Below are 57,671 nucleotides of genomic sequence, written 5' to 3'. Positions count from 1 at the left end.
TTGCCGCGCTTCCTCCTATAATCAGCAAAAGCATCCAGATAGCAGTTTGCAGCTGTATAATCTCCTTGCCCCATCTCGCCAACAAGTGCAACGCCTGACGAAAATAAAACGAAGAAATCAAGCTCATCCTGCTCCGTAACTTTATCTAAAATCCAGGTGCCCATAACCTTCGGATTTAGCACCTCTTCAAACACAGCTGTGTCCTTGCGGATGAGAAAACCTCTGCCCGCAACGCCCGCCGCATGAATGATGCCGTTTATTTTTCCGTACTTTTGCCTCAGCCTCTCCATGGTAGCGCTCATTTCGTCCAAGGAGGTGACGTCAAGTGAAATGCACTCCACCTGTGCTCCAGTGGCGGCAATTTCATGCAGCTTCTTAATCGTGTCATGCAGCCGTGATCCGTCTGCCTGCTCCAGAAGCGGGCCCCATTCTTCAGGCTTCGGCAGTGAGGAACGGTTTAACAGCGCTAGATTTATTTTTCCTTTGGACGCCAAATGCTTTGCCGTAAGTAGCCCGAGGTTGCCTGCGCCACCTGTGATGACGTAAACCCCCTCCTCTTTAATGGAGACGGGATTGTCAGGCATTTGCTCGACATCGGTCTCTTCCATTATTTCTGCAAAACGCTTGCCGTTCCGATAGGCGATTTGATAGGTCGTTTTGTTGCGGCCCAGCTCCGAAATGACCTCTCGTACAGTCGTCGAGCCATCCACATCTATTGCTTTGCACGTAATATGCGGGTATTCAATTCCGATGACTTTACCCAGGCCGAACAATGGGGAGTTTTCCGGCTTCAAGCACGCTTCCTCTCCAGTAACCTGGTTTACATAGTCGGCGGCGATAATGATTTCATGCTTATGGCCGACGCCGGCGCTCAGAAGCGCTTTCGTCAAGTGGAACAAGCTGTATACGCCTAAGCTTTGTCTCTCATTCAGCTGCTCCGCCGACATCATCTCATCCGGTCCGTTATAGCCAAGCAGATGCAGTATTTTCGTAAATTTCACATGTTTAAGTGCTTCAGTCAGTTTGTCGTAATCTTCCTCTTTCTCGCTGATGATGTAGGACTCCGGGTTAAGCACCTGATAGTGTGTCCCCCGCTTAACATGTATGCAATGAACGCCTTCCTCCTCTAGCTGCTGTGTAAGCTCTGGCCATTCACCCAAAATAATAGCCGTTTCTCCCCGCATAGTGCGGGTGCGATGATCTGCCGCCTCCTCGATCCACTTCATTGTGTAATAGAGAGCGTTCGAACGCTCAGCAGGCGCAGGCCCTGGAATTTGCAGCCAGCTGCGCTTCCTCTCAAATGGATAAACGGGTATATGCGCCCTTTTGGCCCGGCTCCCCCTGTACATAGCGGACCATCCAATGGCTGCCCCAGCCGTATACAGCTCTGCGATTTGCTGCAGCAGCCCCGAGCGCTCAAGTGCGGCAGCGGCTTTCAACTGTTTAACGAGCTGCTCGGCGAGCTGTACGAAATTATCCTTGTCTCCTGCTAGCTTCGCAGTACCGTAAGAGAACCAAGGAGCATCAAAGCTGGTTAAATGCTGCCGCTGCGAGATTAGCTGCTGCAGCTTCCATTTCAGGTCCGCGATATCTGAGGCAACAACAGCTAAACGAAGCGGATGATGATCGCGCCCCGCTGCCAGCGTATAGCTAATATCCTTAAGGCTGGCCCGATTTTCTCCGTCAAAATATTCGCCCATATGCAGCAGCAGCGTATCGAGCGCTTCCTCGCTTTTCGCCGATAGCGGAATCATATAGGATTGATCCGGCAGGGCTGCCCCCTGTTCGGCGGTCGCGGTCTGAGCAATATATTCCTCCAGCACGACATGGCAATTAGTGCCAGACAAGCCGAATGAGCTGACGCCGCAGCGCCTTGGGGCATCTCCTTGAGCCCATGGCTTCTGGGACGTGTTTATGTATACCGGTGAATCGATAAACGGAATTTGTTTATTCGGCGTCTTGAAGTGAATGCTTGGCGGAAGCAGCTGATGCTTTAGCGCCAGTGCCGCTTTAATTAGACCCGCTATTCCTGCACAATCATAGAGATGGCCGATATTCGTCTTTACTGATCCGATTGCACAGAACTGTTTCTTATCGGTATATTTTGCAAAGGCCTTGCTGATTCCTTCGATTTCAATCGGGTCTCCCAGCTTCGTCCCCGTGCCGTGTGTTTCGATATAGGCAAGCGTTGCTGGATCAATGCCCGCTTCCTTCCAAGCCTTATTTAAAACGGCCGTTTGGGCGGACGGATTCGGAGCCGTAATCCCCATGGAAGCGCCATCCTGATTCACCGCGCTGCCCTTAATGACGCAATAGATAGAATCGCCATCCCGCTTAGCTTTGCTAAGGGGCTTGAGCAAAACAATCGCTGCGCCTTCCCCCATTCCCGATCCGTCGGCTTCATCGTCAAAAGCGCGGGTCTCATCGTCTGTAGACTCAATGCCCAGCTTTGCATGATTTTTGTTTTGCGGAAGCAGGTTAATGCGGACCGCGCCAGCAAGCGCCATTTCACAGTCTCCCCGGCGAAGCGCGTGGCAGGCCAGATCGACAGCTATAAGCGAGGAGGAGCAAGCGGTATCCACGATCATGCTTGGCCCTTTAAAGTTAAGCAAATAGGAAATTCGGCTCGGAATAATGGAAGACAAATTTCCCGGCATCGCTGCCGATATCAAAGAGGGGTCAACGGCTTCAATCATTTCCCGGTATACATAGCTTTCAACGTCACCGATATGGCCGGCATAAACTCCAATGTTGCTGCCTGCCAACTGCTGCGGCCCGTATCCTGCGTCTTCAAACACATTCCATGCCGCTTCCAGAAACACACGCTGGCGAGGATTCATCAATATCGCTTCTTTGGGTGGAATGTTGAAAAAAGAATAGTCAAATGCGTCGATATCCTCGAGATAAGCGCCGTTTGAGTAGGGGATCTCCGATTTTCCGGAAAATCTGACATACCGATCAGCGTCCTTCCGGCGCTTCTCCGGAAATTTCGTGACGCAGCTTACCCCATTTTTAATATTTTCCCAGAATGCCTCTGTATTTCGGGCATTTGGAAAACGCGTATAAATGCCGATGATGGCAATGTCGTGATGGTTAGCTTCCTTTATGGCTGCCGTTGGCAGTTCGTCTTGGCTTCTTAGACGCAATTGAGTCAAATCCGGCGATTTCGTCTTCAACTTCATCCCCCTGTTCTTCAGCGGTTTGCTAGACCGAAACCTTGTCGCTATTTTCCACGATGTCAGCGAGCAGCAGCATATATTGGGTAAAAAGCTCCTTTATTTTGTGCTCCTTCAGTTTTCGGGAGTTAAAGTCGCACAGCACCTCGACTTGCTCATCGTATTCCGCGAGCTCGATAACAAGATCAAACACTTCGAGCCATTGACCTTGTGAGGATGCGGCATCTGCATGAATAACGAAGAGCGGCAAAATCCGAAGCTCTTCACTTTGCTGGATGCGATCCAGATCCTTGGCTGTATAGTCGGATTCATCGCCGTCGCCGTGGCGAGCTTCCAGCTTCATTGCAACGAGCTCAATCAATGTCTCCAAGGAATCCACCGCGGCAAAATCAATGGTCAGCGAGCGGAACTGATTTTCCTCCACTGCCACTTGCACATGAACGGTATCCTCACCGGAGGCTAGCTTCAGCAAATAGAGAAAACCGGACAACAGGACAGGCTTGAGATCCGTCTTCGCATCATCGGCCATAGCTTGAAGCACGCTGCATGTCTCGCTATCCAGCTCAGCCTCAAAGGCTGAAACCACCTGACTGCCCTCCTTGTTAAAGTAAGCTTCATCCATGCTGACGGATGGCAGGCTTAAACTGCCGCCACGGTCGATAAATGCGGTCAGCTTAGCGATCGTCGGATATTTGTACAGGTCAGGAACGGATACGTTGCAGCCATGCCATTTCTCCAGCTCATCGGAGAGCTGGGTGAGAATAAGCGAATTTCCTCCGCTCTCATTAAAATGGTCGTGAATACCGAGCTCCCGCCCGAGCAGGTCTTGGCAGAGCCTGAGCAGCAGCTGCTCTGTATTTTCGAAGGCAGCCTGTTTGCTCTTGATGCTCTCCATGTCACGAATGAGCGAATCGAACTGCCCACTTGTATATTGCTCACCCAGCTTATAGCGCTGTATTTTTCCGCTCGTTGTTTTAGGTATTGATTTCACAGGGATGACATGGTCGATAAAGATGCCCATCTTCCGGTGAATATGCTGCTTGACCCGACTGGCAAGCTCGCAGAACGGCTCCAGATTTTTACCTCTGTACAATAGAAACAGGCATACTTCCTCCGTATCCGCAAGCTTCCCTTTCGTTCCACAGGCTGCGACATTCCAAAGCTCAACCCCGTCTACCTCCTCTGCCACTCTCTCAATGTCATGGGAGAAAACATTTTGCCCGTTAACGAACAATATGTCCTTTGCTCTTCCAACAACGACTAGCCGCCCATCCAGCATAAATCCGATATCCGCTGTATTCAGCCATTCGTCTGCCAGCCTTTCAGCAGCTTCAGGTTCGTTGTAATACCCTCTGGTGACGCTCGGCCCTTTAATTAAAATGTAACCGACTGTGGACTTAGGAAGCGGGCTGCCCTGCTCATCAGCAATCATGACTTCGCAGCTTTCAATCGGACCACCTACATCGACATAAAGCAGGCTGCTTGGCTCTCCTCGCTGAAGCAAGCGTATGGTCTCTCCAACCCGGAGAAATCTCCGGTCGACAGCCACATACTTGAACGGCTCATTCTGACGGGTGAAGCACACGCCAACCGTCCCCTCTGCAAGCCCATATGCCGGCCTCATGGCCGTCTGCGGAAGGTTGTATTTTGCAAGCTGCTCCATAAAACGCTCACTAATTTCCGTAGAAATGGGCTCAGCGCCATTGCAAAGGCAGGAAAGGCCGGATAAATCCCAGCCGTAGTCATGCTCTTGATCGTAAAACGCCAAAAAATATTTATAGCCGAAATTAGGACTGTACAGCATATTAACGCGGTGCTTATTTGCTTTCTCTATCCACAAAAGCGGGTTAAGAATAAACAGCTTCGTACGCATAATAAACTGCGAGGATTGAGTATAGGCGTGCAATAGATGCATCGCGATCAATCCCATATCATGCGTAAGCGGCATCCAGCTTAACACCCGCCCGCCAGCATCTAAATCCCATATTTTCTGCATGGCTGAGACGTTGGCCATAACGTTGCTATGGGTCAGCACAACGCCCTTCGGGTCGCCCGTTGATCCGGAAGAGAACTGAATAAATGCGATATCATCCGGTTCAGCCTCTATAAGGACAGCACTGCTTTCTCCTTTTAAGGACGCCGTGTCTATAAATCTACCTTTCATGACGTCCACACTAGGACCACATTCCGGGTGCTCCTCTGCAAATGAAGCCAAGCCGTCCATCGTCGCTTCGCTGCCAATAAAATGCGGGGTGTTTAGTTTGTCCCACACCTTACAAGCCTTCAGCTTCGTTTCATCATTGGTTGCTACGGTTACCGGGACGGCGATAATCCGCCCCAGTATGCAAGCCCAGAACACTTCAAGAAACAACCGATTATCCTGTATTTGCAATAACAGCTCGTGTCCCGCCTGTACCCCGTAATTACGTAAATCTTGTAGCAGGCATAGCGAACGCTCATATAGCTGACTGTAGGAGACAAACTCCTCCTGGTCGGCCTCGTTGATAAACGTGATTCCCCGGTCAACCATTTCACGGTTTGCTGCGAAAATATGATGCATGAGCTGCTGCTTGTCCATAACCGCTGGCCCACCCCCATTCGTTTTATATGTTAGCGCAAGGGTTTATCCGCTCACTTAACGCACGCTGCTAAGCAAGGTACGATTGATATGCTGAATGACCGTATCAAAGCTGTCGTTAATATAAAAGTGTCCGCCCATAAATTTATGGACTGAAAACTCACCAGTCGTGTGCTTGCCCCATTCCGCAAAATCCCGCTTATTGACATCCCAGTCCTGCACGCCTGTCATCGCATTAATGGCCGTGGACAACGGCTCTCTGCTGCCGTCATAAACATAGGATTCCATCGCATAAAAATCTGCCCGCAAAATCGGAATAAAAGCATCCGCAAGCAGCGGGTTTTCAAACAGCTCCGGAGATGTTCCTCCAAGCTCCAGCAGCCGCTCTTTAAGCTGCTCGTCTGGCGTGCTTGGGTTGACCAAATCCGGTCTTTGAATATGAGGAGCCCATCTGCCGGACACAAATATCATCGTAGGGTCATGGCGTTGTTGCTCCCTCAGCTTATGCGACAATTCAAAGGCCAGCATGCTTCCCATGCTGTGGCCAAAAAAAGCATAAGGGCCATCGTCAATAATCTTGTCGATTTGCTTATATACGTCCTCAATTGCCTCATCAAAGGTGTTGTACAAAGGATCTCTTGGCCGGGCGCCTCTGCCTGCAAGCTTGACAGGCACGAAGTCGATATGGTCGGACATATGTTTTTTCCACTTGTAATAGTACATAGACGAGGCACCAGCAAAAGGAAAGGCAAGCAGCTTCAGCTTCTTCATCCCGTTGCCTTAAAGCTTAGCCGATAGGGCTGCTACGCGCTCGGATGGTCTGAGATGAACGAGCCGAAGCGACCAAAGCTCGATAAAATGTTCTGCTATTTCCGGTTTCGTCAGCGCAGAGCCGCCCAGCTCATCGGCAAGCTCGTCCAGCGATTTTTGACCGTCTGAATGCTCCAGCATGAGGAATACTTCCTCCGGTATCGCTTTTTTGTACTTATCTCCAAAATGAAGCCGGACTTCATGGAGTGTGCGTTTCGTCCCGTCAGCGGAATAGCCGATCGATTTTTTCAATTCCGAATTGACCAGCCTCGTCGGCACCATATGCAAATAATCGGCCTTGTCTACTTCCTTTTTGTCTACCATATAATCTCCGATAGCCAAGTAGTGGATATTCGTCGTCAGGAAGCTTGCGATCGCATCTTCCTCCGAGTCTACGATAGGCTCCACATTGTTGTTGAACGACGTGTTCAGCAATATCGGCACCCCGGTCAGTTTCCGAAATTCCTCAATTAGCTCCCAATACCGTTCATTTGTTTCTTTTGAGACCGTCTGAATACGAGCGGTGCCATCCACATGTGTAACTGCTCCAAGCAGCGGCTGCTTATCCTCTTTGGTCATCAGTACGAAATTCATATACGAGTATGGCGCTTTCGTCTGCGGCATTTCGTAGTAGTCGCCCACATGCTCTTCCAAAATAGATGGCGCAAACGGCCGATAGCCCTCACGCTTCTTCACCATCTCGTTAATAATGCTCTTGTTCTCCGCCGGCCTTGGATCAGCAAGAATGCTGCGGTTGCCTAGCGCACGAGGGCCAAATTCGGCGCGGCCCTGGACCCATCCGAAGACGGCCCCCTCCGCAATTCGCTTTGCTGTCTCCTCGGCGATATTGTCCACCTTGCGGAAACTGACAAAACGTTCCCACCGTTTTAAAATTTGCGCCAAGCCATCGTTGCCTTCAATTTCACTCCCCCAGTACAGGTGCTGCAGCTTTTCCAGTGACTTGTTCGGCTCAAATTTATTGGATACGTACAAGGCACCGCCCAACGCATTGCCTGCATCATGTGCAGCCGGCTGTACAAAAACTTCATCGAAAAGCCCGGCATATAATACTTTTCCATTCATGGAGCAGTTATGCGCTACACCTCCGGCCATGGAAAGCTTCGTATGACCGGTTGCTTGTTGATAATGCGTGAGTATATGCATGACGATCGTTTCGAGCGCCTCCTGCAGGGACGCGGCCAGATCCTTATGCTCCTGAGTGATTGGCCCGCCCTTCTTTCTTGGCGTCATAAAATCAAAGAGCACGGTAGACCAGGCCAAATTGATTTTGAACTTGCCTTCGGGGAGCAGGACATATGCTTTTTTCAGCATCCGTCTGAATTTGCTTGGATCGCCATACGGTGCGAGTCCCATTACTTTATATTCATCGTGCTGGTGATAGCCCAGCATGCGGATAACCGAAATATAGAAGGAGCCCAAGCTGTTTTCATTGGCAATGCGGTCAAGAATTTTGAAGCTCGTACCTTCGGCGCTTATAATATAGCCGGCGTACCCCTCCTGCGATTCTCCATCAATCGTAACCGTCAGGCTGCGGTCAAAGCCGGACATGAAATGCGCGCTGGCTGCATGGCAGATATGGTGGTCAACAAAGACGATATTATTCGGGTCGTATTTCGTTCCGTCAATCTGGTAAAAGAAATCTACCAGCAGCTCTCTCGTATTTCTATGCATAGAATCGCGATAGAAAAACTCATCCCGCACAAGCAGGTCGGTTTCCTGCTCTCTCGTCGTAATGACCACTTTGTCAATATCCGCGAACGTAATGCCTAGCCGCTTCAAGCATAAATGAATCGTCTGCAGCGGAGCCTTGCCGGTATGCTTCACTCGATTAAGCCTTTCTTCCTCTGAGGCCGCAATCACGACCCCGTCTTTGATAAGAACAGCAGCAGAGTCGTGCGCAATTCCGCCGTAGCCAAACACCTTCAAATCCTCATGCGGCAATTCTATGCCGCCATTAAGACCTAATACGAGCATGTTCATCCTCCTACCTATTCTCTTTAATCGGTTATCCTTCTCCGCCTTTTACTGCATCCTTTAAACGGTAGCTAAAGCAACTGTTTCAAATGGCCGTAAATGAATCAGCCGCAAAGACCATAATTCGATCAATTCGTCTACGATATCCTCTTCCGTCTTCCTGCCGCAGCCTCTAAGCTCAATCAGCTCTGCCAGCGTCTTCTCCCCGTCAGATTGCTCTAGCAGTCGATACATCTCTTCCGATAATGTTGTTTTATATTTATCCCCAAAGTGGAGGCGTATTTCGTATGCGGTTTGCTTGTTTCCTTCTACTGTATAGCCGACCGACTGCTTCAGCTCTGAACTGATGGGCCGCTTTGGCACAAACTTCAAAAACTCTTCCTTGCCGACCGTTTTTTTGTCAATGACGTAGTCTCCGATAATCAAGGTGTTAATATTGGTTGTCAGGAAGCTGACAATGGCGTCCTCTTCTGAATCGACAATCGGCTCCGCATTGTTGTTAAACGATGTATTCAGCAGCACTGGCACTCCCGTCAGCTTGCGGAATTCATCAATTAAGTGCCAGTACTTCTCGTTCGTTTCACGAGATACCGTCTGGATGCGCGCCGTGCCGTCAACGTGAGTAACCGCGCCGAGCAGCTCCTGCTTGTCCTCCCTCGTCTTCAGTACGAAATTCATGTAGGAGTAAGGGGCTTTCGTCTGCGGCAGCACATAATAATCGTCTGCATACTCTTCCAATATGGAAGGCGCAAACGGCCGGTAGCCCTCCCTTTTTTTCACCATGGCATTAATAATGCTTTTGTTTTCCGCTGGACGCGGATCAGCCAAAATGCTCCGGTTGCCTAACGCCCGGGGGCCAAACTCCGAGCGTCCCTGCGCCCAGCCGATAACCGCTCCCTCCGCCATTAGCTTAGCCGCAACTTCGACAACATGATCCGCTTTGCGGTATGTAACGAACCGCTCCCACTGCTTCAAAATTTCGAGAACGCTATCATTGTTCTGAATGGCGCTTCCCCAGTACAGATGCCGCAGCGTTTCTGTCTGTGTGCTTGGAGCCAGCTTGCGGGACTGCAGCAGTGCTCCTCCCAGCGCATTGCCCGCGTCATGGGCGGCAGGCTGTACAAACACCTCGTCGAATAAGCCGGAGTACAAAATCTTCCCGTTTAGCGTACAGTTGTGCGCTACGCCGCCAGCCATGCACAGCTTTTTACGCCCAGTCGCCTGCTGATAATGGACGAGCATATGCATAACAACGTTTTCGAGCGCCTCCTGGAGAGCAGCCGCTATGTCCTTATGCTCCTGGGTAAACAGTTCTCCCTTCAACCGCGGGTTCGGCATGGAATCCATCAGCACATAATAAAAGCTTCTATTAAGCCGGAATTTCCCTTCCGGCAGCAAGGTGAATGCTTTCTTGAACAGCCTTCTGAATTTGGCAGGATCTCCATATGGAGCGAGCCCCATTACTTTATATTCATCATGAGTCGTATAGCCGAGAAATTCGATAATCTGCGTATAAAATGCACCTAAGCTGTCATCGTTTGAAATATGGCTCAGCGGCTTGAGCGAATTCCCTTCAGCATTGAGCACAATTCCAGCATTGCCTTCCAATGAAGCGCCATCTATTGTAACGACGAGTGCTTCATCAAATCCGGACATATAATAGGCGCTCGCAGCATGACAGTAGTGGTGGTTTTCAAACACTACATTCTCTTTTTTAAAATCCGTATCAAAAAATTGCTTCAGCCGTTCAACGATCCACGCCTTCGGATCGCTGTATGGGAATTGCCGATACTGATGCCGATGGGTAGTCGTTTCATATTTAAACTGGGTTTCCTCGCAGTAAAAGACGATTTTATCCACATCGTCCAAACGTATTCCACCAAGCTCCAGACAGCGGCGAATCGATAAAATCGGCAGCTTTCCGGAGTGCTTAATCCGATTCAGACGTTCTTCCTCATAGGCAGCAACCACTTGCCCATTCTCAATTAGTACAGCTGAAGCATCATGAACCTCTGAATTCAATATAGTCGTTACAAATCCATCCTCATGAGGGAAATCGATTCCTCCGCTAATGCCAAGTATCCTCATTATTTTACCCTCCCTTATTTCCTCTATATTTAGTGTGCGGCAACGTTGCCGCCAGCCCCTAACACTCAAGCCTCTTGCTGCATTGCTTGTGGAAGCCACTCTTGGGTTCGCTTCTGTGTATGATACAGGCGGCTGTATGCGCCACCAGCTGCCAGAAGCTCGTCATGCTTGCCCTGCTCCATAATCGTCCCACGGTCAACGACTACAATCGTGTCCGCTTGCTCAATGGTGGACAGCCGATGGGCGATTGCAATTGTCGTTTTCCCTTCCATCAGCCGCTCGATTCCCTGCTGAACCGCCAGCTCTGAATCGCTATCCAGTGCTGATGTTGCCTCGTCGAGCAGCAAAATAGGCGCATTTTTCAATATGGCTCGGGCGATCGCTATTCGCTGCTTTTGACCGCCGGAAAGCCTCACGCCTCTTTCGCCAACTGCGGTGTTGTAGCCGTCTGTCTGCTCGGTAATAAAATCATGGGCAAACGCTGCACGCGCTGCCTCTACAACCTCTTCAGCCGTCGCGTCCATTTTTCCGTAGCGGATATTTTGCTCGATCGTTCCTTCGAACAGATACGGGTCCTGGGAAACGTAGGCCATACTATCCCTAAGCTCCTCAAGTGAATATTCTGCAAAGCTTTTGCCAGCAATTCGAATATCGCCTTCGGAGAATGGATAAAAACCAAGCAGCAGCTTCATTATCGTGCTTTTGCCGCCCCCGCTGGGCCCTACAAGCGCGACAAGCTGTCCTTTATCCACATGCAGGTTCAACCCGTTTAGCACATTTTCGTCTTTGTGGTAGGCAAACGATACATTTTTGAAATCAAGCATTCCGTCTTCGTTGGAGCTGGAGACGGCAACTTCCTTTAGCACAGACGCATATCGCTCGGGTTCTTCTGCCACATCCAACAGGTCAAACACCCGGTCAGCCCCCGCCAGCGAGGATTGCAGATTGGACCAGAAAACGCCTAAATTACGGAAGAGATTCGTCACATTCTCCAGCAGTAAAATAACCCCTAGCAAGCTGCCGATCGTCATCTGGCCGTTAATCAGCATAAAGGCTCCAATAATAAATGCACCGCCATTATTAATCCACAGCAGAAAATAATTGGTGCTTGTTAAATAGGCGCTTTTTTTCGCTCGCAGTAAAAACAAGTCTGCAAGCCGGGTTGTCGTCTCCTTGTACTTGCGGTTCATCCCGTCGACCATCTGAAACGTTCTGCTCACCTGCGTGCCAGCAACGAGATTCGTTAACCGCTCAAGCTGAACGCCGGATTGCTCCTGAATTTCGGTGCCAATCGTTCTAAACGGCTTTGCGTATCTCGAGTTCACATACGTAGACAGCATTCCTAAAAAGATCATGGCAACGGCGAATCTCCAGTCCAGATAAAACATAATAATCGCTGATATCGTCCCGGTAGCCATTAAGGAGAGGAGCGTAAGCGCTTCTCCGGAAAAGGCATTTTCCATCGTCTGCAAATCATTTGTGATTCTGGACAGGCTGTCACCGCTATGGCTGTTTTCGTAATAAGTAACAGGAAGCTTCTCCATATGATGAAAAACTCGAAGCCGCATGCTGTTCATGATCGTCTTGACCGTTTTACCGTACCAATATTGGAAAAGTGGCGTTAGTATACACATAGCAACGACGATGAGCATGAACTGGATGCAGAGCGTAATAACTGCATCCATATTTTTCTCCGTTATCGCATCGAGAAAGGTAGAGACCAGCATGGCTGTAATAATCGATACGCTTGAGCTCATGATACCGAAACCAAGAAAACTGAGGAAAAAAGATAATTTACGCCGATCAAGCAATCGGGCAAGTCTCGCAATTTGTTGTTTATTGCTTTTTTTCAAGCAACTATGCCCCCTCTTGACCAAGCCGGTACGGCTGGTCTCCTCGATTGCTTGCCTGATTGTTGTATAGACGATGATAAGTGCCGTTTTTGGCAAGCAGCTCTTCATGAGTGCCGCTTTCTTCAATACGCCCTTCGTTCAGCACAAAAATGTGGTCTGCATTCATGACCGTAGACAGACGATGTGCGACAACCAAAACCGTTTTATTTCGCATAATCCGGTTAATGGATTGTTGAACAAGCTGTTCGGATTCGGAATCAAGCGCCGAAGTCGCCTCATCCAGCAGCAAAATGGGGGCATCCTTTAATATAGCCCGGGCAATCGCTATCCGCTGCTTTTGTCCGCCTGAAAGCTTTACTCCTCGTTCACCGACAAGCGTTTCGTACCCTTGTGGAAGTACCCGAATAAATTCATGAATATTAGCAAGCTTAGCTGCGCTTTCTACGTCTTCCATGCTGTAGCCGTCATCCGTACACGCAATATTTTCGGCGATGGAGCCCGGAAAAAGGAACGTATCCTGCGAAACATGCGAAATGAGCGCTCTGGCAGACGATAGCTTCCAATCGGTGAGTGGCTCGTTGTACAGCCTGATTTGCCCACCCTTATAATCATAAAAACCGGTGATGAGTTTAAAGATGGTCGATTTGCCTGAACCGCTTGGTCCGACCAAGGCGACCGTTTTACCTTGAGGAAGCGTAAAGCTAACCTCGTCAAGCACCTTCGAATGATCGTCATAGGAAAAGGTAACCTGTTCAAATTCAAGCGCAGGAGCTGACGATGAGAGGTTTTCTGGCTGCTTGCCATCCATCCGTTCTGTTTCTGCATCGAGCAATTCAAAAAGATGATCGACAACGCCGGCTGTTATTTTGAACCGGCTGATCTGATTTGGAATTTCTCCCATCCCGGACACGAGATAATTGATGAACTGCACAAACGCTAATAAAGCGCCTATTAAAAGCTGTCCATCGCTAACTAAATATCCGCCGAACAGAAAGAACACCACCAGCGGAGCAGTCCGGACAAATACGCTGAGTGCCCCCATAGCAGCAACGCGTTTCTCGATTCTCAGAAAATGTTCAAGCAGCTTGTCAAGCAGCAGCTGGCACTTTTGATAGACAACCTGCACCAGATTGTAAGACTTGATCATATAAATGCCGCCAATTGTATCTTGAACAACTGTGCTCATCTGAGCCATGCTTTGCTGTACCTCTGCCGCATATTGGTTTAACGGGCGGCTAATTTTTTCGCTCAAAAAGGTCATGAACAGCAGCATAACGAAGCAAAACAGCGTAAGCTGCCAATTCATATAAAACATAACCGTAATACAAGCAACGACCCGGACGATATGAAAAATAAGAGCTGCAAAATCATTGTAAATAAACCCTTCAATTTGATTGATGCTGTTCGTCATTCTGGAGCTAAAGTCGCCGGAGTGGCGAGCTTCCATATACGAAATAGGCAGTTTATTAATATGCTCGCTAACTTTATTTTTCAAATCACGGGTCACAAAGGCGCTATAGCGTCCCGACGAATAAACGCTGAAGAAATTCACAACGATGCCTGTCACTATGAAAAGAATGATCAAATATACAGCCTGCATCAAGCCATCCCTATCACCAGTCTGGGTGGACGAAAATAAAAGATTAATAATATAGATGAGCAAAATATCATTTGCCGCTATTATGATCGTGCTTATCAGCTTGACCGCTATCCAAAACCGATAGGGCTTAAGAAAGACGAACAATCGGCGCATCGAAAAGAAAGCAGAGTTACGGCTTGCTATTTGCATAAGTGCCCTCCACTATAGGGTAAAATCGCCGCACAGAGCGGCACGAGCGGAGAAAATTAATGATCTTGCCCCTCCACTAGCTTTTGCACGCTGTCCTTAAACTGCTCCAATGTAGCAAAATGATCGATAATTAAAATTTCATTCTCAAACTCGACATCGAATTCATTTTCCAAAGCTACGATTAATTTAACAAAGGAGATAGAGTTAAGGCCTACCGTTTCTAAATCCGATTTCAGCACGCTTTCATCAATAGACAATAGCTCAATATTTTTTTGCAAAATTTCATAAAACCTCGTATTAAAATCCGCTACTTTTACTTCCCCACTCATCATTTAACCTCCCTAAAATCGTTCGATTTCATTTACACGGCTGCCTTAAATCATTCCTCCATCGACAATAATCGTCTGTCCATATATGTAGCTTGCATCGTCGGAAGCAAGAAAAAGGGCTACCTTTGCTACTTCATCAGCCTCGCCCAACCGGCCGCAGGCAATTTTATCGACAAAATGACGGCGCACGCGATCGGGAACTTTCCCGAGCATATCTGTAACAATATATCCCGGTGCTATTGCATTCACACGGATGTTTTTTCCGGAAACTTCCCTTGATAGTGATCGAGTCAAGCCAATGAGGCCAGCTTTGGACGCACTATAATTCGTTTGGCTTGAGGCGCCAGCCAAAGCGGAAACGGAGGAAATGTTCACGATGACTCCGTGCCTCTTGCTGATCATCGAAGGCAGCACAGCTTTGCAGCAATTGTAGGCGCCTTTCAAATTTGTATTGATGACCTTATCCCAAGAGGACTCCTCCATCAGCATCAGAAAACCATCCTCCGTTACGCCCGCATTGTTAATCAGCACATCTATCATGCCAAACTCCTGAACAGCTTCCTCGATTACAGCAAGCGTATTCGTGTGATCGGACACGTCCAGCTCAAACGCTTTCGCCAATCCTCCATTTTCCTGCAGGGAAGCTTCCAGTTGCGCAGCTTCCTCCTCACTGCTTTTATAGGTAAAGAGGACTGTAGCTCCTTCACTTGCAAAAGCCTGTACGATGGCATGCCCGATTCCTCTTGCCCCTCCGGTAATGAAGACGACTTTATCGGCAAATTTCAATGGCTCACCTCCGGACCGCTCCGAGTATGACGCTGTGCAAGCATCCGTTGACATCATATCCGTTCACTAATAAATATTGGTAATCGCCTAAACGCGGCTCATGATGGACGATATCCAGCTCTAAAGCGGCATCCGGCTCGGTGCAGCCTGCGGTTAAAGGCATGCACCCTTTGGCAATGGCAAGGGCGCCCGCAGCGACATTCATCATAAACGATGCGCCAAGCGCTTCCCCTGTTGCTCCCTTAATGGAAGAAACAGGAATGGAGGCGGCACGCTGTCCAAATGTTTCATGAATCGCTTGGGCTTCCACCTTGTCGGTATAACGTCCGCCTCCGGCAGCCAGCAAAATACCGTCAATATCGCTAGGAGAAATGGAGGCATGCTTGAGAGCCATATCCATCACCCGAGCGAACGGTTTAAAATCCGCATCGGCACGGTCTTTGCCCAGGTACCCTTTCCCTATTAAACTTGCATACCCGACAACCTCGCACACAATCCGTTCCGGACAGCGGGCTAACACGCTCTCCGTCTCGAGCAGCAATACAGCGGCGCCCTCGGTCATTCTCGTTCCGCTTCTATTTTTGTCCAGAGGCCTGCACAAATAGTTTTCATCCTTTGTTACATAATCCTGCTGCTGAAAGGATTCGAGCAGCTCTTGGCAATATTCCTCTACCCCACCGCACAATATCGCATCTGCCTTGCCACTTTTGAGCAGATCAGATGCATAAGCAATCGCATTGCTGCCCGTTAGTACGGTGCTCGCGCCCTTCAGCTTTAAACTCAAGCAAACATGCCCGATTCCCGAGTTGTATACCGTACTTGCGAATACGGTCGGACTAACCATATCAACGCCACCTGACACGATTTGATTGCTCAGGGCAAGGTTAGATACCAATGGACCGTATCCCGTCGTAAAAACAGTGCCAATCCGGTTATGATCCATTTGCTCCTGCACGATCAAAGCTTCATCAAGCACTTGTTTCGAAGCGCTCATGGTCAACCGTGAAAACCGATCCATTCGTCTGGCAACCCGATTTTCAATATTTTGTGGAATATCCACGGGCAGCTTGAGCTCCTCCGGCGTGACTCCCGCCTGTGCGTTTATGCCTTCCCAATATTCATCTGCACCGGATCCTGCACAGCTTATCGCTCCTACAGCCGTAACAAATATTTTATGCATATGGATTCTCCCAAATTTATAAAATTATGCCCTTCGCAACTTAACGCCATTCTGTTTTAAACGGAATAGCTTAAGGTCAGCATCCCCGACGCGACAACTCTATCTCCGACTGAAGCCGTGCATTTGATCTGGTGAAAGGTGTGGAAGGATTCGACTAACTCTGCTTCTACCGCAAATGTATCGCCCGGCACAACCGGATGTATAAACTTGATTTGGTTAACCGCACTTAAATAAAATTTATGAGCTGCCGGGCTCTCCCCGTTGTAAAAAATAAATCCGCTGACCTGCGCCATCGTCTCAATCATGAGAACGCCTGGATAAATCGGTTCATCAGGGAAATGTCCAACTGCCCACTGCTCGTTAAAGCTTATGTTTTTGTAGCCTTTGGAACGCTTCATATAAATGGCCTCAGTGATTCTGTCTACCATGACAAACGGGTAGCGGTGAGGCAAGCCTTTTGCAATATCAATGGTTTCCATCCATGACAGCTCCCCAGCATGTGGTGTGTATGCGACAGCGCCAATAAACCGTCAAATTCAAGCCGAAAGGTGCTTAGACCTTTCCGACAACTATACTTGCAGAATGGCCGAAGAAAGCGTATGAGTTCGACATCGCGTATTGGATCAACCGTTCCTCATAATTCCCTTTAACGATTTGGAGCTGCTGAAAAGGTTCTGGCGGCTCCTTCAGAAATGCAGTTGGAGGCACAATGCCGCGATCTATCGCAAGCAAGGTTGCCGCCAGCTCCACGCTTCCCGCCGCTCCCAAACAGTGGCCGGTAACCGCCTTCGTTGAAGAAATCATAACCTGGGACTGCTTCTCCTCGGTTCCAAAAACCTTGGACAGCGCTCTCATTTCCATTAAGTCATTAAGCTCGGTTGCCGTTCCATGGGCATTCACATAATCAATGTCACCCGGCTGCAAACCCGCATCCTCCAAAGCCATCCGCATTGTCCTCACAGCCCCTTCCCCTTCGGGATCGGGACTTGTAATATGATAAGCATCATTGCTTAAGCCATACCCGAGCAGCTCGCCGTAAATGTGGGCTCCTCTTGCCTTCGCTCGATCAAGCGTTTCCACAATAAAGACGGCGGCCCCTTCGCCAAGTGACATGCCGTCCCTGTCCTTATCAAACGGCACACAGCCACCTAGGCTCATGGATTGAAGGCTGTGAAATCCGGCAATGTAGTTGTCTGATAAGGGCTCTGCGCCAACAACAACCATTAAATCAGCCATTCCGTTGCGGATGGCGTCTAGAGCAATTCCTGCCCCCGCGGTTCCAGCGGCACAGGCCGACATGGTTGTATAGGCTTGACCCTTTATGTCTATATACGAAACAATATGCGAAAGCAAAGATGGAATTTCGATTAGTCCATCGGGATTATTCCACTTCTGCTCCCGGTTATTTTGAATATATCTCATCGTTTTAATATGCCCTGGCACCGATTCCGAAAGGGACAAGCCCGCTCTTGTTTCCAGCTTGCCGATATCCTCCTTCGTCAGCCTGCTGTCTGCCAAAGCTTCATCAAGCGCGGCATAAGTCATTTGGATTGCCCGCTCATCCTCTTCCATTTCTCGATAATGCTTGTCAACGCTGCCCGCCACCTCGCCACTCACGCCAAGCTTCTTCAGCTTTTCATGAGCTCGAAGCCCGCTGGCTCCATTCACAATAGACTGGAAGAAAGCTTCTCTGTTTGAGCCGCCTGGCGCGATGATTCCAATTCCGGTTACTACGGCTTGCGGTCTGCTCATCGATTAATCCCCGATCGTGCTGCGGATGATGTCCGCAATGGAGCGAACGCTCTTGAAAACGGACATATCACTGCTTTGCGGCTTAACGCCAAAAAGCTCCTTCAGTCCAACAGCCAGCTCCAAAGCATCAACGGAATCGAGGTCGAGCCCTTCTCCCTGTTCATTTACATCAAATAACGGGTCATCATCGTTGATTTCTTCCGGAGAGATGTCCAGTCCAAACTTGGTAACAATCATGTTCTTAATTTGATTTTCAATCGATAGCTGTACGTTTTCCATTGTTTCAGCTCCTTTATTGTATAAAAGATTGCACGTAAATCCTGATGCAGCATAAATCGCCATCAAAATAGAAAGCGCTTTCAGTGTCTTGGGTTAGACATTGTCTGACACTCACTCCTTAAATGGAATTAACATAGGCAGTGCGGCATAAAACAGCAGGCTTAAATTGTACAAACTCATCTGGATGAAAGTACGTTAGAAAGGAAAACAAAAGTTGTGGGTGGGTTGAGAGAAGATCATTCATAGTTGAATGTGTCGCTAAAGGAGTAGACGACTGTATCTCTTGAGGAATGTTGCTTAATGAAGATGTGGCCGTCGAGGAAACCAATAACGCCGTTAATAAAGTTATACCATAATTCTGTGTTTTTTTACAATATTTATTTTTATGTCTATATTTAGATTTTAGTTACAAATCATGTAACTTTTATTTGTCGCGTGATGCTGTCGCCGCTTTCTAATTTTGGCGAATAAACGCATTTAAAAAGAGATATTAGCGGCTAATTGGAGTGATGTACCTAGCTGTGTGAAGGCAAAGAAACGCTCTAGAGGGGTCGAAAACTGTCTAGGGGCATGTCCCCTTGAGTGGAAAAAACGGAACTATTCCCAATATACCACAAACAGCATCCACATAATACCATAAAAATAAGTCATCAAATCACCCAAAAATTGGACATTTCAAACGCGAAAGGCCAGTTGCTGAAAATTCTCGGCAACCGGCCTTTCGAACGGAGTCCATGATTTATTCACTAAAACCGTTCCTTACCCCACATCCATACGATCAATATTTCGAAAACTCATATAAGTAATCAAAATACCTATTACAGCAAGGGATAAAGGAATTGCTATGATAGAGCTTATGGAAAATCCCAGATTGTTCGAGCATACGAGCACAACAATAACGATGGAAGATACGATAGTAGACGGAACCGACTTATTACGCATGCCGATAGCAAGTGGAAGCAAGCTCATTCCCGCTGCGCCAATAGCCTGCATCAGGACATAGATTGCATGCTGAACTAAAGTATGAATCGTTAGCGGCTCTGTAAAGTATCCAACACCAGCGTTAATAGAAATTAACAAAGCGCCGACGACTAGATTGGCTAATAAAACATTAGCAAATGTCCAGAAAAAAACGATCGAAAGCTTCGCGAATATTATTTTTTTGCGACTCACAGGGTATGCAAATAAAAGAGAAATCGTCTTGTCTTTAAACTCGTTGATGATTAACTTGGATATCATTACTGATGCGTAAACGATGAACGTGGCCCTGACCAAAAGGTCGATCATATGCAGCATATCCGTATAGCCTTGAAATACGGGCTCCTCGATATTATTGCCTTCGACAAAGTATACAATCATCATTAAACCCGCGATGGTCAAATAAGCTATCAGTGAACCCCAAATATAGCCGGTAAAACTTCCCTTTTTAAGCTCAAGCTTAATAAGATGGAACATTCTACTCGCCCCCTCTTATGATTCCTAAGAAATATTCTTCCAAGGTATGATGGCGCCGATTAATCGCTTCAATCGGAACGTCGTTCAAAACAAGCCCTTTGGACAGCTTCTCCTGCGATATGTCCGTATCGTAAACGCGTATGATCCGGTCACCAAGATACTTGAAATTTTGTATGCCCAGCTTATCTGTTAAAACATAAGCGGCATTCGTGACGTTCGACGTTACGATCTCTATATATTCATTCGTGGAGGCATGTACGGTATCCATGGACACCTCACGAATTAAGCGTCCTCCATTGATTACGCCAATCGTATCCGCCACCTGCTCAATCTCCGACAGCAAATGACTGGAGATTAGAAGGGTTACTCCCCATTCATCACGCAGCCTGCGAAATAAATTTCGCATGAGCTGGATGCCCTCCGGATCCAAACCATTAATAGGCTCATCCAATAGAAGAAGGTCAGGACGGGTAGATATCGCTCTCGCTATGCCAAGCCGCTGCTTCATGCCAAGCGAAAATTGCTTGACCGGCTTGGAATGGACACCGATTAGCTGTACAAGCTCTAGCGCCTCTTCAACCGCTTGCTTGTTGTAGTAGCCCATGTATTCTCCGTGAAGCTCAAGATTTTGCTTCGCAGATAGCTTTTCATAGAAAATCGGCGTCTCAATCAAATGACCAATCCGTTTGAGATGTTCTGTCGAAGCAGGAAGCAATTTGTCGCCGAACAATTCGATTTCTCCACCTGTCGGCTGCACCAAGCCGAGCAGCATTTTCATAATTGTTGATTTACCTGCTCCATTTGGTCCGAGAAAACCGTATATTTCGCCGCGTCGAACCTTCATATTGACGCCCGAAACTACTTCCGCAGCCCCGTAATTTTTAGTAAGCAGATTTGTTCGGATGATTTCCGTCATACTGCAACTCCCCTTTCCATGTATTTAGAATATCATCCAACCCTCACTTTTTAATGTCGGAAAACTTACTTATTTCTTAAGATAGGAAGCATTTCTATATTGGAGTTCGGCAAGCGTTACGGTAAAGCAGGTATATGAACCCTGAATGCTTTCCAGGCTAATTCGGCCCCCGATTTGTTCTGTGAGCTTTTTGGCGATTGCAAGACCCAGCCCACTGCCCTGTATATTGCGGTTTCTTGAGTCATCCATCGTATACATTCTTTCAAAAATTCTATTTTGATCCATCTTGGCGATGCCTCGCCCCCGATCGGTTACTTCTATTCGAATATCCCCCCCGACCGATACAAGTGAAAATCCAAGATATTTTCCGTCGGCGCCATAACGAACCGCATTGGATAGCAAATTGTCCAGCACTCTTGATAGAGCTTCTTCATTTGCATATACCCATACGGGTTCATCAGGAAGACGAATATCGACCTCAATGCCTCGCTCGGCGAGCAGATCGAAGTAGGATAAAATACGGTGCTGACATACCTCACACGCGTCCACAACAGAAAGCGGGATATCATAATCATCAGCCTCGAGTTTTGACAGATCAAAGAAAGCAAGTATCCGTTCATTCACCTCTACCGACTTATTGAAAATTTGCTCAAGCATCCGTTGACGTTCCTCCGATGGCAAATCTGTTTTTCGTAAAAGCACTTCCGCGTAGCCCATAATGACCGTCAGAGGAGTTTTCAAATCATGGGAAACATTGGATAGCATCTTGCGCATCGCACTTTCTGTTTTGACATAATTCGACGTGGATTGATATACGCAATCCAATATTACATTAATACCCTGGAGCAGCTCCCGCAGTTCAGAATCACTGGTCATTAGAAGCAGTCTCTCTTGGGTGAGATTATTGCTGGTAATTGCCAGCTCCCCTAACCTATTGTTAATATATTTAAGATGGTTTCGAATCAATCGATTTTTCCTGTATTCCCGAGCATACAGCAGTAATAACACAAGAGCAGCCATCAGCCACAGCCACCATAGACTAGCCACTTATTGTCCCCCCATCCGGTAGCCGATCCCCCACAGCGTATGGATATAACGCGGATTAGACGGATCGTCCTCAATCTTCTCTCGCAAGCGCCGCATATGTACGTTAATGACGTTTTTGTCTCCATAATATTCTTCATTCCAAACCAACTGATAAAGTTGCGCTTTGGTGTATACCCGCTGCGGGTTCTGAATAAACAGCTTCAAAATTTGAAATTCCTTGGCTGTAAGTTTAATTTCCTTGTTGTGCTTTAATACGATATAATTTTCAGAATCAACGATTATGTCTTCATAAGAAAAGCGTTTTTCCTCCATTTCATTCCCCGTGCTAGAATTGGAATATTGCGTCGCCCTGCGAATAGATGAATGAACGCGGGCAGCCAATTCTAGCAATGAGAAGGGCTTAGCAATATAATCATCGGCTCCAAAGCGCAAGCCAAGCGCTTTATCAACTTCGCTATTTTTCGCTGATATAATTAGAATGGGTACCCGGCTCTTGTCCCTGATTCTTTGCAAAACCTCCAACCCGCTCAGCTTGGGCAGCATCAAATCCAGCAGAACGAGATCAAAGTTTTCTGAATCGAATAACGGCAGGGCTTGTTCACCATCATGAACAACTGTCGAATGATATCCTTCCTGCTCTAAGTAATCGGCTACCATTTTACTAATTTCCACGTCATCCTCTATAATTAACAATTTCTCCCCCATGGTGTATACACTCCTTGTCCAATAACTTGCTTCTATGTAGCAGCTCGCTTGAGCCATCTTATCATATATTCAAAAATAAGATTCAACTCATTATACCGTATCTATAAAGTCCCTAGTTAAATGAAAAGAGACTACCGATTTCCGGCAGCCTCCTATTCCTATCGAACTATTAATGAATATAAAAAAACCATGCGCCAAAAGCAGAGTTAAGCAGTTGCAACCTAGCTTTTGTCCATAACTACACGAAAGCCCATATTTCCTGTGGAACTGTCCGGTGTATTGCCGCTTCTTGCTGCGACCCGATAGCGATTGCAATAGGAGCGGTGGCATAAATATGAGCCGCCTCGCATCGAACGTTTCTCCGTTGGCTTAATATACAGAGGATTATGGGCTGGCGTCAGCTTGTGATAGTGGGGACTGAACCAGTCTGCACACCACTCCCACACATTGCCCGCCATATTATAAAGCCCATATCCGTTAGGCTCATAGGCGTCAACAGGAGCTGTCCCCTCATAACCATCGCTTGCCTTATTCGTTATCGGAAATTTGCCTTGCCATATATTGCACATATGGACGCCGTCCCGCTTCAAAAGATCCCCCCACGGATACGTCTTTCTTGCTAATCCGCCTCTCGCAGCGTATTCCCACTCCGCCTCTGTTGGCAGACGTGCTCCTGCCCACTTGCAATAGGCGATTGCATCATGCCAGGACACATGAACGACCGGATGATTCATCCGATCTTCAATGGATGAATCTGGACCTTCCGGCTGCGCCCAGCAGGCTCCTTGAACAACAAGCCACCATGGAGCCTGCTGTGGTACGTCCACAACTTTCTCCCGCGTTTCCTGCGATGCCAAAAGATGGAACACGAACGACCAGCCGAATCGTTCCGCCTCCGTAACATAGCCCGTATCCTTAATAAACATTCGAAACTCTTCATTCGTGACCGTATAGCGGGAAATACGAAAGGAGTCTACCCATACCTTCCGAGCCGGTCCTTCTCCATCCGCCGGAAAGCCATCAGGCGTGTTTGTTCCCATCTCAAATTCTCCACCTTCCAGCAAGACGAAATGGTCACTGCAAGCATCATCATGACTACGTTTTAAAGCATGGTGTACCTGCTTTGTTTCAATTGACAATGACTGTCCTCGGCTCGCCGCACAGCAAGATTTGATTGGTTCCACGTCACTTCTCCCTTTCTGGTTGATATAGAACATTCGTTACATCATTTTTGCATGCAAATACTTTTGAGCCAGCACAGCCGCGCTATCTGCCTCTTGTGGAAGCTCGCTGGGATGCCTGCGTTTCAGCTCCTCCACATGCTGGCCTCTTCCCGTTTCCTCAAGCCGCTGAATATACCCTGTTAAATATCCTTTCGCGTGGAATGGCCCGCCTTCTTTTATAACGGTCCATAACGGGTCTCTGTCGTCACCGGACCTGCGCATATGCTCATCATGCCACTGGTTTAAATAGTATACCGCTTCCATACATAGCGCTTTATTTTCTGCTGCAACATTATGCTGCTCCTTTGGATCCTCGGACAAATTAAACAGCATTTCCTGATCAAATAAATGATACCCGTCATGATAGGTTCGGATATACATCCAATCGCGGAACCGGACGCTTCGTTGAGCAACGTGTGCACATTGGGATACGACAAGATAATCGCGCCCGCAATCAGAGCCTTCCTTTAATACAGGACCATAGCTGATGCCGTCCCAATCTGTCATCACTGGTTTACCCAGCATGTCCGCAATTGTCGGCAATAAATCCAAGTGATAGTGAAGACCTTCATCAACCTTTCCCTGCTTCATCCCCGGCCAGCGGATAATCATTGGCAAATGGCATGTCCCCTGATCGGCTGTGGCATGCTCGCCATAAATGCCAAGCTGCCCCATATTTTCACCATGATCGGCGGAAATAATAATAATCAAATCGTCCATCACACCTTGCTCCTCCAGCGATGCAAACAAACGTCCAAGATGATCGTCCATATAACGAATACCACAATCGTAGCCGTCAATCATCTTTTTCATGTCGTCCATATCTGCAATTTCTCCAAGATAACGCGGATAGTTGGGAGCCACCTTATTATTATACGTTTTTTCCTGATAATCAATATTGATATCCTGTACCGTATGCGGACCAATTCGCTGCTTATGTCTCTCCAGCACTTCCTCATTCAACCATTCAGGCAGCGGCTCATTCTCAAATGGATTTCCATATTCCATAGGCGCCCGATAAGGGGTATGCGGATCCCAATAGTTCACATACAGAAACCAATCATCCTTGTGCCCATTCCGCTCGATCCAATCAAGCGCGACCGGTGTTACATGTTCTGCCGACTCATTTCCATATTTGCCCGTATTATAAAATTCGTTAAATCCAGCATAGAAATGAAAGGTGGAATGACGCTGGGCGAACGGACTAATTAATACCGTGTTTAATCCCGCCATAAGCTGCAAATAGGAAGGAAGCGATCCGCCTCTTGTCAGCCTGCCCATTAATTCACGCTCAGGTCCTTCAAGCTTCATGTCTCCCGCAGTCCCTCCGTGGCCGACCAGCCCGTTGCGAATACCGAATTTACCGCTCATTAGCGCGGTTCGGGAGGGTGCACATGGCGCATCCGAAGTATAATAATTCGTAAAACGGACGCCTTCAGCTGCTATTCTGTCAATGTTAGGCGACGTATTCCGCTGATAGCCGTAGCAGCCCAAATGATCCGGGCTGGTAGAATCCAAATCAAGAAATAAAATTCTCATGTTATTCTCCTCCGTTAAATAGAATCAAACTTTTTGTTGTCAGAATCCCCTGCTCTCTTAACCTTTCACTGAACCTACAAACATGCCTTTATTAAAATATTTTTGCATAAACGGATAGCATAATAAGAGCGGCAGCGCAGTGGCGATAACAGCAGCCATTTTTACAGGAGGACCATACTCAAAGGCCCCGATATGCGTTTCCATTGATGAATCCGATTCCAGCAGCAATTGGCGCAAAAACACTTGAACAGGCCATTTATTCGAATCGTTTAAATACAGAATGGCCGTAAAATAAGAATTCCAATGCATGACGGCATACATCAAAGAAATCGTGACGATGGAAGGTAGCGATAGAGGGATGACGACCCTGAACAGCAGTACCCACTCATTGCAGCCGTCGATTCTAGCCGCTTCCTCCAGCTCCTCTGGAATGTTGGAAAAGAAGCTTCGCATAATAATCAAAATAAAAGGGGCGATGGCACCGCTAAGGAACAATGCCCAATAGGTATCAATTAATGCAAGCTCTTTCAGAATAAGGTAAGTTGGAATCATGCCCCCGTTAAAAATCATCGTGAACAATACCATAAAGTTGAGGATGCCTCTGCCCTTAAGCCAGCTTTTTGACAAGCCGTAAGCCATTAAGCAGGTAATGACCAAATTAATGAGCGTTCCGACTATCGTAATAAAAAACGTATTGCCGTATGCCTTCAGAAAGCCGTCGCTGCTAAGCAAATAGCCATAAGAATTTAAAGTCCATTCATTGGGGAACAAATAGAAGCCCCGCGACAAATACTCTGATTTTGAAGAGAATGAGCTAAAGAAAACGTACAGGAATGGCAGCAATACGACCAACAGCGAGAGCACCAATAGCCCGTAGATAAGCAGGTTGAAAATGATGTCGGATTTTGTGCCCAACCGTTTGTTCATGCTAGTATACCCCCTCTTCGCCATACTTTTTGGCCAAACGATTGGCTATCATGACAAACGCCAGACCGACTACAGACTTAAATAATCCTACCGCTGTTGTAAAGCTGTATTCGCCCTGCAAAATGCCTTGCCGGTAAACATAAGTGTCGAATACATCCGAAACCGCCAAATTTAATGAATTTTGCAGCAGATAAATATGCTCGAAGCCCGTTTCCATCACTTGGCCAAGTCGAAGAATAAACATGAGTACGATGATCGTGCGCAGCGCCGGCAGCGTAATATGCCACATCTGCCTCCATCTTCCCGCTCCGTCCATTACTGCTGCCTCATACAGCGTTGGGTTAACGGAAGCTAGTGCCGCTAGAAAAATAATCGCTCCCCATCCCATCTCCTTCCAAATATTTTGGAACAAATACAGCCCTCTGAAATAACTGGGGTCTGTCAGAATTTCCAGTCGTGAAAATCCGTTATCAGCTAAAAGCTTATTAATGCCGCCATCCTGCGTAGCAAAGAGTACGACCGTTACTCCCGCGACAACAACCCAGGAAACGAAGTGTGGGATGTACACAACGGTCTGAACCGTTCTGGCAAACCATTTCACTCGTGCTTCGTTTAGCAAAACGGCAACGATGATCGGCGCGGGGAAAAAAAGAAACAGATTGAGTCCGCTTAAGATCAATGTATTTTTCAGCAGTCTCCAGAAGTCGGGCTCGGCGAACAAAGCCTCGAAGTGCTGGAATCCAACCCAAGAGCTTTCAAAAACGCCTACAAACGGATCAAAATCCTTAAATGCCAGTATAATTCCGCCCATTGGCGCGTAACGGAAAATAAGGAAGTAGAGCAAGCCCGGCGCAATCATAATGTATAGAGGGAACCCGCGTCTCCATGCCTTCTGCAATTAAAATGTCTCCCCTCACAGATAAAATATTATCGCGTGCATGGAGGATGGACGTCATATCCATCCCCTTGTTTTCAAATGGTCATTGCAGCTTTAGATATTGTTCATTCATTTCTTTAATAATGGCATCACCGCCGTTTTTCTTCCATGTCTCAGCCGCTTCGTCGATTGCACTGAAAGGGGCTTGTCCTACAATGACTTGGGTCATCGTTTCCATCCATTTCTGCTGGATATTCGCCCCTTTTTTGATCAAGGTTTCACTGCTCAGTCCAGCAGCGGGATTTGCCCAGCGGTACTTCTCGTTTGTTTCGAAGAAGCTTAAAATTTTATCGCCCATTTCCTGATTGTCCCATTTTCGAATTTGAATACCTGGGTCAAATCTGCGGAAAAACCAAATGGACAACAATTGTGGACGCTCCGTATCAAAAGCGCCAAGCTTCTCATACTGATTATCGCCTGTCTTCTTGTAGTGTGTGCCTTCCATACCGTTCTTGATGAGATCATATCCTTCATCAGAGAGCATGTAATCCAGCATTTCCAAAATCCGCTGCTGCTTGGCCGGATCGATCTTGGCATTAATGACGATTTTATTCGTCATGGCAGTGGTCTGAGTTGCTTGCTTGCCGTTTGGTCCCTTCGGAGGAAGCAGCTGCACCAATTCCGCCTCAGGAATCAGCTTCTGCAGCGTCGGGATCGTTGCTGAATACAGCTCGTTTGGAACGATTGAAGCAATCCCTGTCTTGCCAGCTTCCAGTTTAGCGAGGCTGTCCTTTACCTTATTAGCTGGGAAATCCTTGTCCAGAACACCCTCGCTATATGCCTTATTCATAAATTCAGCAAACGCTTTCAATTCTTCCGTTTGCAGCTGCATCGGAACCAGCTGCCCGTCAATATCACTCCAATCATTACCTAAACCGAACGCGCCTACTAAAGGTTCGATATTCACAAACCTATTATTTACAATGCCAAACGAGAATCCGGTCGTATCAGCCTGCCCGTTTCCGTCAGGGTCCTGTGTTGCGAAGGCTTTGGCAACCTCATAGAATTCATCCACAGTAGTTGGCGTTTTCAGCTTTAATGTATCCAGCCAGTCTTGGCGGATTGCCAAGGAATCACGTGTTTCCGTACCGTAATAGGGAAGCCCATAGTAGTGGTCCTTCGGATTCATAATTTCCAGACCTTCAGGGCCTAAATGCTGGGATAGGTTAGAATATTTCTCCAACTCCGGCTTGACGTCCATAAAAATGCCTCTATCCCGCCATTTGTTATATTCCTGCTCCAGAACCATAAACACATCTGGGAACTCATTGGATGCGGCCATTACATTTAATTTTTGCGCATAGGTATCATAGGGAACCCATTGTATTTTCAAGTCTATATTTAGCTTCTCATTAATCGCTTTCAGAACAGGATGATCCTCCGGCCATCCTCCGCCGGCAAAGCTGAAAGTCATCAGCTCAATACTCATCGGTTCCTTTGCGGACTCCGTTCCCTTCTCCTCTCCCTTTACTGTAGTCGTCCCTCCCTGTGAGCAGCCTATAACGCCAACCATTATTGCTGCAATCAATAAAAGCGCTTTCCATTTCTTCATGCTTAAGCCCCCTTCAATCCTCTAGATGATGTTTACACTTATAAAGTTAACGCAATTTCGAATCTTTAACCTTACCCAATCTTTTTGTTTATAGTCTTATTTTTTTAAAACATAAGAATTTATATATTCCATCGTATAAATTATCCTTCTATTTTTCGCAGAAACGGATGCCGCCTCTTGCAGAGGACGGCGAAGCCGTTTCTTCTTATAGCGTACGATAAGGAACTCGAATACTGACTACACTGCCTCTTCCAGCAAATGAATGTACTGAAACCCCGTAGCCTTCGCCATATTTGAGCGTCAAACGGGCATGGACATTCGCTAAGCCAATAGAACCTTGCATTAACGTCTCTTCATTAGATTGACGGTTGTTGAATTGTTCTTCAAGACTTAGCAGCTTCTGTTCAGATACCCCGGCTCCGTTATCGGCAATTTCGATAATCAGATCGTGCTCTGCTGTATAGGCGGTAATAATAATCGCGGCATCTCCACCTTTCGGTTCAACCGCATATTTCACCGCATTTTCTACTATGGGCTGAATACTAAGCTTAATAATCGGACATTTCAAAAACTTTTCGTTAACTCGTACTCTGCTTTCAAATTTTTTCGGATAACGAATGTGAATAATTTCCAAGTATTTGATTAACGAGTCCAATTCTTCACTTAGTGTTACCTCTTCATACGACCAGCGGGAAGCATAACGATAAACATCCGCTAGGTTATGCGAAATTTTCTCGATAAGCGGAACATCGTTTAAGTAGGCAATGCTTTTAATAATATCCAGCGTGTTATATAGCAAATGTGGATTAATCTGATTTTGAAGCGCGCGGATCATAGCTTCACTTTGCCGCAGCTGAAGCTCAACCTCTTTCACTCGATACTCTGATAGCGTTTGCATTAAGTCCGTTAATTGCTCGACCATTTTGTTAAAGCTTGTAATCAAAACTTCGAATTCCATAATGTTCGATACTTTTTTAGCTCTAACATTCAAATTGCCCATAGAAACCGATTCCATTAACGACTTTAAGTGCTTAATCGGATTGATAAATTGACGAAGCAGCAAGGGAACCGCAACCATTATACTGATCGATATAATTAAAAAGGTGATGATCGTCGACTTAATGGCCGAATTTAAACCACTTGCCATTTCCAAGTAAGGCACAATGGAATTGATATTCCAGCCGGTATAAGCGGAATCGCCAGTGGCAACTAAATAATCCACACCCTTGATATTTCGCAGGCGCATCCCTTCCGCTGAATCGGGAAGCAAATTATTTAAAGGCGTTTGGCCTAATGACTTGCCTACCCATTCTTTATTTGGATGATACACAACTGAATTTTCTTCTGAAGTAATAAAAAAATAGCCTGTCTTTCCTAGCCGGGATTTATCAAAGGTCGCCTCGATCTCAGCCAAAGAAAACTGCAAAACGAGATTGCCTATCATGTCTGTCGTTTGCTTGCTATAGATGGGGATCAGCATGCTTAACACAAAGGGACCTGTGCCTGCCAGGCGGTCCGTAGGCAAAACTCTGATCGTCGTAGATGGCACTTCAGCATACCAAGATTGTGATGCGTTTGAGCCCGATATGGAGCTATAATCATTTAATGACAAAATCCTCTTATCGTTTGCAACCAGGAAAATGTTAAGCATTTCAGGAAAATTGAAAGATACATACGTTTTCATTTCCATCTCAATGTCTCTAATATCCTCTGCAGTAGGCTCGTATTCTCCAATCAGCCAATTTTGAACCAAATCCGTATTGATCAGTGTATTCGTCGAATTTTTCATTTGCTTAAAATAAAACTCCAAATGGTGATTGAGGCTATCTGTCGATTGTTTGGTAATGGTTACAAAGTCGTCTTCGACAGCCTTGCTGTAATAATAGTGGGATAAAGAGGCAATCAAGCCAATGGACAGCAGACTCAGCCCGAAAAACAACATAATCATTCTGTGCTTGATGGATTTGAACTGAAACCATGAGCGATTCATAAGCCAAGGCTCCTCCTGTACTCATTTGGGGACTGATTCATGATGCTTTTGAATAAGCGATTGAAATAGGGAAGCGTTCCGAACCCCACCATTTCAGCAACCTCATATACTTTTAAATCGGGCTCCAACAGCAGCTGCTTCGCCTTTTCGATTCGATAATGATTCAAATAATTGACAAAGGAATCTCCGTTGCTCTGCTTGAACAGCACACAAAATCGGGACACACTGAGCTCCACATACTCTGAAATTTGGGAAAGCGTAATTTCATTCACATAATTTTGCTGGACATATTCGTATACCCGCTTCATAAGCAATCGATTTTTGCTGCTTGCCTGAGAAATATGCAGGTGTTTGGACCATTCCTCAATTAATTTATAAAAATACAATTTGACCATTTCCTGGTCTTTATTATGCACATAGTCCGTCATTTGATAGCCGGATATTACACTTTCGAGCTGCTCATTTAATTTATTTGAAAAGATACGAAAGAGGCCTGACTTCACTCCCGGATCCGGCGTTTTCAATTTCATAATGAACTGGATAATATCAGTCACTTCCCGTATCAGCCTTTGATGGTCCCAACTCTCTATATTTTCTACAAACCGTTGTATTTTATGGAGAGGCTCATGTAAATGATGTGAGTTTTGCAATCGCTCGACAGATCTTTGAAGTGCGCGCTTTAAATCATCTGCTGCTACCGGCTTCAGCAAATATTCCGTTGCTCCGTATCGCATAGCCTGCTGGGCATAGTTGAAATTCTCATATCCGCTGATGACAATTGGGACGATTGACAGTTTGTATTCGTCACATTTTTGAATAAGCGATAGACCATCCATATGGGGCATTACAATATCAGTAATGATCACATTAGGCCAAAACTCATTAATGAGATTCCACGCTTCCCTGCCGTCATTTGCCTCGGCTACAACTGTAAACCCCAAATCGAAACGCTCAATCATTTCAACAATCGCGGTTCGGATCCACATCTCATCTTCAGCTACTAGTATTTGAAACATAACTTCACCTCAGGAATAAGGATATAATGCTGTACATGACTGTTCCTCTAGGAATGCGCTGGCTTGCTGATTTTGTACAACTATACGTTCGATATTAATCAGATGTCGCAGCTCGCAAGTAACGATGCGCTCCTCGAGTTTATATTCTAACCGTATTACCTGGATCCGTACACCTTTAACGCCGTTTTCACAGTGAAATCAAACAAAAGGCTGACCTCACCAATGTGAGGCCAGCCTTCGGTTACTTACTTATTTCTAAACTATTCGTTGTTTTCCATCCATTGAAAATGGAAGCTGCCTTGTTGATCCAGACGCTCAAACGTATGCGCTCCAAAATAATCACGCTGTGCTTGCAGCAGGTTAGCTGGCAGTCTTTCTGTACGGTAGCTGTCATAATAAGCCAGTGCCGATGCGAAAGCAGGAACCGGAATCCCTCTTGTTACAGCAATCGCAATGACTTTTCTCCAAGCTTCTTGGTAGTTATCTACGATTCCGCCGAAATAATCATCGAGGAACAAGTTTTTCAGTTCCGGATCACGGTCATACGCATCTTTAATGTTTTGCAGGAAGCCTGCACGGATAATGCAGCCGCCACGGAAAATCATTGCGATGCTGCCGTAGTTCAGGTTCCAGTTGTACGTGTCAGAAGCAGCGCGCATTTGCGCGAAGCCTTGGGCGTACGAAGCAATTTTGCTCGCGAATAACGCTTTGCGGACCGCTTCAATAAACTCTTGCGCATCGCCGTCATAGCTCGATACCGCAGGGCCGTTCAGCTTCTTGCTAGCCGCTACGCGCTCCTCTTTCATCGCAGAGATGAAGCGTGAGAATACGGACTCGGTAATGATCGACAATGGAACGCCGAGATCAAGAGCGCTTTGGCTCGTCCATTTGCCCGTTCCCTTTTGGCCTGCGGAATCGAGGATCACATCGACCATCGGCTTGCCTGTAGCTGGGTCTGTTTTCGAGAAAATGTCAGCTGTAATTTCAATCAAATAGCTGTCCAGCTCGCCATTATTCCATTCGGTGAAAATGTTATGCAGCTCGGATGTGCTTACGCCGAGTACATCCTTCAACAAATGATACGCTTCGCCAATCAGCTGCATATCGCCATACTCGATGCCGTTGTGCACCATTTTCACATAGTGTCCAGCGCCGCCTTCGCCAATATAAGTCGAGCAAGCATCGCCATTCACTTTCGCAGAAATAGCTGTCAAGATCGGCTCAACGAGCTCATAAGCGTCTTTTTGTCCGCCCGGCATAATCGCTGGACCTTTAAGCGCGCCCTCTTCGCCGCCGGAAACGCCCGCGCCGATAAAGCGGAAGCCTTTAGCCGAAAGCTCTTCATTTCTTCTTTGCGTATCAGGGAAATAAGCGTTTCCGCCATCAATCAATATGTCCCCTTGGTCTAGAAAAGGTACAAGCTGATTAATCGTATCGTCTGTTGGTGCGCCTGCTTTTACCATAATCAAAATTCTGCGCGGTGTTTCAAGCGAGTTTACAAACTCTTCGACGCTGTATGCACCTACAAAATTTTTGCCTTTTGCTTCTTCCAGAAGCTCATTTGTTTTTTCTGGGGAACGGTTGTATAGCGCAACCGAAAACCCTCTGCTTTCAATATTTAAAGCAAGGTTTTTGCCCATAACGGCAAGACCAACGACCCCAATTTGCTGTTTACTCACGGTAAGCTGCCTCCCAATCCTATTTAAACTCTTTTTATAGAAAATAATGACCTTATTGCTTGTTTCTTATTGCTTCTAAACTTCCCCTATTACAGGGAAGTTTTTTTCCAATCAGCAGCAAATTTCTCCATACCTTGATCTGTAAGCGGGTGCTTCGAAATTTGCTCGATAACTGCGAATGGTACCGTTGCAATATGCGCGCCAGCCATTGCTACGCGAGTAACGTGATCCGGGTGACGGACCGAAGCCGCAATAATTTGCGCATCCAGCTGATGCGTGCGGAACAATTCAGCAATTTTAGAAACCAATAGAACGCCATCCTCCGAAATATCGTCTAGACGACCAAGGAACGGAGACACATAGGTTGCGCCAGCACGAGCAGCCAACAGCGCTTGGTTGACTGTGAAAATAAGCGTTACGTTTGTTTTTACGCCTTTTTTCGTCAGGTAACGGCAAGTTTCCAGTCCAGCAAGGTTCATTGGAAGCTTGATTGTAATGTTTTTATCGTTGTTGTTGATTTTGATCAGCTCGTCCGCTTCAGCGATCATTTCTTCAGCTGTAATCGCATTAGGCGTTACTTCTGCAGAAACGGATTCAACCTCAGGCACGATTTGCAAAATTTCAGCAATACGGTCTTCAAATTTCACGCCTTCTTTAGCAACCAAAGACGGGTTAGTGGTAACACCGGACAAAACGCCGATTTTGTAAGCTTTCTTAATATCTTCCACATTTGCAGTATCGATAAAAAATTTCATAGTCAATTACCTCCGTTTTTTGGGTTCATTTTTGATTTAGCTTCATAATCATTGTAAATATGATTTCCCTGCATTACAAATCTTACAGCAATTCCTTCGCCAGACGCACAACATTGTCCGTGGAGAAACCGAAGTAATCCAAAACCTGGTTGCCTGGACCCGACGCGCCGAATGTATCAATCGACAACACTTTTCCTTTTGGTCCGGTATAACGCTCCCAGCCCATGGAAATACCAGCTTCCATCGCTACACGCTTCGACACGGCATCAGGCAGAACGCTTTGCTTGTAGGCTTCAGGCTGACGATCGAACAACTCTCTGCTCGGCATAGCAACGACGCGAACCGACAGATTATCCTTCTCCAGCTCCGCCTTAGCATTCACGGCAAGCGATACCTCGGAGCCCGTACCGATCAGAATAACATCTGGTTGGTCGTTCGTTTCCGTCAGCACATAAGCGCCCTGAGCAACCTCTTTAATATTAGCCTTCGTCGCTTCGTAGATAGGCAGATTTTGTCTGCTCAGCACCAAAGCAACCGGACCTTCTTTTTGCTGCAACGCATATGCCCATGCACTTGCTGTTTCATTAGCATCCGATGGTCTGATTACTGTAAGCCCTGGAATCGTACGCAATGCTGCCAAATGCTCGACAGGCTCATGCGTAGGACCATCCTCGCCAACCGCGATAGAATCATGCGTAAATACATAAGTGACAGGCAGTTTTTGCAAAGCAGCCAAACGAATCGACGGGCGCAAATAATCGCTGAATACGAAGAAGGTGCTGACGAATGGTTTTACGCCGCCATGCAGCGCCATGCCATTGCCTGCTGCGCCCATCGCATGCTCACGAACGCCAAAGTAAATATTGCGTCCCGAGTAGGAATCTACAGCGAACGTTTGCTCACCGCTGATATCCGTCATCGTCGAATGCGATAAATCCGCACTGCCGCCAAAAATGGAGGACACAGATTTCACATAGTGATTAATCGCTTCGCCGCTCGCAACACGAGTGGAGATCGATTTAGAAGCATCGAACGTAAGGATATCTTCAGCTTTAAGCAGCACGGAGCCGTCGATAGCCTGCTCGAGCTCTTGGCCTTGCTCAGGGTATTGCGCTTTATAGGAAGAAAACAGCTCGTTCCATGCTTCTTCCTTCGCTGCGCCCTTCAGCTTAAGCTGCTCGAAATGAGCTTTAACTTCAGCTGGAACAGTGAACTCTTCCTCATACTCCCAGCCATAAGCCTGCTTCGTTGCTTTCGCCTCTTCTTTGCCTAGCGGATTGCCGTGCGCTTTATTCGTTCCTGCTACCTTGCTTCCGTAACCGATAATAGTCCGGATTTCAATCAACGTCGGCTGCGAGTTGTTTTGCTTGGCTGCTGCAATGGCTTCGGTAATGCCAGCAACATCATTGCCGTCCTCAACCCGCAAATACTGCCAATTAGCGGACTCCGCTCTTTTTTGAATATTTTCACCAAACGAAAGATTTAAATCCCCGTCTAATGAAATATCATTGGAATCATACAGCACGATTAGTTTGTCCAGTTTCATATGTCCCGCCATGGACATCGCCTCGTAGGAAATACCTTCCATCAAACAGCCGTCCCCAACAAGCGCGTACGTGTAATGGTCAACAACCGGGAAACCCTCTTGATTGAATTTCGAAGCCAAATGAGCTTCGGCCATCGCCATTCCGACTGCCATCGCAACCCCTTGTCCCAAAGGACCTGTTGTCGCATCGACGCCATCGGTATGACCAAATTCAGGATGTCCTGGCGTTTTGCTGTTCAGCTTGCGGAACTGCTTCAAATCATCAAGCGATACCTGGTAGCCAGATAGGTGCAGTAGGCTGTAAAGCAGTGCTGAACCATGTCCCGCAGATAAAACAAAGCGGTCGCGGTTGAACCATTTTGCATGGCCAGGATTGTGATTTAAAAGGTTGGCCCAAAGGGCATATGCCATTGGCGCAGCTCCCATAGGAAGCCCCGGATGACCGGAGTTGGCGCTGTTAATGGCATCAATCGACAAGGTGCGAATCGTATCAATAGCTAATTGATCAATGGTTTGTGTGATAGGCATATTCTATTCCTTCCTCTGTTTCGTTTTCTTGTTCCAGCTTGGAATCGAACCACCAGTGGTAGCCGTCTTGGGCAAGCAGCTCATCGGACTCGGCAGGTCCGTAAGTACCTGCTGCATAGGAGTGAAGCGGAACGAGCTTCTCCTCAAATGCTTCCAGAATCGGCTGAACCCAAGCCCAAGACAATTCAACCTCATGCCAATGGGCAAAAAAGGTAGGATTGCCGTTCAAAGCATCGTGAATCAGGTTTTCGTAAGCTTCAGGCAGCTCTCCACCGCTTGGGTGCAGGTCGATCTGAATCGGCTTGAACTCCCCATTATGCTGGGAATCCTTCGTATTTAATTGCAGCGTAATGCCTTCATTCGGGCTCATTTCAATGACGAGAAGGTTAGGCGCAATCCGATCATCCGGTGCAAGTGAAGTTTGCTTTAACGGCTCCTTGAACTCAATGACAATTCGCGTCGATTTCTCCTTCATTCTTTTGCCTGTGCGAATGTAAAAAGGAACGCCCCGCCAGAAGAAATCATCAATTTGCAATTTAGCGGCAATAAACGTATCGTTCATTGAGGTTTCGGCAATTCCAGGTTCAGAGGTATAGCCGACAACTGGCTTGCCTTGAACTTTTCCAGCTTTGTACTGACCGCGAATAACGCTTAAGCTAACATCCTGTTTCTGCAGCGGCTCAAGTGCCTCCATAACCTGCTTCTTCTTAAAGCGCACCTTCTCGGCGTCGCTCTTCTGCGGCAGCTGGATTGCCGTCATCATCAGCAATTGCAGCAGATGGTTTTGAAACATGTCTCTTAGAGCGCCTACATGATCGTAATAACCGGCTCTTTCCTCTACGCCGACTGTTTCATTAGCTGTAATTTGCACATTGGCAATGTAATGATTGTTCCATAAAGCTTGAATGACCGGATTCGTCTGCTGCAAAGCCTCAAGCCGCTGTACGATCGGTTTGCCAAGATAATGGTCAATACGGAAAATCTCATCTTCTGCAAAAGCTTTGCTCAGCTTCTCATTCAGATCACGGGCCGATTGCAAATCATGGCCAAAAGGCTTCTCAATGACAAGGCGTTTCCAGCCTTTCGCAGAACCAAGTCCACTAGCCTGTATATTGGCGGCAATCGTTTCAAAAAACTCAGGCCCCACCGATAAATAAAACAGTCGATTCGGCGAAAGCTGAAGCTCCTCTTCCCGCTTTTCAATCATGCCCAGCAGCTTTTGATAATCTTCCTTATGGTCTATATTGAGAACACTGTAACGGAACGCTTGTATAAAAGCTTTCACGCTTGCAGGGTCCGTCACTTCCCGTCTGGAAAAATCCCGAAGAGATTGCTCGACATTTGCCTGAAAAGTTGCATCCGACAGCTCTCTTCTTCCAAGACCAATCAAGGAGAAGGATTGCGGCAGCTTTTGATCGACAAATAAATTATATAAGGCCGGATAAATTTTTCTTTTGGCTAAATCCCCTGTCGCACCAAACAAAACAAACGTGGTTGCCTCCATATTTCTTTCTCCTTCCAGCATAGAGCTTTGCTGATCGCTAGTCACTTCGTAACACAGCGGCTGCATATGCAGCATGAACGTGGTTCCATCCATAAGCTCTGGTTTCTTTTTCGTAATTCCACTATAATACGTTTATCATCTATACAAGTAATTAATATATTTCAGAGGAGCTATAGACCACATCTATGATCAATAATTACGAATTGTACAAGGTTTTTTATTGGGCTGCCAAAACAGGCAGCTTGACCAAAGCTGCCAATGCCTTATATCTCACTCAACCGAGCGTCAGCCATGCGATTAAACAGCTGGAAAACAGCTTTGGCATCACTTTGTTTTACCGCAATTCGAAAGGCGTTGCACTGACCCAGGAGGGAGCAATTCTTTACTCCTATATTGAGCAATCGCAAATTTTAATCTCACGCGCCGAGGAAAAAATGGCCGCTTTGAAAAATCTGGAAAGCGGCGAGCTGCGGATTGGCGGCAGTGATTCGCTATTCAAGCATTATTTGCTCCCGTATTTGGAAAACTTTCATTACATGTACCCCGAAATCAGATTGCATCTGAATCACGGCACAACCCCAGAGGTTATTTCTTTTCTGAAAGAAGGAAAAATTGATTTAGGCGTCGTTCGTATGCCGATTGTCGATTCGCAGCTGGAAGTACGGGAAAGCATTCAACTGAAGGATTGTTTTGTGGCAGGGGAAAAATATGCTGCGCTTAAAAACGAGGTTTTGACGCTCGACAGGCTGCTTGAGCATCCCGTTATTCTGTTCTCCCGCAACAGCCGGGCACGAATGGCGATAACCGAGCTTTTTCAAAGCTACGGCTATACATTGAAGCCTGAGATCGAGGTGGGAAGCGTAGATTTACTGATCGAATTTGCGCGGAGGGGACTCGGTATTTCTTATGTAACTAGACAATTTGTTTCCAAGGAGCTGGAGGAAGGCTCGCTCTTCGAAATTCAGCTGGATGTGAAGCTGCCCCCGTCTCATGTGGGCATTATGACGATGCGACATATGCCGCTTTCCAGCACAGCAAGCCGCTTTATTGAGCTTGTGCACTAGATCATCATCGCTGCTCCGCTTGCTATTAAGCGCCTTTAAGGACGCCCATAAAGAAAAAACCAATGAGAATATCTCATTGGCTAACTCAACTAAGTCACTCGTTTCAGGCAATCATACTTACTTGTGGGTAGGACCGTTCCAAGTCAGGATACCGCCTCTAAGATGCGCGAGCTGGCTGTATCCGCTCCGGCTCAGCAGCATTGCGGCTTGCTTGCTCCGCATTCCGCTTTGGCAGTATAAGTACACTTGCCGTTCTTGGGGGATTTCACCTAGGCGCTTAGAGAGCTGGCTTAGCGGAATATTAACGGCGCCTGTAATATGTCCCCCTTTAAATTCATGGCTTTCTCGAACGTCTACTAGCTTGTTCCCTTTATATTCGCTTTTAAACTGTTGCGGTGTTAAATTTCGCAAGCCGCTGACCGGTGCGAATTGTTTGTACAGCATCCATAGCAAAAATAAGGCAAGCAATATATATATGGCATTCACTGTTATTCACCCTACCTGCTTTTTATTAAAAGCTCTACGGCTTCCTTAACCACCTTGCTGCTATCTCTACCTGCTTCCTGCTCTTCCAGGATACATTGTTCCAAATTTACCGCCACCACAAGAGCGAGCGTTTTATCGACCGCACTGCGCACAGCAGAGAGTTGACTTACGACGTCTTTACAGTTTTTTCCTTCTTCCATCATCTTGAGAACTCCGCGCACTTGTCCCTCTGCTCGGCGAAGCCGTCTTTTCATATCGTCATCATATTTCATGTGGTAACCCCCTATACGTGTATAGGTATATTATAACCAAAATGGGGGAGACAAGCATCAAATGAACAAGTTCACTTTCGCATCCGCTGCATCCCCCAAATAAGCGGCAACACCGGCGTAATCGATCCCGTCAATTAATTCTTCCTTTTGCAAGCCCAGCAAATCCATTGTCATCGTACATGCAACTAGCTTAACCCCTTGCTCTTGTGCCAGCTCGATTAATTGCGGCAGGCTCAGTACGTTGTGCTTTTTCATCACATGCTTGATCATTTGGGGCCCTATTCCGCCAAAATTCATTTTCGAAAGTCCCAGTTTATCCGCACCACGAGGCATCATTTTTCCAAACATTTTCTCAAGTATGCCTTTCTTAACCGCAATCAGCTGATCCTTCCGAAGCGTGTTCAGTCCCCAAAACGTAAAGAAAATCGTCACTTCATGATCGTAAGCTGCCGCTCCATTCGCGATAATAAATGCCGCAATTGCTTTATCGAGTTCACCGCTAAACAATACAATCGTTGTTTTATCATTCTCAGCCATTCAAGCCACTCCTTCTATTTTGCAGTTCCATGATTTGACCGCTTTGAATGGAGTCGATTCCCTTCTTTGCTTTAACGATCGGCATAGGGCATGCTAGCCCCTTCGCATTAATTACCATATCCGCCATTTGATTTTTCCTCCAGTAGGTTTTTAATTTAATTTCTAAATTACTCGTCCCATTCTACGGGTCCTTCCCACATCGACATACCAGGTATGACGTTCTTAACTTTGGAAAACCCTTGATCCACGAAAATCTGGCACGCTAAATCGCTTCTAGTGCCTGTTCTGCACACAACAGCATACTCTTCATCTGGCGACAATTGACTAAGCTTCATTTCCAATTCACCCATCGGAATGGATATCGCTCCAGGGATCCGTTGGAAACAGTATTCTGCCGGCTCGCGGACATCCACTATTTTAACGTTATCGCCAGAAGCTATTTTCTTGCTAAGTTCCTCATTGCTTATGATATGGGGATGCTTAATCTCGGGTTTAATTTCGTTTTCCGCAGACTTCCTTATGAAATGTCGGAAAACGCCTCCTTCCTCTTTTACACCAATATATAGATGGCCTATTCTAATCGCCCAACTCTGCAAATCCGCAACCGAGCCTTTGTCCGTGGCACGTATTTCAAGTACTTCGCCAGATTTCATGTCCTCCATCGCTTTCTTGGTTTTTACAACCGGCATGGGACAAGCTAAGCCTTCGCAATCTAATAAACGATTTGTTTGAATCAATACTGACATCATCTAACACCTCTTTATTTTTTATTTTCCGTACGTCATTTCTCCGTCCCAATGGGACATGCCTCCAAGCATGTCGGCTACGCTATATCCCCGTCCTCAGCACCTTTTGTAGGCAAAAACATCATGACTGCGGCCATTAATGCCATAATGGCATATGTCAAATTGATCGTATCCACATGAAATCCTGTTCCATATCAGAACCCCTTTCTAACGTAGTATTTTCAAAAAAACACAAATACCCGTATGGGTATTTAAATATTCAAAAAAATCCCTATTTTCTATTTATCATGAACAGCGCAGCGGTTCGGCCCCATTTCCATTTCCCGCTGTTCTGCTTCGCTTGGAGTGATCCGCCCCATATTCGTTTGACGAATTTCCTGATAAGCATTTGGCTGAGGCGGAAGATTATGCGTCACTGCCGCTCTGAACTCATCATCGCTGTCGATGTTTAGCCCAGCATTGGATGTAAACAAATCACCGAGTCGAGCTGCGACTTTGCCCCCCTCTCCAAGCTCTGTAACTTTACCAAAGTGTGCAGGTAGAACAATGAGGTTTTGAGATAAGTTCTTATACGTTTCATATAATGTCGTTCTAAGATCCGCAACCCAATCCTCCGCTTTGCCTGCAAGGTCTGGACGACCGATGGATTCGACAAATAGAATATCGCCGCTTAGCAAATATTGGTCGTCCACAATGAGAGACGTACTCCCGATAGTGTGTCCCGGGGAATATATCGGTTGAATGAGAATCTTTGTATCCCCAACTATGATCTGTTTCCCTTCCTCTAGAGCTTCATATTCAAAGCTAACCTCGTCCGCATCCTTAGGAGGCAGCCAGTACGTTGCATGAGTCATTTCCGCTAGCAGCCTTCCTCCGGAAATATGATCGGCATGCAAATGTGTGTCGAGTGTATGCTTGATTTGAACCCCCTTGTCTTTGGCAAACTGATTGAAGACAGCTGTCATTCGCAGCGTATCGATCATTGCCGCTTCACCATTCGACACGATCATGTAAGAGAGGCAGCCTTTACCGATCCGGACGAATTGAAATATTTCGCCTCCATCCCTCAAATCCCCAACTTTAATGGGTTCCAAATGTTCGCTCCAAGCCTTCATTCCGCCTTCCAGGTAGTGGATACTAGTTCTACCAGCCTCAATCAGCTGCTCGGCAATAAATATGGAGGAGCCTTCCTTGGCGCAAACAACGAGAATATTTTTGTCGTTTGGAATTTGGTTCAAAGCAGGTTCGATCCCATCTAATAAATCAAAATATGGAATATTGACGATTTCCGTTTTCCCGCCCTCGATTTTCCAGTTATTAAATTCCGTTGTGTTGCGAACATCGAGTATGAAGAGCTCCTCGCTATTCAGGAGCTTCTTCGTCAGCTCTTGAGCATTCATCGCTTTTATTATAGCAGTCCCCATCGAAGTGTCTTCCTCCTTAAAAAGTTGTAATTATTTTTCCTTTATCAGAGCGTTTTCATCTCTCCATATACCCTGTAGGGTATTTTTAAGGGCAAAATTATATACCCCGTAGGGTATGTTAACATGATACCGTGTTTATTTTCCCCTGTCAACATTCTTTAATTTAAAGGCTTTTCCTATTTGTTCGGAGGAAGAAGGTGATAGAGCATTAACTAGTTTTATAGACGGCAGTCTACCCCCTTCCTGTCCCAGGCCTGACTTTATCCATTTTTATTACATCAATTAAAATACTTTGATTAGAGTACCTACTTATGGTATATTTGTAAATAACAATAGTATTCTTGGAGGATTCTACAGCTTGCGAACGATCTTACTATTGGGGTTTGTCAGTCCCTTAGGCCGTATCTCAAATGCGATTAGAGGAGGCATATTTAGTGAGTAAAACGATTATTTCTTTGGCTGAAATTACGAGTTTTCAATCTAAAGAAGAAGAATACAGCCCTTATAATTGGTACAAGCGTATGCTGCATCAAGATCCTGTCATTTACAACGAGGCATCCGATTCCTGGCATGTCTTTAGGTACGATTACGTGAAAACGGTGCTCAGCGATTTCAAGCACTTCTCCAGTGTCAGAACAAGAAGCATTGTGAATGTCGGCTACCAAAGTGAAGGTGACAGCGGTCATGAAAATAAAAGCGAAAGGATGCCCGATCAACTTGATATACATAATGTAGACCCGCCGGAGCATCGTAAACGGAGAGCCCTTCTTTCCTCTGCATTTACCCCAAGAAGCCTGAAGTTATGGGAGCCTCGCATTCAGGCTGCAGCGGAGCAGTTAATTGAACAATTTGCGGAGCAGCCTACTGTCGATATCGTTGCAGCCTACACAAGTATTTTTCCAATTATCGTTATGTCTGACCTGCTTGGCGTCCCTTCCAAGGATCGCCTCTTATTTAAAGCGTGGGTGGACAAACTGTTCATGCCTACAACCAGTGATAACTTCCACGAAATTAATGAAATGAAAAAACAAGCGGGAAATGAATATTATCAATATCTCTATCCGATTGTAGTAGCCAAAAGATCGAATTTGGAAGAGGATATTATTTCGGATTTAATCCGGGTAGAGGTGGATGGAGCGCATTTTACCGATGATGAGATTGTACGCACAACCATGTTCATACTTGGTGCAGGAATAGAAACGACGAGCATCCTGTTAGCTAATTCCTTTTATGCGCTTCTATATGACCAACCGGAGTTATATGAGGAGTTAAGAAACGATCTCGGATTGGTTCCAAATGCGGTTGAAGAAATTCTTAGATATCGCTTTAATATTAGCAAAATGGATCGTACAGTAAAGGAAGATAATGACGTACTTGGCGTAAAGCTCAAAAAAGGAGATACGATCGTTGCCTGGATGAGTGCAGCCAATATGGATGAAAGCATGTTCGAAGATCCATTCAGCCTGAACATTCATCGCTCTAACAGCAATAAACAGCTGGCATTTGGCTATGGTCCCCATTTCTGTCTTGGTGCACCGCTGGCCAGAATGGAAGCTGTCCTTGTGCTGACAGCCTTTTTAAAAACATTTTCCAAAATCGAGCCCGCTGAGCCTTTTATATTGGAAGAAAACCTTGTCCCTGCCGCCGCTGGGCAAAGCTTAGTACGCTTACCTATCAAGCTTTATAAATAATAGCCGCTTCCTAGCAAAATGCGAAAAACATTCATGTCGTGCAGCGCAGAGTGTTTTTCGCATTTTCAACCTCTATTCGGCTTCTCTTCATCATTCGTCATCGCATGGGCGGTTAAAGCTTCGTATCTTCAATCAGGAGAACGGTGTTCATCGTTTAATGACCTCCCCATTACAGCATCTGATTCAGCACTTTAGCTTGTTCATCCAGCTTTCCTGCCGCTTCCCTAATTCCTGCAAAGTCACCCACAGCCTGCTTAATTTCATGCTTGCTGCTTATAATGGCTTCTCTGGAGCTTTTTGAGCTTCCGCTAACCTTGTCGACCTGCTTCGAAATTCCTTCAAGCGAATTTTGAATTTCGCTAGCTGCCGCTTGAACATGCTGGGCGAGCTTTTTGACTTCCATAGCCACAATATTAAAGCCGCGGCCATGCTCCCCAGCATGCGCAGCTTCAATCGCTGCATTCAAGGCAAGCAAATTCGTCTGCGAAGCAAAGTCCCGAATCGTCTGGACAATACCCCGTACAGCTTGCGTTTGCTGCTCCAGCGTTTGCAGAAAATCGATTTGAATGGCATTATCACTCACGACATGCTCAATAACCGAGGCGACCTGTTCACTGCGGTTTATGCCTTTCTGGGTCCGCTCCAGCAAATCGGCTGCCATCTGCTGCATCTCGTCCGTCATCTTGACTACAGCCTTCTCACGCGCTGAAATATCTGTTGCAACCTTTACGATGGCAACTGGAACGCCCTCTTCATTACAAACGGGCATATACGTCGCTTCAAGCCAAATGCTCGCTCCGTCCTTTGCTACCCGAACAATTTTTTCTTGAAAGGCAATGCCTTTGCGCAAATTGTCCCAGAACTGCTTGTAGTCGGTACTATTTGCAAAATCGGGCCTGCAAAACTGCCGATGATTTTCCCCTGGCAATTCATGAGCTGCATAACCCATCGCTTTCGCAAACTGGTCATTTGCCCACAGCACCTCTCCTTGCAAATTAAATTCAATCATCGCCAGCGACTGCTCTAATGCGGATAATACCGCTTTTCCATCCAGCACCTGCGTACTTTGGGAAACTAATTGTACAACGTCTCTCATCTGCATCTCCTCCTATGAAACCCATTTATCAGCTTCATTCATCATTTGCTTGCCATGCAGGCACTGTTTTGTTTTCTTTGACAAGAGCCATCAATCGGCGAATCTCTTCCGATACCGGCTCTAATTCGACGATGACGAGCCCTTCACTTTCGTGGACTATACAGAAAAAGTCGAACGGTTACCCGCCGACTTTAATTGCAACATTCAAATAACTTAAGTCAGATGTGTTAGATGCCGCGAGCTCGCGATCTAAACTCTCCCTGACCGTCTGCTACCCAATCAAGTCTGTCAAGGAGCGCCCCAATAAATCTCGTTCGATTCAAGGCATGATTGTCTAGCTTTCAGTTAAACATTAAACCAAACTTCCAGAGTCAGAAACGTTTGCTTTGCCGTCTCAACGACCTGATTGGCCTCTTCTTCCGTCAAGGCAGACTCGCTCACAAATTGGCTGAATTCCGCCCATTTCGCTCTCGTCTCTGTACCATAAGCGTTAAAATAAGCCGTTCCTTCGCTTGCATGATCCGTGAATGGCAGAAATTTGCGAACCTGCCTCGTAATAATTTGACCGCCCATCGTAGAGCCTTCAATCACATACATATAGCCAAGTACACTTGCTGCAGCAGCAAGCTCAGGAAGCTGCTTGCATTCTGGAAGCTGCTGTACCTGCTCTTCACTTAAGCCCAATGCGATTAAATCACGCTCCAACAGTGGCGATTTGGCACGGCTTTGCAAGAAAATTCTGAGCTCCTGCAAGTTTTGCGCCTCTGCCCATGCTGCAATATGGCGTTCCACCGGCTTAATAAAGCCGTAAAACTTCTGTAAGTAAAGGGAATAGTCCGTTATGTTTAAAGTTTGGTTCAAGATGGCTTTGGCAAAGCGATTGTCTTCGATCTGCTTGTGGTTGTCAGCAGTCTCTTCCTTCAGTCGGGCCATGACGTTCATATGGGCGTCCACTCCTATCCATTTACAGGCATTACACCTTTAGAAGAAACACTTGCTTATCTGCATTAACAGCGCTTTGTTACACAGTGAATCTATCTCTTTTCACTTCATAATCAATACATAATTATAACTGAGAAAATCAATATAATCAAAGTGTTTCTACATGGATAATTGTTGCGCGGCTTAGGACTAGACCCCTGTAGCAACCTTTTTTGATAGGCCATTTTAATAGGAATCGGTAGATTTGAACACGACGTCCCCTGATCTCCCCACGGCTGCGGAAATCCCCCACTAACTTTCCTATCGACACTTCCCCATGTAGGCTTATGAAGAGGAAGAGGTAAAATAATCTACAATGGATAGGCAAAATGATAATCACCGGAACCAAGCTCAACCTTCAGCCCCTCCGCCTCGTCATGAATAGCGATTATGCCTGCGGCTTGCAGAAGAGAAATACCGTTTTCAAGCACATCGACAACCGCCTTCGCTCCGGGAAGCTTTACAGTAGCGCGTGCATTGCCTGGCACAGTCACACGAATTTCCATACGCCCCGCTTCCTCACATCTCCAGGAGGATACGACCGTACCATACATCGTCGTAAGCTTCGCTTCCGCCCACGTTAAGCCTGATCCCGGCTGCGGGCTGATTTTCACATGCTTAAAACCAGGCTGCTCTTCGTCTGGCTGAATGCCAGCGACATAGCTGTAGAGCCATTCGCCAATCGCGCCATAGGCATAATGGTTGAAAGAGTTCATATCCGCACTCCAGAAGCTGCCATCTTCCTTAATGCCATCCCAATGCTCCCAAATCGTCGTCGCGCCCTTCGTAATTTGATAAAGCCAGGAAGGGTAATCCTCTTGCAGGAGCAAGCGATAAGCTAGCTCATTATGCCCCGCTTCGCTAAGCACAGGATTCAAATACGGCGTACCGACAAAGCCTGTTGTCAGATGATCATTTTCTTCTTTTAACAGCTGAACAAGCTTCTCCTCGGCCTTCTCTTTCGCAGCTCCGGATACAAGGCCGAATCGCAGCGCCAAAACCTGCGCCGTTTGCGTAGGAACCGACAATCGCCCTGCCGGGGTGAGAAACTCATGCTGGAATGCAGTAATAATTCGCTCATGCCATACCGCAAGTCGCTCTAGGTCCTCCTGCTTCCCTAATGCTTTCGCCGCCTTCGCTACTAGCGAAACCGAATAAGCATAATAAGCCGTCGCCACAAAATCCTTATCTGTCGCGCCGATGTAGCTGTTCGGTTTGGAATCAAGCCCCAGCCAGTCGCCAAAGTGGAATCCCGTGTTCCATAAATAAGGCTCGCTCCCCTGGTTGTAAATATATTGAATCCATAGGTTCATGCTCTCATATTGCGCTTCGAGCAGCCTTGTATCACCATACGCTTCATACAGCGTCCATGGACAGATAACCGCCGCATCGCCCCAAGCCGCAGAAGAATGACTTGTATCTCCCCAGCCTTCGGAAAACTCAGGCTTCAGATTTGGAATATAGAATGGGATTCCGCCTTCTGGCGTCTGATCGGCTTTCAAATCAAGCAGCCATTTAGTGAAAAATGGGGCAACATTCATCACATAGGACGATGTGCGAATGAACATTTGCGCGTCGCCCGTCCAGCCAAGCCGCTCGTCGCGCTGCGGGCAATCGGTCGGCACATCGACAAAATTCCCTTTTTGTCCCCAGACGATATTATGATGCAGCTGGTTCACCTTGGCATCCGAGCATTCGAAAAACCCTGTACGCTCCATATCAGAATGCAGCACAATTCCACTGAATGCTTCGAGCTTAATCGGCGCTTTAAACCCTGTCAGCTTCACATAACGAAAGCCTTGAAAGGTGAAATGCGGCTCGAACGTCTCGGTGCCATCCCCTTTGAGCATATACTGGATCAGCTGCTTCGCCTTGCGGATGTTGTCCATATAGAAGTTTCCCGCCTGGTCCAGCACCTCGGCATGCTGCAATTCAACAACATGCCCGGCGGCGCCCTCGACCTCGAATTTTACCCAGCCGACCATGTTTTGGCCAAAATCAAGCACCGTATCGCCCTCCGGCGTTTGGATCACAGCAATCGGTTTTAGTGTTTCTGCAGGGCGAACAGGCTCATTTACCTGCTGGGTTATAATCGATTTAGAATGAGTAATCGTTTCAACGGGTTGCCATACGTTTGAATCCGCCGATTGCTCGCTATGCCAGTTCAGCTCCAGCCGGGCGTCGTAGCGCTCGCCATGATACATTTCGGACATCAGAATCGCACTTCCCGCCGCTTGCCAATCGTTACCCGAAACGACAACGTCCTCCGTACCGTCCTCATAGCGAATATGAAGCTGGAAGAGCAGCGCCGCGCGCGAGCCATACGTCTCCTTCTCCTGCTTCCAGCCAAGCTCCCCTTTGTACCAGCCATTGCCGAGCAGCGCGCCAATCGCATGCGTGCCAACGCCCAACTGATCCGTTACATCATACACTTGATATTGCAGCCGTTTGCCGTAGCTGGTCCACCCTGGTGTAAAATAGTGGTCGCCAATGCGCTTGCCATTCCATTGCAGCTCATACATGCCTAGTGCCGTAGCGTAAATTCGGGCGCTTTTGACCGTTTTTTCAACGGTGACAAAAGTTCGGAGCAGCGGACAGCGCTCCGCTTCCTCTTCCGTCACAGCGAAATCGGAAGGCGCGCTAATCCACTCCGCTGTCCACTGGCTGTAGTCCATGAGACCGGTTTCAAAATATGCCGTTTCCGACCAATCGCTACCTTCCAAATGCTGCCCGATGGCCCATACCTTTACCCGGTAAAAATAACGCGTGCGTGCTTGCAGCTCGATCTGATCCAGCACGACATGAACGGATTGACTGGAAGCGTTCCTGCCAGAATCCCATAAAATATGCCCAAATTCCGGCTCCAATGAAACTTGCAGCTGGTATGCCTGCTGCTGAATGCCTCTCTCCTCCGCTTCGATCTGCCAGCTGATTCTAGGATGCAATACGTCAATGCCAAGCGGGTTTTTCAAATATTCACATCTGACTTTAACGACCTGGACCACGGAACGACCTCCTTTAGTCAGGGAAAAGCTGCTGTTCATCACTTACCCTGTTATCGTATAATTATATCGTCCATTTCCAGAAACAATCCTTGTAAAAAGGCCAACATATCCCGGTCATTCAGCCATCTATTTAAAGGGGAGCATATGATGAAAAAACCTGTGCAATGGTTTAAAGGCGATCAATTTTTTGGCAATCAGCTTCCGATTCTCGTCAATCGCTACCCGGAGGATTTCAAGGTCCCCCTCCATGCCCATGATTTTATAGAGTTCAACTTTGTTGCCGAAGGAAAAGGCTTTCATCATATTGGAGACGATATTGTCGCTGTAAGCAAAGGGTTATTTTTCATGATACCGGTTGGCGTTCCACATGTGTTCAGGCCTACCTCCCCTGACCCATCCCAGCATCCTCTTATCGTATATAATTGCTTATTTGCACCGCAGCTGCTGCATGGAATGTCCGCCATGTTTATGTTCGATCCGCTGCTGGCCCACTATTTAGATGAGCTGCAAAATGGTCAAGCCACCTATCATTCGATTCAGGATCACGATGGCTCAATTGAAAAACTGCTCGTTGCCATGTATCAGGAATTTTCCTTCTCGGCAGCAGGAGCGAGCACTTATCTATACACGCTTCTCGTACAATTGGTCATTACAATTCACCGACTGCGAAGCGACGACCATCCGTTGAAAATAAAAGATGTCTCTCACTTCAACATGCTCATTCAGTTTATGGAGCAGCATGTCCATGAAGAGCTGACACTCGCGAAGCTTGCCACAAGGTCCGGCTGGAGCGTCCGGCATTTGCAGCGGCTGTTTCTCCAGCACACCGGACAAACATTTGGAAGCTATTTGAACCAACTGCGCATACAAAAAAGCTGTGAGCATTTACGCTTAACACAGCTTAAAATTAGTACGATTGCAGAAATGGTCGGCTATAGCCACATTGATTCGTTTAATGCGCTTTTCAAGAAAAGAGTCGGCCAGACGCCGGGCCAATATCGCAAGCAGTTTAGATGAAGCTGCGCTTACAGCAAGCTTTCAATGATTTGCAGCGGCTTCACCGTATCGCCATACGTCTCGCTCTTCATCGTAATGAAGCTGGAAAAACTCGGAAGCTACCAGCTTGCTATCCCCTCTCTTGCTTTATTCCTTCGAAAGCGCCCGTTATTAATTGCTTAATAATGCTGTCATCCAGCCCATCTCCTGTAACTAACAAACGATAAAAAATCGGCCCATAAAGCAAATCAATACTCAACTCGATGTCTAGCGCCCGTTTCAGTTCCCCGCGCTCTAACCCTCGCATGAGCAGCTGCCGCGCTTCCAAACGGCGAGGACGGACATACTCCTCCCGTAAAGCGGCTGCAAGCTTCGCATCAAATTGCCCCTCTCCGATAATTTCAGTAATCACCTCTCCTTCACGGCTCGTTAAAAATCGGGATAAATTAGTCGCATGGAGCAAAATATCTTCAAATACAGTACCCGTATCCGGTATCGGCAGCCTTGCAGATATGGCATACATAAAACCCGCCATCACAACGGCCCCTTTATTAGGCCACCATTTGTAGATCGTCGCTTTGCTCACCTGTGCCTGCTCGGCAATTTTCTCAACGGTAACAGCACCAAATCCGATTTCAAGCAGCAAATTGTAGGAGGCCGTTAAGATAGCATGCTCCGCTTCAACGTTGCGAGGTCGTCCTCTTTTTATATTCAATGGTCATAGCTCCTTTTGTGGACTTTCTTTACATTATATAAAATTTTGGGCCCGTTGAAAAAAAACATTTTAAATACTGTACGTATAGTATATAATATAGCCATAAATGAAAAAAGGATTGACACCATCCATTTGAACAGAAAGAAGGCATGTTATTATGAACAACTTACGGTCCAAGGACAAATCCATTCCGAACTGGCTTATGTTTCTTCTAGCTGCTGCTTGCGGCCTCATTGTGGCAAATCTTTATTATGCCCAAACTTTAATCGGGCCGATCAGCGCCTCCATCGGGATACCACTGGGGGTAGCAGGATTAATTGTAACGCTAACTCAAGTCGGTTATGTCATAGGTCTATTATTTATCGTTCCACTAAGTGATCTGATTGAAAACCGCCGTTTGGTCATCACCTCATTGGTTGTGGTCATTATCGCACTAATAGGAACTATATTTGCCCCTAATGCAGCAACCTTTCTAGTCTCCGCTTTATTTATAGGAATAGGCTCGGTTGCTGCGCAAATTCTTGTCCCCTATGCCACTTTCCTCGCAGCGGATGAAGAGCGCGGCCGTGTCGTAGGCAATGTGATGAGCGGTCTGCTGCTAGGCATTATGTTTGCTCGGCCATTAGCCAGCCTAGTTACCGAATATTGGGGATGGCGTGCGATGTTTATCATATCTGCAGTAATTATAACGCTGCTTTCTATTCTGTTGTCCCGTGCGCTTCCACAGCGCAAGCCTTCGTCTGCCCCTAAGTATGGGGCGCTAATTGTATCGTTGGGCTCGCTATTTAAAGCTACTCCTGTATTACGCCGCCGCGCCTTTTATCAAGCCAGCTTATTCGGCTCGTTCAGCTTGTTTTGGACCGTTATGCCCTTGCGATTAGCCGAACATTTCAAGCTGACCCAGCAAGGCATTGCTCTATTTGCACTAGCCGGTGTCGCGGGAGCCGTAGCAGCCCCCATTGCCGGAAGACTTGCCGATCGCGGCTGGACCAAATGGCTGACAGGTACTGCAATTATCATTTCTGCTGCTTCTTTTGTTACGGCCTATTTCGTTCACGGCGACACTATGACGGCTCTGGTTTTATTGCTCATCTCGGCCATCGTTCTTGATATGGGGGTATCGGGAAATCTCGTGCTTGGGCAGCGCGCGATTTATTCCTTAGGAAATGAAGTACGGGGAAGGCTTAACGGACTGTTCATGGCCATTTTCTTTATTGGAGGTGCCGTTGGCTCTTTTCTTGGAGGCTGGGCATACGCTTATGGGGGCTGGAAATTAGCAGCCCTGATTGGCATTAGCATGCCAGTTGCTGCTTTTATTTATTATTTAACCGAGCTAAAATCCCGGTCAGAGACGGTGTAAAACCTTCGTGAGTGGGAAGCGCCGTTTGAACCCGCCTTGCATGGGCAAGTCCAGCGCTTCCCAAATCATTAAATCCCTAATAAACGTTTCTCGTATAAATGTGCGCTCCATTCTGCTGCATCGTATCTGCCGCATAAGGTCAAGCCTTGGCTCGCATAATAGGCATTTAGCGAAGGATTTTCCGCCATGCAATCGAGGCGCATCCACGCCTTGCCTTTATCCCGTATGTAAGCTTCCGAACATGCGAGCAATTGACCGCCGATGCCTTGTCCCTTGAAGCTGCGCGATACAGCCAGCCGATGAACATAACCGGCATCCGTATGAAATTGCTCTCCCCACAACGGCTCGTAACCCCACTCGAGCGAAAAACAGCCCGCAAGCTCGTCTTGCGAGTAGGCAACGAACACTTCTTTTTCCCTAATAAAATTCTCTAAATATTCCGTTGTAAAAGAATCCTCGCTCCACTGGCGCAAGCCTTTCGTCTCATATATCCAGCGGGCTGCCTCCTTGTATAGCCGAAGCATCGCTTCCAGATCATCAGATGCGGCGCGTTTAATTGCTACATTTCTCGTCTGCTTCAATTTGACCTCTCCTTAAAATAGAAAAGTATTTGGTCAGATGACCAAATACTTTGCCCAGGCGAACGGCTGCTATGACATATGCGCTCCCCCGTAGTGCTCTACGTTTTCGCCAGTTACGCATACCAAATAATTACTGCTAGTATAGCGGAAAGCAGTTATTTGTCAACTACTAATTCCGACTCTCTAAATCGGCATTGGATTTCCCTCATGATCGACGAACATAAAGCGGCTATCCGGCGTGCGGCGCTGCTCCAACTGCCCAATAATGCCGCGCGCACTTTCTTTTGCATCAAGCGACGCCTCTTCACCGCCCATATCCGTCCGCATCCATCCGGGATGAATGCTGAGCACCTGAATGCCCCGCTTTTGCAAATAAACATGAAGCTGCTGCGTGAACATATTGAGCGCTGTTTTGGATATCGCATAAGGATAATCGCCTGGATAGGCATGCGTGATGCTGCCCGCTTCAGAGGATATATTAAAAATTGCAGCATCCTTCTCTGTTAATAAAGGCAGCAAATGCTTCACGACACGCATAGGCCCGTATACATTGATATCCATCGTCAGCGCCACATCATTAAAGTCCAGCTGTTCGATTTGTGTATTTCGAGAATTGAGAATCGCTGCATTATTAATAATCGCTCCCAGGCTTACGCCCTTCTCCTTCAATTGTATAGCGAGTGCTGCAATGCCTTCCTCATTCGTGACATCCAGCTCCACAAGCGACAGCCGCTCACCATATTTTTCCGCAAGTGCCGTCAGCTTTGTCTCATTAGGCAAACGAACGCCTGCCACAACCGCATGTCCGCGCTCCAGCGCCTCGCTCGTCAGCTCATAGCCAAGTCCTCGTCCAGCACCCGTAATTAAAATGTTCATGCTCCCAGCTCCCTCTATTCGATTTCTTTCCCGATGGAAGCTTCAGCTTCCTTGAGCGACTGCTCCAATCTGCTGCGCAGCTGCGCCATCCATTCCGGCTCATTGTGCCACGTTTCCGCCATCGCCCGCCTTACACGAGCATAACCGTACAGGCTGTCAAACCGCTTGCAGCCCGGCAGCATAGCCTCCGTCTCCTTGTTCCATACAAACTCAGACGCATAGCCGTCTACAAAATGCTGCTTTTTATGCTCCCAGTCTTCTGGTGCTATAAACTCCTGCAAGTTTTCCAGCGCTACATAAATGTCCATCGCATACCAGTGGTACATCGCATCATCGAAATCAATGACATGGCAGAGGCCAGTCTCCGTATCATAAAACACATTATCGCACTCGAAATCATAATGAATGAGACCGTAATGCGTATCAGAAACCAGCCACGTCTGAAAATAGTTCCTTAGCTGCTGCGCTTCGTGAAGCGCTGCGGTTTCCTCCGGGAAGGCTGACAGCTCCTCCTCGATCCAATCGAGCACCTCTTCATACGACCATCGGCGATGCGTCTCGGGCGCATAAGTGCTGGACAAGAGGTGAAGCTGGCCTAACGTCTGACCATAAGCATACAAGGCAGCAGCGTTGAAATCGGTTTGATCAAACGCTTGCCCAGGCACTCGTTTAAATACCGAAGCCGTGTAATCTCCCCAAGGCGTCGCTGCTTCAACCAGCTCGGAACCTTGCTTTGATGCAATCGCTTCCATAACATTGAAGCCATTGTCCTTCAAATAGGCGATAAATGCAAGCTCCGCCAGCGTATTTGCTTTATTTTTCTCCGATTCGGGAGCGAAGCGCAGCAGCCTTGTGTTGCCCTCAAAACGGAACGGATAAATCGCATTGGACGAAATCCGGTAATAGCGAAATAGATCAAGCGAATCCGCATCATAATTCCAATTTTGCAGCAGCATTTCGGCCAAGCCGGTATTATTAAACAAGTATTTAAGTTTTATCATTGATTTTGCAGCTCCTTCGGCTCGGTTTACGCTAATTTTGCGCGCAAAAAAACCGCAGGCATAGCCATGCGGTTTTTAACAACAAACAGCAACTATCCATGAGAGTGACAGACGGCTAGCGCCTGCCTGACCTATTTAATTCACAATCACCATCATATCAATTGTCATCATTTTAGCCCGGCGTTTCATGCCGATCACTCCCTTCAAACGTACAATGGATTATTCCTGTTAGAGCTCCTGCTTAATAAGCCTCTTCATTTTACATGATCAAACCTATATTTGTAAATAAATACATCCTTCTATTTTTAAAAAATGTATTAAGACGTGTAGGTTTTGCCTAGACCCAGCTCTGTCAACAGCTGGCGATAAGCGATCGAGGTACGGTCAGCCGGAATATGGGCCTCAGCCTGAAGATCGAGCGGCAAATCCTCCGGCGTCTGCGCTTCGACCATTTCGGCATCCTCCTGAAACACCTTTAAGTTAAAATCAATCGTATCCTGAATCGGCGCGTTTTTATCAAAATTACGCGACAGCGGGCAGAACAGCCTCGTATACCGAGCCGATACCGGAGATGCACAATTTAAAATATTCAATCTCCCCTCATCCGGAAAATATACAGTTAGCGAAGCGGCGAATGGCGGAAATACGCGGAATTCGCGCAGCCACATAAAGTCATCAGGAGCTGGATTGTCCTGCCCCTTGCCATAGTTGCTGACGGTGCTCCAATATTCTGCAAGCAGCTCCTGTCCTTCCCGCTTCACCTTATATTGCGGCACCTCCGTATTGTTGCGGTCGCCGAACGTTTCCGTATGCACATAAGCGAAATGCGACACATCCAGGAACCCTTCCATTTGGCGGCCGGCAGAGCCCGCAATATCAAAGCTTGGCGGCAAAATGTTCAGGTAATCGGGATCATCCCAGCCAGGGAATGCCGGAATATTTTCCTCCAAGGACATCAGTGATGTCCAGATCAAGCCGTAACGCTCTACGACCGGATATGTGATGAGCTTTAGTTTAGGCGAAATACGCGAATCGGGATGCGCGGGAACCGCCGTGCATTTGCCTTCGCAATTGTAACGGAAACCGTGATACGGGCATACGATTTCGCCATTTTCTACCCAGCCCTTGCTTAAGGGGGCTCCGCGGTGAAAGCAAAGGTCACGGGCGACGACGACCCGATCGCTGCTGCGGTAGCAGACGAGCTTCATATCAAGCAGGGTTACCGCCACCGGCTTATCTGCAATCTCGCTTGCAATGGCGATCGGATACCAATATTGCGCCAATACATGCCAATCCTCAGGGGTAAAGGTACAATTCCGCGGCAAATCGCTTTCTTCCCTTTTTTTAGCTGCCGTCTTTGTGTTTTGCTCCATAATCGTCATATCTTCCACCTCTTTATCGTAATTAACCGTTTTGACTTAAGCTTATATGGGCTGCCTGTTTATCGTGCGTTACAATTAAACTTGGCTAAGAATGCGTACCGGAACGTTCAAGTCTTCCTCCAGCTTGCGGTAATGCTCGCCTTTGGCTATAATGGCCTGCACACCGACAAGCTTTACGCCCATCTCTTGCATCTGCACAGCAATCGAACGGATCGTTGCACCGGAGCTAATTACATCGTCAACCAGCAGAACGCGGTCGTTTGCCTGAAAGCCGTCAAAGCATATGCGATTTTCGTTGTACGCCGTCTCGCGCTTGACCTCAAGATGAATATCTTTATATAAATCCGTGCTCAGCCTTAAAATGTTAATCGGCTTCAGCAGCTTATACGCCGCAAGCATCCCCCATGTATGACCACCGGGCTCTGGCGATACGATATAATCGCAATCCTGAAAATGGCCCTGAATGCTCACCGCCAAATTATCGGTGATTTCATTTATAAGCTCCGGAGCGATATACGTTCCCCGCTCGCCAAACGGATAAAGTTTAAAGTCATAAAAGGTATCATTCGTTTTCTGAATTTTGACCGTTCTGGCATTAGCAATGGAATCGGACAGTCTGGTGTTTGTGAGGCTCATATACTTCTCTCCCTTACCTTTCTCTATTGTCGCCCTACCAAGCGTAAACGGCTGTCGCCGTCCTCTGGCGGCAAATCTACCGTTTCGAGGGTGAAATATAAGCCCATTATAAGGGTGAAACTTATAAACTCTTATATTTTAAAAACCCCAGACTTAAGAGACTTCAGCAAAATCTTTCCCGCACGAAATGCCTGTAGGCTTCGCCAAAAAGGAAAAATGAGTTGCTTTCAGTCTCTTGTAGCCTGGGGCAATTCACGGTTGCCTGTAGAAACGCCCATTCCTTATTAATGGGCTTATACAAGAATAACGATTTTATGATTTAATGTTAACTTATCTAACATTAAAGGTTTTAATTATAATAGCACCACCCTTTTTCACTGTCAATAATGAATTTCGTGTCATCTTATCTGTCTCGAAAAGGCATTAGAAATATTTTGGCAATAGAAATAGCGGCAGCCATGAACAGGTCAATACCGTCCCAGACTACCGCTATTTATTCATCTATCGTGCACTGCAAACTTTTGAGCTTATATTTTTCAGCTTACATCTCGAAGCTGATGTGACTGAAGGTTCCCATTTCATACCCTCTATAGATGATCTTTGGCCGTTCCACCCCAGACGAACTGCCTAAGGCATGGATGATAGGAACGAAATGCTCCGCTCTTGGGACAGCCCGCTTAGCATGCGGTGCTAACGTTTCATATTGTAAAAACGCTGCTATATCACGGTTAATGATTTTATCCGCTATCCAATCATCAAATTCAACTGCCCAAGCTTCAGGATGGGTTTGATTCATTTTGATTTCAGTGAACTACACATCACCTACGCTAACGCTTAGAGGTGGGTGCTTCCTAGTCAATAGAACTAACGTTCCAAGTTTACCTAGGC

General features: G+C 46.9%; 46 protein-coding genes, 1 pseudogene and 2 riboswitches (1 of these 49 running past the window's edge). Of the genes and pseudogenes, 4 read left to right on the top strand and 43 right to left on the bottom strand.

What is annotated here, in order from left to right:
- The 28 genes from WH37_RS12290 to zwf all read right to left on the bottom strand — a co-directional run.
- A protein-coding gene (locus WH37_RS12290) for an SDR family NAD(P)-dependent oxidoreductase (RefSeq protein WP_046230890.1) crosses the window boundary here: on the bottom strand, positions 1-3,176 show its 5' portion. Its footprint begins 4,495 nt before the window's first position; the window shows 3,176 of its 7,671 coding nt (coding positions 1-3,176); its start codon is at positions 3,174-3,176; its stop codon lies beyond the left edge, outside the window.
- A 28-nt stretch (positions 3,177-3,204) separates the two neighbouring features.
- On the bottom strand, positions 3,205-5,754 hold the full coding sequence (locus tag WH37_RS12285) for a non-ribosomal peptide synthetase (protein WP_052736937.1): 2,550 nt from the start codon (positions 5,752-5,754) through the stop codon (positions 3,205-3,207).
- Between the two features lie 57 nt (positions 5,755-5,811).
- Positions 5,812-6,525, bottom strand: coding sequence for a thioesterase II family protein (locus WH37_RS12280; RefSeq protein ID WP_046230889.1), 714 nt, complete (start codon positions 6,523-6,525; stop codon positions 5,812-5,814).
- Between the two features lie 9 nt (positions 6,526-6,534).
- Complete coding sequence (locus tag WH37_RS12275) at positions 6,535-8,559, bottom strand: carbamoyltransferase family protein (RefSeq protein ID WP_046230888.1); 2,025 nt, start codon at positions 8,557-8,559, stop codon at positions 6,535-6,537.
- Positions 8,560-8,619: 60 nt separating this feature from the next.
- A complete protein-coding gene (locus WH37_RS12270) occupies positions 8,620-10,647 on the bottom strand; it encodes a carbamoyltransferase family protein (protein WP_046230887.1) in 2,028 nt (675 codons plus the stop codon).
- Between the two features lie 65 nt (positions 10,648-10,712).
- Positions 10,713-12,500 (bottom strand): ABC transporter ATP-binding protein, encoded by a 1,788-nt coding sequence (locus WH37_RS12265; protein WP_052736936.1) that lies wholly within the window; start codon positions 12,498-12,500, stop codon positions 10,713-10,715.
- A 4-nt stretch (positions 12,501-12,504) separates the two neighbouring features.
- Entirely contained in the window at positions 12,505-14,289 is a 1,785-nt protein-coding gene (locus WH37_RS12260; RefSeq protein ID WP_046230886.1) for an ABC transporter ATP-binding protein, read from the bottom strand.
- Between the two features lie 56 nt (positions 14,290-14,345).
- Positions 14,346-14,618 (bottom strand): phosphopantetheine-binding protein, encoded by a 273-nt coding sequence (locus tag WH37_RS12255; RefSeq protein ID WP_046230885.1) that lies wholly within the window; start codon positions 14,616-14,618, stop codon positions 14,346-14,348.
- Between the two features lie 45 nt (positions 14,619-14,663).
- Positions 14,664-15,404 carry a 3-oxoacyl-[acyl-carrier-protein] reductase gene (gene fabG, locus WH37_RS12250; protein WP_197091360.1) on the bottom strand — a complete coding sequence of 247 codons (741 nt, stop codon included), beginning with the start codon at positions 15,402-15,404 and terminating at the stop codon, positions 14,664-14,666.
- Between the two features lie 4 nt (positions 15,405-15,408).
- Entirely contained in the window at positions 15,409-16,584 is a 1,176-nt protein-coding gene (locus tag WH37_RS12245; protein ID WP_046230883.1) for a beta-ketoacyl-[acyl-carrier-protein] synthase family protein, read from the bottom strand.
- Positions 16,585-16,640: 56 nt separating this feature from the next.
- Positions 16,641-17,063, bottom strand: coding sequence for a 3-hydroxyacyl-ACP dehydratase FabZ (gene fabZ, locus WH37_RS12240; RefSeq protein WP_046230882.1), 423 nt, complete (start codon positions 17,061-17,063; stop codon positions 16,641-16,643).
- A gap of 73 nt (positions 17,064-17,136) precedes the next feature.
- Positions 17,137-18,336: a beta-ketoacyl-[acyl-carrier-protein] synthase family protein gene (locus WH37_RS12235; RefSeq protein ID WP_046230881.1), complete on the bottom strand. Its 1,200-nt coding sequence runs from the start codon at positions 18,334-18,336 to the stop codon at positions 17,137-17,139.
- 3 nt (positions 18,337-18,339) lie between these two features.
- Positions 18,340-18,615: an acyl carrier protein gene (locus tag WH37_RS12230; RefSeq protein WP_046230880.1), complete on the bottom strand. Its 276-nt coding sequence runs from the start codon at positions 18,613-18,615 to the stop codon at positions 18,340-18,342.
- Between the two features lie 759 nt (positions 18,616-19,374).
- A complete protein-coding gene (locus tag WH37_RS12225) occupies positions 19,375-20,070 on the bottom strand; it encodes an ABC transporter permease (protein ID WP_046230879.1) in 696 nt (231 codons plus the stop codon).
- Position 20,071: 1 nt separating this feature from the next.
- On the bottom strand, positions 20,072-20,986 hold the full coding sequence (locus WH37_RS12220; RefSeq protein WP_046230878.1) for an ATP-binding cassette domain-containing protein: 915 nt from the start codon (positions 20,984-20,986) through the stop codon (positions 20,072-20,074).
- Between the two features lie 69 nt (positions 20,987-21,055).
- Positions 21,056-22,033: a sensor histidine kinase gene (locus tag WH37_RS12215; RefSeq protein ID WP_231594208.1), complete on the bottom strand. Its 978-nt coding sequence runs from the start codon at positions 22,031-22,033 to the stop codon at positions 21,056-21,058.
- A complete protein-coding gene (locus WH37_RS12210; RefSeq protein WP_046230877.1) occupies positions 22,034-22,738 on the bottom strand; it encodes a response regulator transcription factor in 705 nt (234 codons plus the stop codon). It abuts the gene before it with no gap.
- 221 nt (positions 22,739-22,959) lie between these two features.
- Entirely contained in the window at positions 22,960-23,955 is a 996-nt protein-coding gene (locus WH37_RS12205) for a formylglycine-generating enzyme family protein (RefSeq protein ID WP_074904638.1), read from the bottom strand.
- A gap of 3 nt (positions 23,956-23,958) precedes the next feature.
- Positions 23,959-25,500, bottom strand: coding sequence for a sulfatase family protein (locus WH37_RS12200; protein ID WP_046230875.1), 1,542 nt, complete (start codon positions 25,498-25,500; stop codon positions 23,959-23,961).
- A gap of 57 nt (positions 25,501-25,557) precedes the next feature.
- Positions 25,558-26,427: a carbohydrate ABC transporter permease gene (locus WH37_RS12195; protein ID WP_046230874.1), complete on the bottom strand. Its 870-nt coding sequence runs from the start codon at positions 26,425-26,427 to the stop codon at positions 25,558-25,560.
- A gap of 1 nt (position 26,428) precedes the next feature.
- Positions 26,429-27,325 carry an ABC transporter permease gene (locus WH37_RS12190; RefSeq protein ID WP_046230873.1) on the bottom strand — a complete coding sequence of 299 codons (897 nt, stop codon included), beginning with the start codon at positions 27,323-27,325 and terminating at the stop codon, positions 26,429-26,431.
- A gap of 82 nt (positions 27,326-27,407) precedes the next feature.
- Positions 27,408-28,916 (bottom strand): extracellular solute-binding protein, encoded by a 1,509-nt coding sequence (locus WH37_RS12185; RefSeq protein WP_046230872.1) that lies wholly within the window; start codon positions 28,914-28,916, stop codon positions 27,408-27,410.
- Between the two features lie 205 nt (positions 28,917-29,121).
- On the bottom strand, positions 29,122-30,906 hold the full coding sequence (locus tag WH37_RS12180; protein WP_046230871.1) for a sensor histidine kinase: 1,785 nt from the start codon (positions 30,904-30,906) through the stop codon (positions 29,122-29,124).
- On the bottom strand, positions 30,903-31,922 hold the full coding sequence (locus WH37_RS12175; RefSeq protein ID WP_046230870.1) for a response regulator transcription factor: 1,020 nt from the start codon (positions 31,920-31,922) through the stop codon (positions 30,903-30,905). Before WH37_RS12175 ends, WH37_RS12180 begins: the two co-directional genes overlap by 4 nt.
- A gap of 260 nt (positions 31,923-32,182) precedes the next feature.
- Positions 32,183-33,601 carry an NADP-dependent phosphogluconate dehydrogenase gene (gene gndA / locus WH37_RS12170; protein ID WP_046230869.1) on the bottom strand — a complete coding sequence of 473 codons (1,419 nt, stop codon included), beginning with the start codon at positions 33,599-33,601 and terminating at the stop codon, positions 32,183-32,185.
- 89 nt (positions 33,602-33,690) lie between these two features.
- Positions 33,691-34,356, bottom strand: coding sequence for a fructose-6-phosphate aldolase (fsa, locus tag WH37_RS12165; RefSeq protein WP_046230868.1), 666 nt, complete (start codon positions 34,354-34,356; stop codon positions 33,691-33,693).
- Positions 34,357-34,438: 82 nt separating this feature from the next.
- Entirely contained in the window at positions 34,439-36,424 is a 1,986-nt protein-coding gene (tkt, locus tag WH37_RS12160) for a transketolase (RefSeq protein WP_046231105.1), read from the bottom strand.
- Positions 36,408-37,934, bottom strand: a complete 1,527-nt coding sequence (zwf, locus tag WH37_RS12155) for a glucose-6-phosphate dehydrogenase (protein WP_046231104.1) — start codon at positions 37,932-37,934, stop codon at positions 36,408-36,410. Before zwf ends, tkt begins: the two co-directional genes overlap by 17 nt.
- 185 nt (positions 37,935-38,119) lie before the next feature.
- Between zwf and WH37_RS12150 the strand changes: the two genes are divergently transcribed.
- Positions 38,120-38,998, top strand: a complete 879-nt coding sequence (locus WH37_RS12150; RefSeq protein WP_046230867.1) for a LysR family transcriptional regulator — start codon at positions 38,120-38,122, stop codon at positions 38,996-38,998.
- Positions 38,999-39,115: 117 nt separating this feature from the next.
- Here the strand turns inward: WH37_RS12150 and WH37_RS12145 are convergent, their stop codons facing one another.
- The 6 genes and pseudogenes from WH37_RS12145 to WH37_RS12125 all read right to left on the bottom strand — a co-directional run bounded on the left by WH37_RS12145 (position 39,116) and on the right by WH37_RS12125 (position 42,463).
- Complete coding sequence (locus WH37_RS12145) at positions 39,116-39,490, bottom strand: rhodanese-like domain-containing protein (RefSeq protein ID WP_231594227.1); 375 nt, start codon at positions 39,488-39,490, stop codon at positions 39,116-39,118.
- Between the two features lie 5 nt (positions 39,491-39,495).
- Positions 39,496-39,756 carry a metal-sensitive transcriptional regulator gene (locus WH37_RS12140; RefSeq protein WP_046230866.1) on the bottom strand — a complete coding sequence of 87 codons (261 nt, stop codon included), beginning with the start codon at positions 39,754-39,756 and terminating at the stop codon, positions 39,496-39,498.
- A 57-nt stretch (positions 39,757-39,813) separates the two neighbouring features.
- On the bottom strand, positions 39,814-40,293 hold the full coding sequence (locus WH37_RS12135) for a DsrE/DsrF/DrsH-like family protein (protein ID WP_046230865.1): 480 nt from the start codon (positions 40,291-40,293) through the stop codon (positions 39,814-39,816).
- A 22-nt stretch (positions 40,294-40,315) separates the two neighbouring features.
- Positions 40,316-40,420 (bottom strand): annotated as a pseudogene (locus WH37_RS34600) (sulfurtransferase TusA family protein); the annotation flags it as partial.
- A gap of 40 nt (positions 40,421-40,460) precedes the next feature.
- The gene (locus tag WH37_RS12130; RefSeq protein ID WP_046230864.1) at positions 40,461-41,039 is read right to left on the bottom strand and encodes a sulfurtransferase TusA family protein; all 579 of its coding nucleotides are present in this window, start codon (positions 41,037-41,039) and stop codon (positions 40,461-40,463) included.
- Positions 41,040-41,317: 278 nt separating this feature from the next.
- Positions 41,318-42,463: an MBL fold metallo-hydrolase gene (locus WH37_RS12125; RefSeq protein WP_046230863.1), complete on the bottom strand. Its 1,146-nt coding sequence runs from the start codon at positions 42,461-42,463 to the stop codon at positions 41,318-41,320.
- Between the two features lie 434 nt (positions 42,464-42,897).
- Here WH37_RS12125 and WH37_RS12120 point away from each other — a divergent pair, with 434 nt between their 5' ends.
- Entirely contained in the window at positions 42,898-44,154 is a 1,257-nt protein-coding gene (locus WH37_RS12120; protein ID WP_046230862.1) for a cytochrome P450, read from the top strand.
- 169 nt (positions 44,155-44,323) lie between these two features.
- On the opposite strand, the gene WH37_RS37040 is transcribed toward WH37_RS12120, so the two are convergent.
- The 3 genes from WH37_RS37040 to WH37_RS12105 all read right to left on the bottom strand — a co-directional run bounded on the left by WH37_RS37040 (position 44,324) and on the right by WH37_RS12105 (position 49,236).
- Positions 44,324-45,250: a methyl-accepting chemotaxis protein gene (locus WH37_RS37040; protein ID WP_046230861.1), complete on the bottom strand. Its 927-nt coding sequence runs from the start codon at positions 45,248-45,250 to the stop codon at positions 44,324-44,326.
- Positions 45,251-45,595: 345 nt separating this feature from the next.
- A complete protein-coding gene (locus WH37_RS12110) occupies positions 45,596-46,192 on the bottom strand; it encodes a biliverdin-producing heme oxygenase (RefSeq protein ID WP_046230860.1) in 597 nt (198 codons plus the stop codon).
- A gap of 350 nt (positions 46,193-46,542) precedes the next feature.
- Complete coding sequence (locus tag WH37_RS12105; protein WP_231594207.1) at positions 46,543-49,236, bottom strand: glycoside hydrolase family 78 protein; 2,694 nt, start codon at positions 49,234-49,236, stop codon at positions 46,543-46,545.
- A gap of 144 nt (positions 49,237-49,380) precedes the next feature.
- Here WH37_RS12105 and WH37_RS35525 point away from each other — a divergent pair, with 144 nt between their 5' ends.
- Positions 49,381-50,253: an AraC family transcriptional regulator gene (locus WH37_RS35525; protein WP_197091359.1), complete on the top strand. Its 873-nt coding sequence runs from the start codon at positions 49,381-49,383 to the stop codon at positions 50,251-50,253.
- Between the two features lie 109 nt (positions 50,254-50,362).
- On the opposite strand, the gene WH37_RS12095 is transcribed toward WH37_RS35525, so the two are convergent.
- Positions 50,363-50,947: a TetR/AcrR family transcriptional regulator gene (locus WH37_RS12095; RefSeq protein WP_046230857.1), complete on the bottom strand. Its 585-nt coding sequence runs from the start codon at positions 50,945-50,947 to the stop codon at positions 50,363-50,365.
- A gap of 157 nt (positions 50,948-51,104) precedes the next feature.
- Here WH37_RS12095 and WH37_RS12090 point away from each other — a divergent pair, with 157 nt between their 5' ends.
- The gene (locus tag WH37_RS12090) at positions 51,105-52,307 is read left to right on the top strand and encodes an MFS transporter (RefSeq protein ID WP_046230856.1); all 1,203 of its coding nucleotides are present in this window, start codon (positions 51,105-51,107) and stop codon (positions 52,305-52,307) included.
- Between the two features lie 68 nt (positions 52,308-52,375).
- Here the strand turns inward: WH37_RS12090 and WH37_RS12085 are convergent, their stop codons facing one another.
- From WH37_RS12085 to WH37_RS12065, 5 genes are all read right to left on the bottom strand, one after another.
- Positions 52,376-52,888, bottom strand: a complete 513-nt coding sequence (locus WH37_RS12085; protein WP_052736934.1) for a GNAT family N-acetyltransferase — start codon at positions 52,886-52,888, stop codon at positions 52,376-52,378.
- A 45-nt stretch (positions 52,889-52,933) separates the two neighbouring features.
- Positions 52,934-53,015, bottom strand: a riboswitch (ZMP/ZTP riboswitch).
- Between the two features lie 56 nt (positions 53,016-53,071).
- Positions 53,072-53,764 carry an SDR family oxidoreductase gene (locus WH37_RS12080; RefSeq protein ID WP_046230855.1) on the bottom strand — a complete coding sequence of 231 codons (693 nt, stop codon included), beginning with the start codon at positions 53,762-53,764 and terminating at the stop codon, positions 53,072-53,074.
- Positions 53,765-53,778: 14 nt separating this feature from the next.
- Positions 53,779-54,765 (bottom strand): phosphotransferase enzyme family protein, encoded by a 987-nt coding sequence (locus WH37_RS12075; protein ID WP_046230854.1) that lies wholly within the window; start codon positions 54,763-54,765, stop codon positions 53,779-53,781.
- 317 nt (positions 54,766-55,082) lie between these two features.
- Complete coding sequence (locus tag WH37_RS12070) at positions 55,083-56,138, bottom strand: aromatic ring-hydroxylating oxygenase subunit alpha (protein ID WP_046231101.1); 1,056 nt, start codon at positions 56,136-56,138, stop codon at positions 55,083-55,085.
- 84 nt (positions 56,139-56,222) lie between these two features.
- Positions 56,223-56,783, bottom strand: coding sequence for a phosphoribosyltransferase (locus WH37_RS12065; protein WP_046230853.1), 561 nt, complete (start codon positions 56,781-56,783; stop codon positions 56,223-56,225).
- Positions 56,784-57,001: 218 nt separating this feature from the next.
- A riboswitch (purine riboswitch) is annotated at positions 57,002-57,104 on the bottom strand.
- Positions 57,105-57,671 lie beyond the last annotated feature (567 nt).

Source organism: Paenibacillus algorifonticola (assembly GCF_000971975.1).
GTDB classification, from domain to species: Bacteria; Bacillota; Bacilli; order Paenibacillales; family Paenibacillaceae; genus Pristimantibacillus; species Pristimantibacillus algorifonticola.
This window is presented reverse-complemented; position numbering and strand designations above follow the sequence as displayed.

What these genes read in the sequence shown, in the direction of transcription:
- WH37_RS12285 (WP_052736937.1), bottom strand. Translation starts at nt 5,754, where the DNA reads ATGGACAAGCAGCAGCTCATGCATCATATTTTCGCAGCAAACCGTGAA.
- WH37_RS12280 (WP_046230889.1), bottom strand. Translation starts at nt 6,525, where the DNA reads ATGAAGAAGCTGAAGCTGCTTGCCTTTCCTTTTGCTGGTGCCTCGTCT.
- WH37_RS12275 (WP_046230888.1), bottom strand. Translation starts at nt 8,559, where the DNA reads ATGCTCGTATTAGGTCTTAATGGCGGCATAGAATTGCCGCATGAGGAT.
- WH37_RS12270 (WP_046230887.1), bottom strand. Translation starts at nt 10,647, where the DNA reads ATGAGGATACTTGGCATTAGCGGAGGAATCGATTTCCCTCATGAGGAT.
- WH37_RS12260 (WP_046230886.1), bottom strand. Translation starts at nt 14,289, where the DNA reads ATGCAAATAGCAAGCCGTAACTCTGCTTTCTTTTCGATGCGCCGATTG.
- WH37_RS12255 (WP_046230885.1), bottom strand. Translation starts at nt 14,618, where the DNA reads ATGAGTGGGGAAGTAAAAGTAGCGGATTTTAATACGAGGTTTTATGAA.
- WH37_RS12245 (WP_046230883.1), bottom strand. Translation starts at nt 16,584, where the DNA reads ATGCATAAAATATTTGTTACGGCTGTAGGAGCGATAAGCTGTGCAGGA.
- fabZ (WP_046230882.1), bottom strand. Translation starts at nt 17,063, where the DNA reads ATGGAAACCATTGATATTGCAAAAGGCTTGCCTCACCGCTACCCGTTT.
- WH37_RS12235 (WP_046230881.1), bottom strand. Translation starts at nt 18,336, where the DNA reads ATGAGCAGACCGCAAGCCGTAGTAACCGGAATTGGAATCATCGCGCCA.
- WH37_RS12230 (WP_046230880.1), bottom strand. Translation starts at nt 18,615, where the DNA reads ATGGAAAACGTACAGCTATCGATTGAAAATCAAATTAAGAACATGATT.
- WH37_RS12225 (WP_046230879.1), bottom strand. Translation starts at nt 20,070, where the DNA reads ATGTTCCATCTTATTAAGCTTGAGCTTAAAAAGGGAAGTTTTACCGGC.
- WH37_RS12220 (WP_046230878.1), bottom strand. Translation starts at nt 20,986, where the DNA reads ATGACGGAAATCATCCGAACAAATCTGCTTACTAAAAATTACGGGGCT.
- WH37_RS12210 (WP_046230877.1), bottom strand. Translation starts at nt 22,738, where the DNA reads ATGGGGGAGAAATTGTTAATTATAGAGGATGACGTGGAAATTAGTAAA.
- WH37_RS12205 (WP_074904638.1), bottom strand. Translation starts at nt 23,955, where the DNA reads ATGTTCTATATCAACCAGAAAGGGAGAAGTGACGTGGAACCAATCAAA.
- WH37_RS12200 (WP_046230875.1), bottom strand. Translation starts at nt 25,500, where the DNA reads ATGAGAATTTTATTTCTTGATTTGGATTCTACCAGCCCGGATCATTTG.
- WH37_RS12195 (WP_046230874.1), bottom strand. Translation starts at nt 26,427, where the DNA reads ATGAACAAACGGTTGGGCACAAAATCCGACATCATTTTCAACCTGCTT.
- WH37_RS12185 (WP_046230872.1), bottom strand. Translation starts at nt 28,916, where the DNA reads ATGAAGAAATGGAAAGCGCTTTTATTGATTGCAGCAATAATGGTTGGC.
- WH37_RS12180 (WP_046230871.1), bottom strand. Translation starts at nt 30,906, where the DNA reads ATGAATCGCTCATGGTTTCAGTTCAAATCCATCAAGCACAGAATGATT.
- WH37_RS12175 (WP_046230870.1), bottom strand. Translation starts at nt 31,922, where the DNA reads ATGTTTCAAATACTAGTAGCTGAAGATGAGATGTGGATCCGAACCGCG.
- fsa (WP_046230868.1), bottom strand. Translation starts at nt 34,356, where the DNA reads ATGAAATTTTTTATCGATACTGCAAATGTGGAAGATATTAAGAAAGCT.
- zwf (WP_046231104.1), bottom strand. Translation starts at nt 37,934, where the DNA reads ATGGAGGCAACCACGTTTGTTTTGTTTGGTGCGACAGGGGATTTAGCC.
- WH37_RS12150 (WP_046230867.1), top strand. Translation starts at nt 38,120, where the DNA reads ATGATCAATAATTACGAATTGTACAAGGTTTTTTATTGGGCTGCCAAA.
- WH37_RS12140 (WP_046230866.1), bottom strand. Translation starts at nt 39,756, where the DNA reads ATGAAATATGATGACGATATGAAAAGACGGCTTCGCCGAGCAGAGGGA.
- WH37_RS12135 (WP_046230865.1), bottom strand. Translation starts at nt 40,293, where the DNA reads ATGGCTGAGAATGATAAAACAACGATTGTATTGTTTAGCGGTGAACTC.
- WH37_RS12130 (WP_046230864.1), bottom strand. Translation starts at nt 41,039, where the DNA reads ATGTCAGTATTGATTCAAACAAATCGTTTATTAGATTGCGAAGGCTTA.
- WH37_RS12125 (WP_046230863.1), bottom strand. Translation starts at nt 42,463, where the DNA reads ATGGGGACTGCTATAATAAAAGCGATGAATGCTCAAGAGCTGACGAAG.
- WH37_RS37040 (WP_046230861.1), bottom strand. Translation starts at nt 45,250, where the DNA reads ATGAGAGACGTTGTACAATTAGTTTCCCAAAGTACGCAGGTGCTGGAT.
- WH37_RS12110 (WP_046230860.1), bottom strand. Translation starts at nt 46,192, where the DNA reads ATGAACGTCATGGCCCGACTGAAGGAAGAGACTGCTGACAACCACAAG.
- WH37_RS35525 (WP_197091359.1), top strand. Translation starts at nt 49,381, where the DNA reads ATGATGAAAAAACCTGTGCAATGGTTTAAAGGCGATCAATTTTTTGGC.
- WH37_RS12090 (WP_046230856.1), top strand. Translation starts at nt 51,105, where the DNA reads ATGAACAACTTACGGTCCAAGGACAAATCCATTCCGAACTGGCTTATG.
- WH37_RS12080 (WP_046230855.1), bottom strand. Translation starts at nt 53,764, where the DNA reads ATGAACATTTTAATTACGGGTGCTGGACGAGGACTTGGCTATGAGCTG.
- WH37_RS12075 (WP_046230854.1), bottom strand. Translation starts at nt 54,765, where the DNA reads ATGATAAAACTTAAATACTTGTTTAATAATACCGGCTTGGCCGAAATG.
- WH37_RS12070 (WP_046231101.1), bottom strand. Translation starts at nt 56,138, where the DNA reads ATGGAGCAAAACACAAAGACGGCAGCTAAAAAAAGGGAAGAAAGCGAT.
- WH37_RS12065 (WP_046230853.1), bottom strand. Translation starts at nt 56,783, where the DNA reads ATGAGCCTCACAAACACCAGACTGTCCGATTCCATTGCTAATGCCAGA.